Here is a 56764-nt window from a genome sequence, read left to right on the forward strand (position 1 = left end):
CTCTGTGTGGGCCATGTCCGTTCTCCTTGCTTTTCAGCAAGATAGGGGATGTGTCGCAACCCAGTTTAGAATGTGCCCTGCTACCGCGCAGCAATCGTATAATTGGTATTATGTTATATATCTGGAATTCCGTTCCGTCACACGGGATTGGCAGCTCCTCTTGCTCCGGCTAGCGTGAATTCGGGTCAAATATGGAGCGCAAGATCAATCATGCAAATCAAAAACAGCTGTGTTGTCGTCACCGGCGCTGCCCATGGGATTGGGAAAGGACTAGCCGAGAAATTTGCGCAGATGGGCGCCGCGCATGTGATCTGCGCCGATATCGATCTTGCCGGAGCTGAGGCAACGGCGATCGAGATCGGCGGCACTGCCAAGCATGTGGACGTCGCATCCGAGGACAGCATCGCTGCGTTGGTCGATTGTGTGGAAACCGAGATCGCACCGATTACCCTGTTCTGCGCCAACGCTGGTATCCTGACCCGCGGCGGTTTTGAGATCAGCAATGACGACTGGCAGAGGATCTGGGACATCAACGTAATGTCCCACGTCTGGACCGCGCGGCATCTGGTGCCACGTATGCTGGAACGCGGCGGCGGATACATCCTGAACACGGCCTCGGCCGCAGGTCTGCTCAACCAGATCGGCGCCGCGCCCTATGGCGTCACCAAACACGCGGCCGTTGGCTTTTCTGAATGGCTGGCAATCACTTATGGCGATCAGGGCATAGGCGTTTCGGTCCTGTGCCCGCAGGCCGTCCGGTCAGAAATGACCCGTGGATTAGAAAACAGCGTCGCCAGTGTCGACGGGCTTCTGGAGCCCGAAGATGTGGCCACCGCCTGCGCCGAAGCGATTGAGGCTGGCAAGTTCCTGGTGCTGCCACACCCCAAGGTCGAAAGCTACATGCGGGCCAAGACGGCCGATTATGACCGCTGGATCACCGGCATGCAGAAACTGCGCGATCGCTTTGATAACACGTGATTTTTGAAGACGCACTCAGCTGCTGATCGGTCGCATCAGCCCTTCTTGTGCAACGCTGGCCACCAGTTGGCCATCCTGCGTGTAGATCGAGCCGCGGTTAAAGCCGCGGCCATTCCCGGCAAAAGGTGAATCCATCGTATAAAGGTGCCAGTTTTCAAACCGCACCGGTGCATGGAACCACATGGCATGGTCCAGGCTCGCGGTCATCGCTTCGGGCTTGTACCAGGTCAGGCCGTGTGGACGCAGCGCGGACCCCAAGAGACCAAAGTCCGATGCATAGGCCATCAGCACATGTTGCAGCTCTGGCCCAGCGTCCTTGGCGGATTCCATTCTGATCCACATGTGATTGATATCGCTGCAAACCTGGGGATCCAGCGGATCGCGCGGCTCAATATCGCGGATTTCGAACGGACGCTGACGGGTGAATTCCTCGCGCATGTCCTCTGAAATCCGGTGGGCGTGCAGCTCGTGCAGCTCATCACGGCTCTGCAACCCATCCGGCGGCGGGACATCCGGCATTGTGTGCTGGTGGCTCCAGCCGGGTTCTTCCTTGTGGAACGATGCGGCAAGGTTGAGGATCTGCTTGCCGTTTTGAATGGCGATGACGCGCCGGGTAGTGAAACTCCCGCCATCGCGGGCCGGATCGACCTCATAAATGACTGGGCTTGCGGGATCGCCTGGCCGAATGAAATAGGCATGCAGCGAATGGCACAACCGCCCAGACACCGTGGCATAGGCTGCCGTCAGTGCCTGGGCGATAACCTGCCCGCCATAAATCCGCATGGGGGTTTCACCACCGGAGCCAATGCCACGATACAGGTTCGTATCCAGCCGCTCCAGATCCAGAAGATTGAGCAAAACCTTCCCAACATCATTCATCTATGGCGCCTTCCTCAACCAGCCTCCCGCGTCTTTGCATAGGCGATGAACAGATCGAAACTGTCAGGGTTGGCCATCGAGTCACGGTTCACGACTTTTGCGGGGTCCCCTCCAAGTAGCAGCTTTTTCACGGGCACTTCCAGCTTCTTTCCCGAAAGCGTGCGCGGGACTTCGGGGACGCTGATTATTTCATCAGGCACGAACCGCGCCGACACGCCGCTGCGGATCGCACTTCGGATCTTGTCGCGCATGGCGTCATCCAGTTCCTGCCCGTTGGCCAGAACCACGAACAGCGGCATGAAACTGTCACGCCCGAGGAATTCCAGATCGACAACAAGGCTGTCCAGCACGTCCTCAAGACCTTCGACGGCCTGATAGATTTCTGAAGAGCCAAGCCGCAGCCCGCGCCGGTTGATCGTCGCGTCCGATCGGCCATAGATCACCGATCCGCCCTCGGGTGTGATTTCGATCCAGTCGCCATGGCGCCAGATACCGGGATAGGTATCGAAATAGCTGTCATGCAGGCGCGATCCGTCTTCATCACCCCAGAAAAACAAGGGCATAGACGGCAAAGGTTCGGTGCAGACCAGCTCTCCGACGCTGCCGATCACTTCCTGACCGGTCTCATCAAATGCGCGCACCGCATTGCCAAGCGCGCGGCACTGCATTTCGCCCGCGCGCACCGGCAGCATGACGTTGCCGCAGACGAAGGCGCCGCACAGATCGGTACCGCCGGAGATCGGCGCCAGCCAGATGTCGGCCTTTACCTCGGAATACACCCAGTCATAGCCATCCGAGGTCAGCGGCGATCCAGTGGTGCCCAGCGAGACCAGCGCCGACAGATCAAGATCATGCCCGGGTCTGATGCCGGATTTCACGCAGGCGGTGATATAAGCGGCGCCGACGCCCAGGTAGGTGATCCGCTCATCCGCGCAGCACCGCCACAGGTCCAGCATATCGGGGTGGTTCGGCGCCCGGTCATAAAGCAGTGTCGTTGCGCCCTGCCCCAAGGCCACGAATTGCGCGTTCCACATCACCCAGCCCGACGACGTCAGCCAGCAAAACCGGCTGTCGGAACTCAGATCCTGATGAAGCGATTGCTTGACGCCTTCGAACAGGATGCCACCGTGCCCGTGCACGATGGGTTTAGGATTCCCGGTGGTGCCAGAGGAATAGACCACCCACAGCGGATGATCGAAAGGAACCGGCGTAAACTCCAGCGGGGCGTGAACATCCCCGATCATATCATGCCAATGGGTTGCGCCATCGGGCAGATCACCGACCACCGGCAGTACCACGCGGTGGGTCACGCTTGGCAGGCCGTCGGCAATGGTGGTCAGCACTTCGCGCCGGTCCATGGTCTTGCCCGCATGCACATATCCGTCCTGATAGATCAGGACCTTGGGCTCGATCTGGCGGAACCGGTCCAGAATGGCGACATGGCCCATGTCCGGCGCGCAAAGCGACCAGATGCCGCCAAGGCTGGCGGTGGCCAGACAGGCGATAATCGCGGCCTCGGTATTGGGCAAAACGGCGGTGACCCTGTCGCCCTGCCCGACGCCCATGGCCCGCAGGTTTGCAGCTACGCTGGCCACCTGAGCTGCGAGTTCGGCCCAGGTCAGCTCGGAACGGCCAAAGGTTTCAGAATGAACGACAAGCGCCTGTTCCTGCGGGGTTTTGTCGACCTGCCGCAGAATGTGCCTGGCCCAGTTCAACTCTCCGCCCGGGCACCATTCTGCGCCAGGCATGCTGCGATTGCCCAAGATACAGCTTGGCGGCGTGGTAAATTCCAGATCAAAGAACTCGGCCAATGCGCCCCAGAACCCTTCAAGGTCGGAAACGCTCCACTCCCACAGGCCATTGTAATCGTCGAAGGTTTTTCCCTTCTCCGCAGCTAGCCAGCGCTCGAATGCCGCCATGCGGCTCGCCTCGGCGCGCTCCGCGCTTGGGGTCCACAGGATCTTACGGTCGGGAATATCGCTCATCAGATCACTGCCCCATGTACCAGCGCCTTCAGCTCAGCCCGCGAGGGATAGGAACTGCTGGGCGACAGCTGGGTAAAGAACACGACCGACAGATCCAACACCGGGTCCATCCAGAAGAAGGTCGAAGCCATGCCGCCCCAGCTAAAGTCACCTACGGACCCGGGGCAGCGCGCCCGACCGGGATCCATCACCACGGCGCCGCCTAGGCCAAAACCCATGCCTTCCATCGGCTGTTCGGCAAAACTTTGCGGCCCCATGGAGGCGATATCCCCAGGCAGATGGTTCCGCATCATGAAATCAGCGGTTTTCGGGCTGATCAGATAGCCATCCTTATGGGCGCCGCGGCGCCGCAGCATTTCGGAAAACTTCATGTAGTCATCGATGGTTCCGACCAACCCGCCGCCACCAGACATCATCTCAGTCGTTTCAAACGGAGAGCCCCCGTGCAGATCCGTCAGGCGCAGGGTTTCGCCGCCGGTCTTTGCCGAATTCAGCGCCATCGCATCCCCGGCGAGCGGAGTATAGAGCGAGGCAAAGCGATCACCGGTGCCACGCGGGACCCGGAACGCTGTCTCGGTCATGCCGAGCGGAGCAAAGATTTCGGTTTCAAAAAAATCGCCAAGTGTCTTGCCCGAAACAACTTCGACGACGCGGCCCAGAACATCGATACTGACCGAGTATTCCCAGCGTGTGCCGGGTTGAAAGGCGAGCGGATAGGCAGCCAGTTCCTCCGCCATCTTTTCCAATTTACCCTGCCCCGGTTTGAACATCAGCTGCTGCTCTTCCATGGCTGCGGGCAAAACGCCGGGGTTGAAAGGATAGCTGAGACCGCTGGTATGGGTCAGCAGTTCATGCAGCGTCGGCGCCCGGCTGGGTTCAACCTGATCAATTGCCGTTGCCCCTGGGACCAGTGCCTGCATGTCGGTGAATTCGGGAATGAAATCCGACACCGGCGCATCCAGGTGAAACAGCCCCTTTTCCAGCAGCATCATGATGGCAAGGGAGGTCACCGGTTTGGTCATCGAATAGATCCGTACCAGCGTATCGCGGGTAAAAGGCAGGCCTTCCTCGATATTTCTCAGACCCGTTGCGTGAAAGAACGCTTCCTGGCCACCTTCGTTGATCAAGACCGAACTGCCGGCATATTTCCTTTGATCCACATAGCGTTGCTGCCATGCCTTCACGCGGTCCAGCCGGTCGTGGTCCAGCATTGATTTCCTCCCTGTCTGTCTTGGTGCGGGCCGGTGTGCCTACTCGCCCCGGCCGCTGATCATCTTTTCCATCGCGGCCTTGGTTTCGGAATTGAACCAGCCACCCTCTGGTGCGTTACCACCTGCGGCGATCCCTGCCTTGATGCGGTTGATTACCTCGCCGCGCAGCTGCATCTTGACCGAGGCAAAGGTCTGCGGCGGCAATTCCGCCAGCTTACGGGCCTCGCGCAGCGCGTAGATCTCAAGATCCTCCATATCCTCGGCGATGATATCGACGAGGCCATAATTGCGCGCTGCAATCGGACCGATAGATTGCCCGGTCAGCATCAGGCGCCGCTGCGTGTTGCTGTCGAGCGTAGCTTTGGCGATTTCCAGCGGCCCGATCGGGAAGTCCGCGCCGACGCGCACCTCGGCCAGTCCATAGGCGGATCTGGAGTGGCCGATCCGCACGTCGCTGGCCAGAACGAAAAACAACCCACCGGCAATTGCAGCGCCGCCAACAGCAGCCACTACCGGTTTCGGGCAGCTGTAAAGCGCCAGGAAGCCTTCGTTCAGGCCGCGCACAATGGCGTGCTGCTGCTCAAGATCGAACTCCTGCGCTTCTTTCAGATCCAGCCCGGCGGAAAAGACTTTGAACGGGCTTTTCAACACGATGGCGCTGACCGCCGGACCCTGTCCCATCTCGTCAATCTTGGTTGCGAACTCCATCAGGAAATCCGCGCTCAGCGCGTTGACCGGCGCCCGTCCCAGTTGCAGTTCTACGATTCCGTCACCAAGGTCCCTGGTGTTCAGCCAGCCAGCCTCTGTCATTGACGTGTTCCTCCCAATTGGCCGCGGCGGACCACGAGCCATGTTTCAGTCCATAATGCGCAGCCTTTGGCTACGGGTCGAGTGTTAAGAGATACGTAAAACCACGCAAGTCGTTGGCCCGCCGCGTGTAAAAATCCGATATTCTTGAAAAACGGCCGCCAAAACTGACGGCCTCTATAAGACCGCAAAGCGGCGAGCAGCCATGCGGCAACGGCAAGTGACCCGCCCTGCCCGGCGTGTCGCCTTACTTGGTGCTGCTCAGTGCGTTGAGTCCACTTTGCGCGAAGATGGGAACAAAATCCCCCAGCTTGCGGGCGCGTTCCGGGTTCGATGCGTTGCCATCCAGCGCGCGTTTCAGGACCCCTTGAAGAATGCCCGCCATCCGGAAAAAACTGAACGAGAGGTAGAAGCCGAAGTTGTCGATCTCCGGCAGGCCACGGCGGCGGCAATAGGCCTCGATGAACTCCTGATCCGACGGCAGGCCGAGTGCCTTGCGATCCAGCCCGGCCAATCCGCGCCCCTCTTGTCCCGGTGGCATCTGCCACTGCATGATCACACCCGCCAGATCGGCATAGGGATGTCCGATGGTCGAAAGCTCCCAATCCAGCACCGCAAGGCAGCGCGGCTCATCGGAACTGAAGATCATATTGTCGATGCGGTAATCGCCATGGACCAGACCGCGCTGACCGTCATCGGCGGGCATCTGTTCCTCAAGGGACTTCATCAGCTCGTCCATCTCTGGGATGGTCCGGGTTTCCGAGGCCTTGTATTGCTTGGTCCAACGGCCCAGCTGACGTTCGAAATAGTTGCCGGGCGGCCCATAGTCCGAAAGCCCCACCGCGTCGACATCGACGTCATGCAGCGCCGCGAGCACCCGGTTCATATCGTCAATCACCGCGCCGCGGGTTGCGGGGTCGGTATCGCCCATCACAGGATCGGTGAAATTGCGCCCCGCAACGTGGTCCATGATGTAGAAGGCCGAGCCAATCACGCTGTCGTCCTCGCACAGAAGATGCATCCGGGCCACCGGTACCTCGGTATCAGCCAGCGCCTTTTGCACCCGGAATTCACGGTCCACCGCATGGGCAGATTTCAGCAGCACCCCCGGCGGTTTGCGCCGCAGAACGTATTGCCCTGCTGGCGTTTTAATCAGGAAGGTCGGGTTCGACTGTCCGGTTGCGAATTTTTGCACCTCGACCGCGCCGTCAAAGCCGGGAAGACGCCCATCAAGGAAAGTCCGGATCGCATCAATGTCCAGGGTCTGGGTATCGCTGCTCATCTCTTGCTCCTTCAGCTATAGCTCATCAGCTTTGCGCGCTCTGCATCATGAAAGTGCGGTACTGAGTTGAATTCATGCAGGAAAAACTTCCCCCTTCCGGAAATGAACCGGGTCAGGGAGGTGTTCTTGACCTGTAGGTTCAGGGCAATCATCTGGCTGTCCGGAACCTGCAACGTTGCGGCGACAAGCCGGGCAATCACCCCGCCGGAACTGACCACCAAAACACGTTCGGCCTCAGTATCCGCCGCATGTTGACGCGCGGCCTCAACCCGGGCGATGAACTCTGCCCAACTTTCCGAGGCACCGGACACGCCGCCCTGCTGCCATTCGGCAAGGGTTTCGCGCAGGGCGCGAAAATGGGTTTTGCGGTCCTGGATCACCTCGGATGGGGCCTGCCCGCCGAACCGGCTGTGCAGCAGATCGTGGAAATCATATTCATTCCAGCCTGCATGCTCTTCCGGGGCGACGTCAAATCCCATTTCCTGCAACGTCTGTTTCTGCCGCGCCAGAGCGCCGGTGATGGCGCGATCCGGGGTCCAGCCCATCGCCCGCAGGGTATCGCCCAACAGGCGCCCCTGATTGCGGCCCTTTTCGCTCAACTCATCGTAGTTGTCCGCACCGAAAGAGGCTTGCCCGTGCCGGACCACAAGAATTTCTGCCATGGGTCAGCCTGTAAACTCTGCCGCCAGCCGCGCCCCTGCGGTGCGGTATTCGCGGTCGAAACGGTCCACCAGTTCCGCAGTCGAGCAAACCTCGGTCACCGCGCCGATGCCCTGCCCGGACCCCCAGATCTCTTTCCACGCCTTTGGTTTGGACGACCCGCTGCCAAAGTTCATCGAGGAGGCATCCGCGGTCGGCAGGTTGTCCGGGTCCATACCTGCACGGGACACGGATTTCTTTAGATAGTTCCCCCAAACCCCGGTAAACAAAGAGGAGTAGACAATATCCTCGGCGCCGGATTCGACGATCATGTCCTTGTATTCGCTTTGGGCGTTTGCCTCATGCGTGGCGATAAAGGGCGAGCCGGCATAGCCGAAGTCGGCGCCCATGGCACGCGCGGCCAGCAGGGATTCGCCGGTTGCAATGGCGCCCGACAAGGCTAGCGGACCATCGAACCAGCTGCGGATCTCGCGGATCAGGGCGAAGGGCGATTGCTGCCCGGCGTGCCCGCCGGCACCGGCGGCCACGGCCACCAGACCGTCGGCACCTTTTTCGATCGCCTTCTTGGCAAAGCGGTTGTTGATCACATCGTGCAGCACCACGCCGCCGCAGGAATGTGCTGCCTCGTTCACCTCGGGGCGCGCGCCAAGCGAGGTGATCCAAACCGGTACTTTCCAGCGGCTGCAAATCTCCAGATCCCGTTCCAACCGGGTGTTGGACCGGTGCACGATCTGATTGACGGCAAAGGGCGCTGCCGGACGGTCCGGGTTTTCCTGATTGTGGCGGTCCAGCTCTTCGGTGATCTGCTTCAGCCAGGCCTCCAGTAATGGCGGCTCGCCCTCAGCTTCGCGTGCGTTCAGCGCCGGAAAGGCCCCGATGATCCCAGCCTTGCACTGGGCGATCACCAGCTCCGGCACCGAAATGATAAACAGCGGCGATGCGATCAGCGGGATGCGCAATCCGCGCAGGGCGGCAGGCAGGTGATCCTCATTCCGGGACCAGGTGGCGTCAGTCATCTTATAACCTCAAGTCTTTGTTTTTATTCGTCAGTCGAGCGCGCTTTGGAACAGGTTGTGCCCCGACATCACATTGATACCGCCGGATACGGGGATCACTGCGCCGGTGACGTAGGACCCACCGCGCCCGGCCAGAAACAGCACGCAGCCGGCGATGTCATCGTCCCGCCCGACGCGGCCCAGCGGCACATCATTGCCGACCTTTTCACGCTTCTCCTCATCGCCAGTGGCAAAGGCGGTCATCCGCGACACAAACGGCCCCGGTGCCAGCGCATTGACGGTGACGTGCTGATGGGCAAGCTCCTTGGCCAGGATTTTGGACATATGGATCACCGCGGCCTTTGACGCGGCATAGCTGTAGGCGCCATCACCCATCGGGATTTCCCCCATGACCGAACCGACGTTGATCACCCGCGCCGGATCATCCGCATCCGAGGAGGCAATCAGCAGCGGCAGCAGTTTTTGTGTCAGATCGAAGACCCCTGCGACGTTGACCGACATCACCTTTTCCCAGGCCTTATGGGGAAACTGCCCCAGCGGCGCGCCCCAGGTCACCCCGGAATTGTTCATCAGGATATGCAGAGCGGGGGTGCGGGCCTTGATTTCCTCGACCAGCGCATCGATCCCTTCGACTGTGCCGATATCGGCGGCAAAACCTTCAGCCGATCCCGGCGCATCCATCGCGTTCAACTCTTCTGCGACCGCGACGCAGGCGTCGCCTTTGCGCGATGCGATCAGCACCCGCGCCCCGGCCCGCACCATCGCTTCGGCTGCCATCCGGCCAATGCCTGTGGCGCCGCCGGTGATCAGAGCGGTTTTGCCCTCCAGTGAAAACAGATCCATCATATCCTGTCCTTTAAAATCCGCGCAGCCGCGCCACCTGCGCAGCGTGGTAGCCGTAATCACCCAGCCATTCTGCCGCGACGCGGGCGCGTTTCATATAGAAACCCATGTCATAGGCGTCGGTCATGCCGATCCCGCCATGCATCTGCACGCCTTCGCGCGCGGCGAGTTGCGCCGTATCAGTCGCCCGCGCCTTGGCCACTGAAACCGCCAACGTGGCGGCATCCGGATCAGCGTCCAGAATCCGGCCTGCCTGCAGCACGGCTGAGGTTGTCATCTCGATCTCGCACCACAGATGCGCGGCGCGGTGTTGCAAGGCCTGAAAACTGGCGATGGTGACACCAAACTGCTTCCGTTCTTTTAGATACTCGGTGGTCATGGCAAAGGCCGCTTGCGCCAGACCGGTGCTTTCGGCGGCAAGGGCAGCCTGCCCGGCCTCCAGCCCATAACGCAACAGTGCCCTGCCATCCCCGGCAGCGCCGAGCAATTCGTCGCCCGAGACGGTAACATCATCAAACTCCAGCCGTGCCGCGTCGCGGCTGTCGATCATCGCAGATACATTGCACCTCAGCCCCGCGCGGTCAGCAGGCAGATCAAACAGGCACGGGCCGTCCTCGCTTTGCGCCAGAACCAGCACGTGATCGGCATTTCCTCCATCCACGACAAAGCGCTTTTCACCCTTCAGGACGTAGCCGTTGCCGCGCTTTTCTGCCGTGAGTTCAATGCGCTCCGGATTGAACTTGGAGCCTTCATCAACAGCAATGGCATAGGTCCGCGCGCCGCTGGCAATCTGCGCCAGTGCCGCCTGACATCGTGGATCATCAAGCCGCCGCAAAACCGTCGCCGCCATGACGACTGTGCTCAGGAACGGGCTGACGGCAAGCGTCCGGCCCATTTCACCTGCCAGCACATGGGCGGCGGCGTGCCCCATGTCAGCGCCGCCTGCGCTTTCCGGGACCAAAATCCCGGCCCAGCCCGCATCGACCATTTCCTGCCATAAGGCATCGTCGCGGGTCTGGTTGGCGTCGCGCAACTCCCGCAGGCGCGAGACTGGAGCGGATCTGTCCAAAAGCCCCCGGGCGGCTTCCTGCAGCATGATTTCTTCTTCAGTTTGAATGAGTTTCAGCATCAGTCTTACCCCGGAAGCCCCAGAATGCGGCGGGAAATGATCGACAGCATCACCTCGGAGGTGCCGCCCTCGATCGAGTTCGCCTTGGTGCGCAGCCAGGAGGGCGCACGCCCGTCATCCCAGTCCAGTGCATCGCTGCCGCCTGCGGCCATCACCAGTTCCAGTCGGCGTTTGTTGAGCTCGGTTCCGGCATATTTCAGCATCGCAGAGGCATCACCGACGCCCTGCCCGCCTTCAGCCTGATCCTTGTAGCGTTCCAGCGTCATCTCCATCGCCAATGCGTCGACTTCCGTGCGCATCGCGTCGGCTCGCAGCACCGGATCGCTTTGGCCGGTTTCCGCATCGCCCAGAACCGCTCCCAGCGCCCGGCCCGCGCCCATGGTCTGCCCGCCGGCGCTGATCATCTCGCGTTCGTGGGTCAGCAGGTATTTGGCCACGTCCCAGCCCCGATTCACGTCCCCGACCACCTGAAATTTCGGCACCTCAACGTCATCAAAGAAGGTTTCGCAAAATGGCGAGGCGCCGGAAATCAGCCGGATCGGGCGGGTCGAAACCCCTTTTGAACTCATATCCATCAGGATAAAGGAAATTCCCTTATGCTTGGGCGCGTCGCGGTCGGTGCGCAGCAGCGCAAAAATCCAATCGGCCTTGTCCGCATAAGAGGTCCAGATCTTCTGCCCATTGACCAGCCAGTGATCGCCTCGATCCTCGGCCCGTGACTGAACCCCAGCAAGATCAGAACCCGCGCCCGGCTCAGAATAGCCCTGACACCAACGGATTTCACCGCGCGCAATGGGCGGCAGGTAGGTTTGCTTCTGCTCTTCGCTGCCGAACTTCAAAAGGGCCGGGCCGAGCATCCAGATTCCAAAACTATCAAGCGGCGAGCGCGCGCCCAGTTCTGCCATCTCCTCTTTCAGGATCTTGTCCTGCGCCCGGGTAAGGCCAGCACCGCCATAGGCACGCGGCCAGGTTGGAACCGTCAGTCCGGCAGCAGCGCAGCGATCCAGCCAGAGTTTCTGCGCGGGAGAAGAAAACTCCCAAGTCTTGCCGCCCCAGCAGATGGCACCTTCGCCACTGGCGCCATCGCGCATGTCGTCGGGGCAATTCTCCTCCAGCCATGCCCGGATTTGCTTGCGAAACTCAGGTGTATCCGCAAACTCCGGCTGTGTACTCGTGGTCATGATCTCCCCCCATGGTTCCACCCGGCTCGTGATGTTTCACATAGCAGAATTGCATTTCGCTATTCCATTGACAACGCTCCAGACAGCCCCAAGACTTTACGTAATTTTGGCATCTGACACTGGTGGGAAGAGGAAAAAACATGAAAGCAATGCTCAGCATCGAGCCCGGCGGACCCGAGAGTCTGACATGGACGGAGCTACCGGACCCGGCGCCTGCCAAGGGGGAATTGTTGGTAGAAATCCGTGCCGCCGGCGTCAATTTTCCCGATACGCTGATCATTCAGGACCTCTATCAGATGAAGCCCCCGCGCCCCTTTGCGCCCGGCGGTGAAATCGCCGGAGTGGTCGCCGCCATTGGTGAGGGTGTCGAAGGCTACGCCATTGGGGATAGGGTTCTGGCACTGACAGGCCATGGTGGATTTGCGACCCATCGCTGCATCGACGCAGCGCAGGCGATCCGTATTCCCGACGCGATGCCGTTTGAGGACGCCGCCTGTTTCGTTTTTACCTATGGCACATCCTATCACGCGCTGAAGGACCGCGCGCATATGAAACCGGGCGAAAGCCTTTTGATCCTGGGGGCTGCCGGCGGTGTCGGCGTGGCTGCCATCGAACTGGGCAAGGCGATGGGCGCCAAGGTGATCGCGGCAGTGTCTTCGGACGACAAGGCTGCCTTCTGCCGCGAGGTTGGAGCGGATGAAACGCTGGTCTACGGCCGCAGCCTCGACAAGGGGCAGCAGAAAGATTTTTCGTCCCAGATCAAAGCCCTGTCGGGAAAAGATGGTGTTGATGTAGTCTATGACTCCGTGGGCGGCGCCTATTCGGAACCAGCCTTGCGGGCGATGGCCTGGGAAGGCCGGTTTCTGGTCGTTGGCTTCCCGGCCGGCATCGCGCAAATCCCTATGAATCTGCCGCTTCTGAAAGGTTGTGATATCGTAGGCGTGTTCTGGGGGGCCTCTGTCTATCGTGACCCCAAGGGCCATGCAGAAAACATGGCTGAATTGTTCGCCCTTTACGAGCAAGGCAAGATCAAACCACGTATCAGCGAAACCCTGAAGATGCAGGATGCTGCCACTGCGCTGAACCTTGTGCAGGACCGCAAGGCGCTGGGCAAAATCGTCCTGACCAACGATTAACATTTGGGGTGCAGCACCACAGGAGGCCGGATGATGGCGCTGCACCTTCCGCGAAGTAAACTCTCTGTAACAAAGTAGGAACACGTTCAAAAAGGCGCATATACGCCGTCGCTTTTAATAAAGTTCTCCTGTAGTTTCCGGGACATGAACTGCACAAGGATAATGCGATGCGCAGTATTCTGATCCTCAATGGTCCGAATCTTAATCTTCTGGGGACGCGCCAGCCGGAAGTCTACGGACGGGAAACCCTGGAAATGGCCGAAGCAGCCTGCGTTGCCCATGCCAGAGCGCAGGGTCTTGAGGCTGTCTGCCTGCAATCCAATCACGAAGGTGTGTTGCTGGATGCCATTCATGCGGCGCGCGGCACCCATTCCGGGGTCATCCTGAACGCTGGCGCGTACACGCATACGTCAATTGCGCTAATGGACGCGCTCTTTTCGGTTGAAATTCCCGCCGTTGAGGTCCACCTATCCAACATCCACGCCCGCGAAGAGTTTCGCCACAGGTCATTTATCTCGCGTGCCGTCATCGGCCAGATTTGCGGTTTTGGAACACAGGGGTATTTGTTTGCCATCGATGCCCTAGCCAAGCATTTTGAACGAGAGGCGGAGCCTGAATGAACCTTTCTGACTATCTGCATTTCGTGTGCGGGGCCAAGACGCTCGAAGAGCTGTGGCATGGGCACGTGGATCAGATGGCAAAGTTCGAATTTGACAGGCTGATTTACGGATACACTCGCTACAAGACAGAAACCTCTCTGGGGGATCCGGAAGATTTTGTCGTGCTGTCCAACCATTCGCCGGAGTACCTGAACGGGTTCCTGCACCGGGGCCTTTATTCCAGCGCGCCGATGCTGCGCTGGGCACTGGAAAACGAAGGCGCCGGCAGCTGGCATCTGATTCAGAGGATGATCGAGAATGGTGAGCTTGGCCCGGATGGCGAACGGGTGCTGGAGTTCAACAGAAAGATGAAGATGAACGCGGGCTATACGGTCAGCTTTCATTCCAATTCGGCGCGTTTCAAAGGTGCGATCTCGCTGGCTGCGCGCAGTGAGCTGTCCCAGGACGAGGTCGATGCGATCTGGGTTGAACACGGCAGCGATATCATCCTTATGAACAACGTGGCGCATCTGAAAATCCTCACCCTACCCTATAGTCCTCCGAACCGGGCCCTCACCAAACGGCAACGGGAAGCGCTGCAATGGGTCGGAGATGGCAAGACGACGCAGGACATCGCGATCCTCATGGGCCTGACCCCGGCCACGGTCGAAAAGCACCTGCGCCTGGCCCGGGACGCGCTGGCAGTGGAGACAACGGCCCAGGCCGTCCTCAAGGCAGCCTTGCACAACCAGATGTATGTGATGGAATCCTGACGGGATCCCCCTACCCGGCCTGGCTATTGTGAGTTTCCGCTAGGGAGGTTTAAGCCTGCCAGACGCTAAAGAGCGTCAAATAGGTAAGGAATACACTACTACCGATTTCGTACAAAAAGACGCAGTCTGTAAATGTTCCGTGAGTGGTGGCTTTAGCCTAGGAACTTTGGGAAACGACCCTTGTAATACCAAGGCTCTCCGACCTGTGTGGTTGCCGACGCTTATACTCAGCGTCGGTGATCATGTTTTTGGGGTCCCATCCATCCCTATCAGTGGGGCCCCATATTCCCCGATCATATCCCCTATTCGCCCTGCCAGTTCGCCCTGGGCTGGCTCAGACGTTCCTCGAACCGAGACACGATCCTCTAACCCACCAAAGTACTCAAGAAACGCAAAAAAGGCCGGTAGGTTTCCCCACCGGCCCCTTAAAAGTCTGTCTAGGCAGATTAGCCCTGAGCCGCTTTTGCGACTTCAGCTGCGAAATCTTCTTTTTCGACTTCGATGCCTTCACCAACCTCAACACGGATGAAACCGGTCACGGTGGCGCCAGCTTCCTTGGCAGCGGCTTCGACGGTCAGGTCGGGATTCACGACGAACTGCTGGTTCAGCAGTGTCGATTCCGCAACGAATTTCTTCATGCGGCCAACGATCATCTTCTCGATCACCTGCTCCGGCTTGCCGGATTCACGGGCGATGTCCATCTGAACTTGCTTCTCTTTCTCGACAACCGCCGGGTCCATATCAGCTTCGCTCAGGGCAGCGGGGTTAACCGCGGCGATGTGCATTGCAACCTGCTTGCCAAAGGCTTCGTCGCCACCGGTCATTGCAACCAGGACACCGATTTTGCCCATGCCGTCAGCGGCAGCGTTGTGCACGTAGGACACAACAGTTTCGCCTTCGATCTTGGCCATCCGGCGCAGGGTCATGTTTTCGCCGATGGTGGCGATCTTGTCGGTCAGGGTGTCAGCAACGGATTTACCACCCAGATCGGCCGCGTTCAGACCGTCGACGTCATCAACGTTCAGAGCTGCCTTGGCGATGCCGGCAACCATTTCCTGGAATTCGCCGTTCTTCGCAACGAAGTCGGTTTCCGAGTTCACTTCAACGGCGACGCCCTTGCCACCTTCGACGACGACAGCGACCAGGCCTTCGGCTGCGGTGCGGCCGGATTTCTTGGCGGCTTTGGCGAGACCTTTGGTGCGCAGCCAGTCGACGGCCGCTTCCATGTCGCCATTGGTTTCGGTCAGCGCTTTTTTGGCGTCCATCATGCCGGCGCCGGTCGAGTCGCGCAGTTCTTTCACGAGTGCTGCTGTGATTGCCATGTTAGGCTCTCCTCAAATCGAAACGGAATTGGGGCAGGAAATACCCTGCCCCTGATGTCAAATCTGTGACAGGCAGGATCAGGCCTGAGCTTCCTCGGAAACAGCTTCCTCTTCGGGAGCTTCTTCCAGGGCGCCAAGGTCAACACCAGCTGCACCCAGCTGTGCGGACATGCCGTCCAGCGCAGCGCGGGCAACCAGATCGCAGTACAGAGCGATGGCGCGGGACGCGTCGTCGTTGCCGGGGATGATGTAGTCAACGCCATCGGGCGAGCAGTTGGTGTCGACGATTGCCACAACCGGGATACCCAGTTTCTTGGCTTCGGCGATGGCCAGCGCTTCTTTTTTAACGTCGATGACGAACAGCAGGTCCGGCACGCCGCCCATTTCGCGGATCCCGCCAAGCGAGGCCTGCAGTTTGGTCTGGTCACGTTCCATGCCCAGGCGCTCTTTCTTGGTGAGGCCTTCAGCACCGGTTTCCATCTTCTCGTCGATTTCCTTCAGGCGGTTGATCGACTGGGAAACGGTTTTCCAGTTGGTGAGCGTGCCGCCCAGCCAACGGTGGTTCATGTAGTACTGAGCCGACTTCTCTGCCGCGTCTGCAATCGGCTGAGCCGCCTGACGCTTGGTGCCGACGAACAGGATACGGCCGCCTTTTGCAACGGTGTCACGAACAACCTGCAGAGCCTGGTCCAGCATCGGAACGGTCTGGGTGAGGTCCATGATGTGAATGCCGTTGCGCGCGCCATAGATGAAAGGCGACATGCGCGGGTTCCAGCGCTGAGTCTGGTGGCCGAAGTGAACGCCAGCTTCGAGCAGCTGACGCATGGTGAACTCGGGAAGAGCCATGCTATCTTTTCCTTTTCCGGTTTAATCCTCGGCGGGGGTCTCAGAGCGGATGCTCCAACCGGCGGGCCGTTGGGGATGTCTCCCCCAAATCGGCCCAAACCCCGCCTGCGGGTTCGATGGCGCGCGTATAAGTCACCTTTGACAGGGGCGCAAGGCTTATTTCGCTGCCTTTGCCCGCAACTGCTCATGGCCTGCGCGCACTTGGGCCTCGCAGGCCGCCGCCAGATCTTTGCGATTTGAAAAATCAGCAACGCGTAGCGGCGGGTGGTACATCAGCTCAACCCGGCCTTGCCGGGTCGCAGCAAGGGTTTTCAGCAGATGCGGCCCAAACTCCATATCCCCCCACCAGCCATAGAACCGGTCCGGCGCACCGCTGGGGGCGAAGAACACCACCGATACCGGCTGAACATGCATGAAATCGCGCAGATGGTCACTGAAGAATGCGGCGAAGAGTGTTGTTTTGAATGGCAAAACCCTGAGGCCATCGGTCGAGGTGCCTTCAGGAAAGAACAACAGCTTGTGCCCGGCCTTCAGGCGCTCTTCGAACAGCAGGGTTTGCTCTTTGGCTTTCTTGGGGTTGCGGTCGATGAACACGGTTCCGGTCGCCCGCGCCAGCCAACCGATGCCGGGCCACCCTGCGACCTCGGCCTTGGAGACGAAATAAATCCGCTTTCGCGCGTTGAGGGCGAAAATATCCAGCCAGGACGTATGGTTGGCCACGACGGCCCCGCGCTGCTGCATGAGGGCGCCGGTGGTGGAAAACCCCATACCCAGCACCCGGAAGGCATTGCGGCAGACGAATTGGGTAATGAAAGGCGTCACGGGTCGGTGCAGCCCACACAGCGGATATTCGATCAGCCGTACCAGAAGCAGAACAAGCAGCCCGCCGAATACCAGCGTCCCAAGCACCAAGACCCTGACGCAGACCAGCATCCACCCGAGCGGACCGATCCGCACCGGATCAGGCGCCTCATCACTGTGCCAAACCGGGCTCATCGCAGGCTCACGCGCCCCCGCCGCCGGTATAGATCCGTTTCTGACGCGCGTTCATCCGCTCGGTATCCAGAACCAGACAGACGTCCGTGGTGTTGAATGTGTGGTCAACAAATGCGCCATCGCCGACAAAGCCGCCCAGACGCAGGTAGGCCTTGATCAGCGCTGGCATATCCACCATCGCCTTGCGCCGGTCCAGTTGCTGCGGATCAATCAGATCCATTGGCTGGTAAACGCGCGAACGCACCCGCAGATCTGGCGGCGCAAGATGGTTGTGATGCAGCATCGTCAAAGGGGCAGCCAGTTCCTGCGCGTCGGTACCGGGGAAGCTGGCGACGCCAAACAGAACCTCTATCTCATGCTCGGCAACGTATTGCGCCAGACCGTTCCACAGGTGGAACATCCCCGCGCCGCCGCGATACTCCGGGTGCAGGCAGGACCGGCCCAGTTCCAGCAACCTGCGGCCCGAGGATTTGAGCGGCGTCAGATCATACTCATCCTCGGAATAGAACTGCCCAACCTCAGCTGCGCGATCACTGGTCAGCAGGCGGTAAACGCCCACCACCTGACCACTGTTGGTATCAGTTAGCAGCATATGATCGAAAAACGGATCGAACCGGTCGCGTTCAAGCCCGGCCGCGTGATCGACAAGCTCCCCATCTCCGCCCAGTTCGGTCACAAAAACCTGATACCTCAGTGCCTGCGCCGCGCGCAGATCTTCTTCGGTCCGGGCCAGGCGCACAGAGAAGTCGGAAGGGGTGTCAGGCATCGGAATTCTCGGTGGTCGAAGCTGCTCTGCAGATAGCGTATCTGCTTTGAAACAGGCAAGAGTTTAACAAAACCGAAATGGGTTTATTAACTGGCCGTAAACCATTATGGCTCAAACACTGGAACAAGGGCCACTTGGCGTCCATCGAACACGAGCTTGCCCTGGTCCCGAAAATTGACGGTGATTTTGCCTGCGGCATTGGACTGTACCTGCCCGAGCCCCCATTCCGGGTGTTCCGGGTGTTTCACGTACATGCCCGGCGAAAGGATTGCATTGAGGTCAGTCATTTGAATTGGCCCAATTCGGAGGATATTACATGGCTGTAGATAATGAAGATCTGCCTGCATTGATAGGGTCGCGGATCTGCCACGATCTTATCAGCCCTATCGGCGCCATCAACAACGGCCTTGAACTGCTTGGAATGTCTGGCGAAGTTTCCGGTCCCGAGATGGAGTTGATTTCCGACAGCGTGACCAATGCCAATGCCCGCATCCGGTTTTTCCGCATTGCCTTTGGCGCCGCAGGTGATCAGCAGATGGGCCGCGCTGAGGTTGTTTCGGTTCTGGATGACGTCAGCAAGGGCGGGCGGCTCAGCTACCAGTGGGCCCCTCTCGAAGGATCCAGCCGCAGTGAGGTCCGCATGGCCTTCCTTGCCGCGCTCTGCCTGGAAAGCGCCCTGCCCTATGGCGGTACCATCACCGTGCTTTGCGCGGATGGGCATTGGACCGTCATCGGCGAAGGTCCGAAACTGAATGTGGATGATGCGCTCTGGGCGCGCCTCAGCGATGACAACGCAGAGGTGAAGATCTCCCCCGCGCAGGTCCAGTTCGCGATGCTGCCCTACGCCGCAAAGCAGGCAGAGCGGGACCTGAAGGTCGAGCAGGCGCTGGAAAAGATCTCGATCTTCTTCTGATTCAAACGATTTTTAGAATAGAAAACGCCACCCCAGCGGGTGGCGTTTTGCGTTTCATTTGGACCTCAGGCGCGCGTGGTTCCGTCGCCGCGCACCAGATATTTGAAACTGGTCAGCTGCGCCGCGCCCACCGGGCCACGGGCGTGCATCTTGCCGGTTGCGATACCGATTTCCGCGCCCATGCCGAACTCACCACCATCGGCAAACTGGGTCGAGGCATTGTGCATCAGGATGGCACTGTCGAGTTCGGCAAAGAACTGATCCACAGCCGCCTCATCCTCGGTCAGGATGCAATCGGTATGCTGGGAATGATGCGTCCGGATATAGGCGATTGCCTCGTCGATATCGGCGACCTGACGGGCCGAGATGATGGCGTCCAGATGCTCCTTACCCCAATCCTCGGCCGTGGCGACAACCATGTTCCCGGGGCCAGGCAGACCTTCCTCAGCGTGGATTTCGACGCCAGCTGTAGCCAAGGCAGTCAGGACATCCTTGCCGATGGTTTCGGCGATGTCCTGATGGATCAGCAGACATTCGGCGGCGCCGCAGATCCCGGTTCGCCGGGTTTTGGCGTTCAGCACCACGTCCAGCGCCTTTTGCGGGTCGGCGGATTTGTCGAGATAGATATGCACGATGCCTTCGAGATGGGCAAAGACCGGCACCCGCGCTTCGCGCTGCACCAGCCCAACCAGCCCTTTGCCGCCGCGGGGCACGATCACGTCGACATAATCGGTCATGGTCAGCAATTCCTGCACCGCCGCGCGGTCACGGGTCGGCACCAACTGCACCGCGGTTTCCGGCAGATCCGCCGCCTTCAGACCTTCGGCAAGGCAGGCATGGATGGCGCGCGCCGAATGGAAGCTTTCGGAGCCGCCGCGCAGGATCACCGCATTGCCGGATTTCAGGCACAGCGCGCCGGCATCCGCTGTCACATTGGGACGGCTTTCATAGATCACTCCGATCACGCCAAGAGGCGTCCGGACCCGCTGAATCCGAAGACCCGAGGGCTGCGTCCATTCCTCCAGCACCTCACCCACAGGATCACTCTGACCTGCCACGGCGCGCAAGCCATCGACGATGCCCTGAATACGCGCCTCATCCAGCATCAGCCGGTCCATCATGGCCGGCGAAAGCCCTTTGGAGCGCCCGAACTCCATATCCTTTTCATTGGCGGCAATGATCTGGTCACGCTGCTGCCAGACCGCATCTGCTGCGGCCAGAAGCGCCTTTTCCTTGCGTTCGGCACTGGCTGTGGCCAGTTTTTCCGCAGCTTTCCTTGCATTTTTGCCAAGCTCAGCCATCAGAGCCTGAATATCATCGGTGTCTTTCATCGGTATCATGCCTTTGACGTCCTCGGGTCACAGACTACTGCGAACCGCGAGGGAAATTCCATATAGAAGAAGATCAGAAGGCGATGTCGTCTCGGTGGATCAATGCGGCCCGGCCCGGATAGCCAAGCGTCGCTTCGATCTCGGCCGACTGGCGCCCCTGTATTGCGCGGGCCTCGCCACCGGTATAGCGCGACAAGCCCTGCCCCAGTTTGCGCCCGTCTGGGCCCAGGATGGCCAGCGGTTCCCCGCGGCCAAAGTCCCCCTCTACATAGCGTACCCCGGCAGGCAGCAGGCTGTTGCCGTTCATCAGGGCGTTGGCGGCCCCTTCGTCAATCGTGATCACGCCGCGCGTCTTCATCGCTGCGATCCAGCGTTTGCGCGCGGCTTGCGGATCGCCCTGCGCCACGAACCAGGTGCAGGGAACACTATCTTCCAGCGCTTTCAGTGGGTTAAGGGCCGAACCTTCAGTGATCACCATGGCGCAACCGGCCGCCGTGGCCATCTTGGCCGCCATCAATTTGGTTATCATGCCACCTTTGGACAGGCCCGACACCCCGTCGCCGGCCATGGCTTCGATCTCGGGTGTGATCTCTTCGATCCGGTCGAACCGGCGAGCCTCGGGATCGATCGCGGGGTTGGCGCTGTAGAACCCATCGACATCCGACAACAGGACCAGCGTATCTGCCCCGACGGTTACAGCGACCTGCGCCGCCAGCCTGTCGTTGTCGCCATAACGGATCTCGTCGGTGGCGATGGTGTCATTCTCGTTGACGATGGGCACCGCGCCCAGACCAATCAGGGTTTCCAGCGTCGCCCGGGAGTTGAGGTACCGACGCCGGTCCGAACTGTCCTCCAGCGTGACCAGCACCTGCGCGGTGGTGATCCCATGCGGTGCCAGCGCTTCCTCATAGGCACGAGCAAGGCGGATCTGACCCACGGCAGCAGCAGCCTGCGATTGCTCCAGCGGCAATTCGCGGCGCGGCAGATCGAGCACCCCGCGCCCCAGCGCGATCGAGCCGGAGGAGACGATCACCACATCCTTGCCCAGCGATTTCAGCCAGGCCACGTCATTGGCAAGGGAATGCAGCCAGCCAGAGCGCAACTGACCGCTGGCTCGGTCTACCAACAGCGCCGAGCCGATCTTGATGACGATGCGCCGGGCGTCGCTCAGGGCTGCCACGTCTCTTCCTCTTCCTCGGGTTTCAGACGCAGGCGATCCTCTTTGATCTGGTTGCGAAGGGTGCGCAGCACGTCGGTCAACCCGTGGCGGCTGACGCCAGACATCAGATGCACCGGCCCGCCGACGGCCGCCTCGAGGGCGGCATGCGCCTCGGCGCGCTCCTCGTCATCCAGCGCGTCCACCTTGTTCAGCGCAGTGATCCGGGGCTTTTCCGCCAACTCGCCGCCATAGGCTTCGAGCTCTCCAACGATGGTATGGTAATCCTCAACCAGCGTTTCCGAGGTGCCGTCCACCAGATGCAGCAGCACCGCGCAGCGTTCCACATGGCCCAGGAACCGGTCACCGATCCCGCGTCCCTCATGGGCGCCTTCGATCAGGCCCGGAATATCGGCAACCACGAATTCAGCGTTATCAACGCCAACCACGCCAAGGTTCGGATGCAGGGTGGTAAAGGGATAATCGGCAATCTTGGGCCGCGCATTGGAGGTCGCCGACAGGAAGGTCGATTTTCCCGCATTCGGCAAACCCAGCAGGCCGGCATCCGCGATCAGTTTCAGTCGCAGCCAGATGGTGCGCTCGACGCCGTCCTGACCGGGATTTGCACGGCGCGGCGCCTGGTTCACCGAGGTTTTGAAATGCAGGTTGCCAAAGCCGCCATTGCCGCCCTTGGCCAGCAGCACACGTTGACCGAGTTCGGTCATATCCGCCAGTACGGTCTCTTCATCCTCATCCAGAATTTCGGTGCCGACCGGCACCCGCAGGATGATATCATCGCCATCCTTGCCGGTGCGCTGACGCCCCATACCGGACTGGCCGTTCTTGGCAAAGAAGTGTTGCTGATAGCGAAAATCGATCAGGGTGTTGAGCCCGTCCACGGCCTCAACCCAGACCGAACCGCCCTTGCCACCGTCGCCGCCATCGGGACCACCGTGTTCGATGTATTTCTCACGCCGGAAGCTGATACACCCGTTCCCGCCTGCGCCGGAGCGAATATAGACCTTTGCCAGATCGAGGAATTTCATGTCAGCTCCTTCGTGCAGATCGCCAGGCGGCGGCTCCGCAGCTTTCGATTGTGGACAGGGGCATTGAGCACCCCATGCCATGGTTTTGCGATTGGCTTATCCCATTGGGGAAGAGCCGCCAATCACTGTTTTCGGCTGTAGGTCCAGGTCGGCACGGTCGAGTCCCGGGCCACGCAGAAAGTCTCTGCATCACCAAGATATTCGAACCCGCAATGGATCAGGACCCGGGCCGAGGCCGGATTGTCCTGAAACACCGAGGCAAACATCGCTGCATTGCCCAAGGGGTTGGCCTGCACTAGCGCCTCAAGGGCTTCGGAGGCCAAGCCGGTGTTCCAGAACGCCGGTGCGATCCAGAACCCAACTTCGGACTGGTTGCGGTCCATCCGCTTCAGCCCGATCACGCCCTTCAGTTCATCTCCGCCCGACGGGGTGCCGTCGATGGCCCAGATGTCCTCCTCGCGGTCCGGCGCCATGGCGCGGGCCACATAGGCCTCGACAGCGCCGGGGGGCAACGGATGCGGGATCGAGGTGGTCATCCGCGCCACCCGTTCATCCCCCGCGTAATGCGCGATCAGACCCGCGTCCGATTTGCGCAGCGGACGCAGCAAAAACCGCTCTGTCTCGATGACCGGTTGCTGGTCTGTCTGATCCAAACTCATTGCCTTGCTCCTCCTCAAAAGACCAATCGTCGATCGGCGACCGGTACGGCCTTTCCGGGAAAGCACCAAGATAGGTGCTGATCTGCCTGACGCCAGCCCCGGGCTGCAAATTCGTCCGGTTGGGAGCGTTTCCTTCCGGGACCACCCCGGAACACCCTGCCCGTCGGACATCATTTGCGGATTACTGGTTAAAACGAAAAAGGGGACCGGCTCTATCACCGATCCCCTCAATATTTTTTGCCACTTCGGGTTCGGCTTACTCAGCGGCCTCCGCCACTGGGAGAACCGAAATAAAGGTACGGCCTTTAAGGCCCTTGTGGAAGGTCACAGCACCGTCGGTGGTTGCAAAGATGGTGTGATCTTTGCCCAGACCAACGCCTTCGCCCGGCCAAAACTTGGTGCCGCGCTGACGTACGATGATGTTGCCTGCGATGGCCGCCTGGCCACCATACAGTTTCACGCCAAGGCGGCGACCGGCTGAGTCGCGGCCGTTACGGGAGGAACCGCCAGCTTTCTTATGTGCCATTGTCTATCTCCTTAGCCTTTAGCCAGATCTTTGGCTTGCTCAACCCATTCGGGTTTCACTTTGATGGCGTCGATAGCAGCAATATCGTCTGCCGACAAGGCTGCGATCTGTGCGAAGCTGGTCAGACCAGCGTCGTTCAGCTTGGTAGCGGCGGCAGGGCCGACACCGGTCAGCTTGGTCAGATCGTCGGAACCGGCAGCAGCGGGTGCTGCGGCTTTCTTGGCAGCCGGAGCAGCAGCGGCAGGTGCGGTTGCGCCTTTACCGGTTGCAGCTTTTACGCCGGATTTGTCCGCGCCCGACGCCAGGATGTCGGTGATCTTGACCAGAGTCAGCTTCTGACGGTGGCCTTTGGTGCGCTTGGACGAGTGCTTACGACGGCGCTTGACGAAGTGGATCAGCTTTTCGCCTTTGATCTGATCGATCACTTCGGCCTGAACCGCAGCACCGTCAACAAAGGGAGCGCCGACCACGGGGGCGTCGCCACCGAGCATCAGAACATCGTTGAACTGGATTTTTTCGCCAGCATCAGCAGCAAGTTTCTCAACGCGGAGCACGTCGCCCGCCTGAACCTTGTACTGCTTGCCGCCAGTCTTGAGGACCGCAAACATGTGCGTCTTTCCTTTTTCAACCGCGTCCTTCGGCCCCTGAACTTCAGGTGTTTCGGCATTTGGTGTTTAAACCTTTGCCGCCTCGAACAGCGCGACCCTTGTACGGGCCGTATTACAAATAGACCCGGCACAGAGATTCCGGGCCGGGATGGGCGCTTTTTATCCAGAAAGTGGCTCATGTCAACCACTGATTGCCGCCCCGATACATGTCGTGCGCCGGTCCGGAGGGAAAAGGGTGACAGGGCCGCCCGGAACTGGCGCGCCTAGATGTCTTCGCCCTGCCCCAACCCCTTCATCTGGTAGGCCAGCGCCTCGAACCGGTTGGCAGTGATCTCATACTGTACTGCATTCAGCAACTCATAGACCTCTTGCATCAGCGGCGTCTCCAGCGCCCGTACATAAGAACGGACCTCTTCATCGGAAAAATCCTGATAGGCATAGGCGGATGAAGCCATGCTGGAGGCCCTAAGCGCCATCCGCATGCCCGGCGCCTGCTCCTGCTGCCAGGCCCGCAAACCGTCGGCGTCCAATTGCAGATCAATCACCCTGGCGGCACTGGCCGCCATCAGGAACCGGAACTGGATCTGCTGGATTGCTTTGACACCGGTATCTGCGGCATCAACCGCCTTTGTCATCCGCTGGAGCAAGGCCAGCCGTTCGCTGCCGCCCTGCACCAGATCGGCGATAATACGCTGTCCCGCAATCTGCTTGGTCTCGTCATCCTCGACCATATGGGCGGCATTTTCGGCTGCCACCAGCCGCTGCCCCAGATCGCTGGCATAAAAGGCCGCCGCATGATCCAGCGCGGCATCGTCCAGCGTTTCGACAAGGATATCGAGCGCCAGCGCCCGCATCCGCTCGGTGTCGAACACCCGCTCGGCCAGCCGGGTCCACTCCTGCCCAAAATCCCCGGCCTCAAGCCCGAGCATCTCAGGCGCGCTTTCGGCGGAAAGTGCAATACTGTCCAGCGCCACGTCGAATCCAGTGACCTCAAGAAAAGCGGTCACTTCAGCACGGTCAGCGGCCCTGGCCGGAGACAAAAGCCCGGATGCAAAGACGCCAATGAACAGCGCAGCACAAAGCGACGCCAGCGGTTTTAGAAGAGAATGTGTCATACCCACGAATCTATGGTAAATTGTCTGACAGACAATGAAAAAGCGACTTTCGCTCAAGAAGTTGAAAATCCCCCCTTGCGCCCGCCAGAATTCAACATTAAACCGCCGCTCACCCCCCGCGGAGAGGTGCCGGAGTGGTCGAACGGGGCGGTCTCGAAAACCGTTGTTCCTTCACGGGAACCCAGGGTTCGAATCCCTGTCTCTCCGCCATTAATTCCCTAATTTGCGACTGTAACACGAAATAGTCAGGGATTGATGATGACCCTTGGCAATAAGTTTCCATTTCCAAAAACTGTCATACGCTGACGGTATCCGCGCCCCTGGACAGGCTATTGGCTGTTCTACAACACTTCAGTGGCGAAGTAGTGCCACAGCACCCCGGGCCAGAGCATAACCATTTGGGGGCATCACCATTGTTGTGATGTAGCAACGTTCGCGCGGTCGTACTGGCTGCCCGGTTGACACATATCAATATTCGAATTCATTGTCCGTGCCAGTTGTTACACTGAAGTTTGCATACTTCAAAAATGAGAATCGACGGGGCATGCTCAAAATGAGATCCATCAATAATTTCTGGAAGCTGGGGACGGTTGCTCCTGCGGCGTTGCTGATACTGACTGCAGGTGCGGCGTCCGCCGATTTACTGCCTGATGATCCTCTCATCGCAACCAGCGGCGACGGCCTGATCTTCGCGGATCCGGATGAGGGTATCGACCCTCCCGGGGTGAAGGCGGTGACCTTTACCCGCACGCGGGTGCCGGATGGATCTGGCGGGTTCACCTACGTGGATCCATTCGAACAAATCATCACGGACTTCTCCAACTTGACCTCTCGGGGAGATGTGACCAACTGTCTGATGGCCAGCCAGGACGGCGTCTATTGCGACTCCGCAGGCGGTTCGGGCAAACGTGTCAAAACGCAGCTGACCGGTCCTTCGCCTTTCGACATGCGCATCCGGACCGTTGCCAGCGCAACGTACCCGACCGTCGATTACTTCACTTTCGGTAAGACCTCCAACTTCACCGGCGCCCGGATGACCGGCTTCTCTCTTCAACTCTTGGATGCCAATGGCAATGCGATGGGCACCCTTGCCCCGTCGGACGCTGTTCTGTTCAATCTCAACGCGACGGATATCGGTATTGGCGCACGGCTGCCAGACGGGCTGTTCGGGGCCGGCGGGCAAGAAGGCGAAATCGGCTTTTTCTCAAGCAGTCGGGCATCCCTAGCCTCGACCACTAGCGTTGACGCACTGACCTTCGGCGCCCTAAGCAACACAGAATATCTGGCCAATTTCGGCGACTCCTTCATCGACGACACGATGACGCCGGACGGGCTGTTCTGGGACGATAACAATGATCCGACCGACGAGTCGGCTCTGGTGGCATGGAACGATCTCTCCAACGGCGGCTGGACGTATGGCACGCTGGACACCGCTGCCAACATCGACGCGCGCCTGACTGAACTGGCGACAGCACTGGGCGTCAGCGTGGCTGACCTCGGCTATGTTGACGGTGGTCTGGTGCCTGCAGACATCGTCGCCGCGGCAGAGGCCAATGGCCTGTTTGCGGTGGATGCCGTCGAAGACCTGCGCAATGCGAACCTGAATTTCACGGTGACGGTGGGTAGCATCGATGATGGTGAATTCACCCTGCGCATTGCCCCCCAATTTGCGCCGATCGTTGCCAATGCTACCTCGGCTTACGAGTTCAAGCTTGCCGGGTATCTGGATGGGGCCGCCAATATACCCTACCTGGACCTGGGCAACGCGGCGACCTACCAGGCAGCGATCGCCGATCTATTGGCCATGACAGCCGCAGAGCGCAGCCTGGCACTGGCCAGCACCGGCTACAGCTTTGCGCCCGCGTTCGCCAACCTTGGCTTTGAAGTGTCCCGCGGGCAGGTTGATGCCATTTTTGCCATTCCGTCGCAAAGTGCGACCGGCGCCGAGGGCAGCGTCACCCGCAACAGCAGCTTTGACACCTGGCAGATGGGAGAGGGCTGGACCGGGTTGTTCTCTCTGAACGGCAGCCAGGCCACTTACGATCCCACGGCAACCTCGGTTGGCTATGATGTGGATATCGCATCGCTGTCGATCGGCCTTGAGAAACAGCTGAACGCAAACACCACCTGGGGTGCTGTCCTGGGCGTGGCCGACGGCAGCGCAGATGCGCAGAACGGCCTCGGTGGCGTAGATGCCAGCAGCGTTTCGCTGACCGCCTATGGTCGCTTCGGGTTCGGCAATGGCGGCATGATCAAGGCGCTGGTCGGTTATCAGGACAACTCCTACGACTCGACCCGCAACGTGCTGGGGCAGACCGCCACCGGCAGCACCGACGGAAGCCAGGTCTTTGGCGCCTTGCAGGCCGAGTACATGCAGGATGCTGGCGCCCTGCGTTGGGGTCCGCTGGCCTCCGTAGAGTACTATGACATGTCCGTTGACGCGTTCAACGAAACCGGCGCGGGCGCCTGGAACCTGAACGTCGATGGCCTGTCCAGCGACATCGTCCTCGGGTCGGTCGGTTTCCGCGGTGAATACGATCTTGCAGGCTCCCAGGGCCTCACCACGCTCACCGGTGGATTGGAATACACCTTTGCGTCGGGCAGCGACTTTGCCGTGCGCAGCGGGTTTATCGGCCTGCCGGGCGCCACTCTGCCGGTCCAGGGGCTGGATGACGACTGGATCGACGTCAAGCTGGGCTTTGAAACGCAACTGGCGTCCAGCGGATCAAGCGGATCTGTTTTCTACGGTGGTTACAACGGCTCGATCGGCAGCGACTATGAGAGCCACAGACTGCAAGTTGGCCTGAACTACGAATTCTAAACTCGTCTCTTAAGACAAAATGCGGGCCTGACGCCTTTCCGGTGTCAGGCCCTTTTTCTATGTAATCCCGACCTGAAGAATTGCCGGTGCGACAGCCCCCCCGGATTGAAGCGGAGAGACTGGCGCCGTCAGCTGTCATACGGACCACCGGTCGAATCCCCGGGCCGTCGCTCCCTTTCCTCCACCCCAGAAGAAGGCGAGCAGTGTTTTCTGCGCCCCCTGCCGCTGGGGCCATCTGCCCGTTTCTGAGCGTCAACCACACGCGCGCGCTGCTCCTCAACACCGCCGGGCACCAGCTTAAGAATGAACAGCATGGCGCTGTTTTTATTCTACAATGTACTGCTCAACATTTAGGCTCCGCTCCCTCAAGCTGACCGCAGGAGGCCCAATGCACGCAACAGGCTTGATCGGTGAAGCATTAGTCGCCAACATGATCCGATATCCATTTCGCAAGGAGAATACAGCATCGGATCACAGTTTGAGCTCACCGCCGGGACAGGTCGGGAGTTCGTTAATGCAACAGGGAGATCAAAATGAAATTCACAAAACTATTTACCGTCTCGCTTCTGGCGATGACGGCGGCGAGCCCCGTGCTGGCTGAAAATGTTCTGCGTTGGACAAGCCAGGGCGATGCCCTGACCATGGACCCCCATTCGCAAAACGAAGGCCCCACGATCGCGATGAATGGGCAGATCTATGAATCGCTCGTGACCCGCGATGCAGACCTTACCCTGCAGCCCGAGCTGGCCGAAAGCTGGGAAGCCGGGTCCGACGGCTGGACCTTCAAACTGCGTCAGGGCGTCAAATTCCACGATGGTGCCGATTTCACCGCCGAAGACGTGGTCTTCTCCTTTGAACGCGCCAATCACGAAGCCTCCGACTACAAAGAACAGGCCAAAAACGTGACCTCGGTCGAGGTCATTGACGATTACACCGTCAAACTGATGACCGATGGCCCGAACCCGATCCTGCCGAACCAGCTGACCTCGATCTACATGATGGACAAGGGCTGGTCCGAGGCGAACAACGTCACCGCCCCGCAGGATTTCAAGGCCAAGGAAGAAACCTACGCGGTGCGCAACGCCAACGGCACCGGCCCGTTTTCACTGGTCAGCCGCGCCCCGGATGAGCTGACGGTGCTGGAGCGCAACGCCGCCTGGTGGGGCAACGATATGTTCCCCGGCAATATCGACAAGATCGAGTATCGCCCGATCTCCAATGCCGCGACCCGCGTTGCCGCACTGTTGTCGGGAGAGGTCGATTTCGTATTGGATCCGCCTTTGCAGGATCTCAAACGCATCGAATCCGCCGATGGTCTGGGCGTCAAAACCGTTGCACAGATCCGCTCGATCTTCTTCGGCATGGATCAGGGTATCGAAAAACTGCGCAGCTCGGACGTGGATGGCAACCCGTTCAAGGACAAGCGGGTACGCGAAGCCTTTAACCTTGCCATCGATAAGGCCGCGATCCAGCGCGTCGTCATGGAAGGCCTGTCCTTCCCGACCGGTATGATCACCCCGCCGGGTGTTCTGGGCAATACGCCGGACAACGACGCTTCCTACGGCTTTGATCCGGAAAAAGCGAAATCCCTGCTAACCGAGGCTGGCTATCCCGAAGGCTTCTCGATCCAGCTGGACTGCCCGAACAACCGCTACAACAACGACGAGAAGATCTGTCAGGCGGCCGTGGCGATGCTGGCCAAGATTGGCGTGAAGGTGAACCTCGACGCGATTCCGAAGGCGCAGCACTTCCCCAAGATCCAAAAACGGGAATCGGATTTCTACATGCTGGGCTGGGGCGTTCCGACGCTCGACAGCCACTATGTCTTCTCCTACCTGCTGGATGGCGAAGGGTCCTGGAACGCGACCGGCTATGACAACGCCCGCGTGAACGAGATCACCGACGCAATCACCACCGAGATCGACATCGACAAGCGCACCGCGCTGATTGATGAGGCCTGGGATCTGGTGAAGGCCGACATTCCCTATGTGCCGATCCACCACCAGGTTCTGGCATGGGGCATCTCGGACAAGGTCGATATCGCGATCGCGGCGGATGATGCCTTCCGTCCCCGTTTCGCGGTCATGAAGTAAATTGAGTCACGGGGCGGGCCTGGCGTCCGCCCCTATGCTCCGGGGGCTCAATGACATTCTTTATCCTCAAACGGCTGGCGCAGTCCTTGCTTGTCATGGCTGTCGTCTCGGCCATCAGTTTTTCCCTGTTCAACTTCGTCGGCGATCCGGTCAACAATATGGTCGGACAGGATGCCACGCGCGAACAGCGGATCGAAATCCGTCAGCAACTGGGGCTCGATGACCCCATCCTGACGCAATACACCCGCTTCATGGGGAATATCCTCAGCGGCGATTTCGGGCTCAGCTACCGGATCAAGCGCCCCGTGGATGAGTTGATCCTGGAGCGGTTACCCGCGACGCTAGAGCTGGTTTTTGTCAGTGCGATCATAGCCTTGGCGGTTGGAATTACACTGGGTGTCTATACCGGTATCCGGCGCAAATCCTGGATCAGCCGGGTCATCCTTTCGACATCGCTGATCGGGGTCAGCCTGCCAACCTTCATTATTGGCATCGCGCTGATCTATGTCTTTGCCGTGCATCTGCGCTGGCTGCCGTCCTCGGGGCGTAGCGGTACAGTGGACCTTGGCTGGTGGAAGACATCACTGCTGACCAGCGATGGCTGGCGCGCCATCGTCCTGCCCGCGATTACCCTGTCGCTGTTCCAGCTGACGTTGATCCTGCGTCTGGTGCGGGCTGAGATGATGGAGGTCATGCGCACCGATTTCATCAAGTTCGCCCGCGCCCGTGGCCTGTCTGAACGGGCGGTGAACTTTCGTCACGCGCTGCGCAACACGCTGGTTCCGGTGATCACCATCATCGGCCTAAATATCGGCGGGCTGATCGCCTTTTCGGTGATCACCGAAACCGTGTTTCAATGGCCCGGCACTGGCTTGATGTTCATCCAGGCTGTCGATTTCGTCGATGTGCCGATCATGGCCGCTTACCTTGTCTTCGTGGCGCTGCTGTTCGTCCTGATTAATCTGATCGTCGACATTCTTTATTTCGTCGTCGATCCACGTATCCGTCTGGGGTCCTGATGAGCCTTCCAACCGATCGCCCGGCCACCCGCTGGGAGCGTTTCAAGGACAATGACATCGTCTGGTCCTTTTTCCATTCACCGGGGGCGGTGATTGCCGCCGTGATCACGGTTCTGATGATCCTGGCCTGCGTTTTTGCCCCTGTTCTCGCGCCATTTGATCCCTTTGATCCGGCGCAAATCTCGCTCTGGGATGGCAAGCTACCCCCCGCCTGGGCCGAAGGCGGGCAACCGCAATACCTGCTGGGCACCGACAACCAAGGCCGCGACATGCTGTCGACGATCCTTTACGGTGGGCGCCTGTCGATCATCGTGGGGCTGGCTGCCGTTTGCCTTGGCATGGTGTTGGGCGTCACGCTGGGGGTGATTTCCGGCTACGTTGGCGGCGTCACCGATGCAGTGATCATGCGCATCGCCGATGTGCAGCTGACCATTCCCGGCATTCTGCTGGCGATCCTGATAAACGGCATCGGCCGTGCCGTACTGCCACTGGAGCTGCGCGACGAATTCGCCATCTACGTGGTGATTATCGCCATTGGCCTGACCGACTGGCCGCAATTCGCCCGCGTCGCCCGCGGCGCCACATTGGTCGAGGCGAACAAGGAATACGTTCAGGCGGCCCGTATCATCGGCCTGCCCCGTTGGCTGATCATGATCCGCCACATCTTTCCTAACACCCTGCGCCCGGTTCTGGTGATCGCGACCATCGGTCTTGCCCTTGCCATCATCTCCGAGGCGACCCTGTCCTTCCTTGGTCAGGGCATCCCGCCCACCACGCCGTCTCTTGGCACCCTGATCCGGGTTGGCAACGAATACCTCTTCTCTGGTCTGTGGTGGATCACCTTCTTTCCCGCAATCGCACTGGTCGTTCTGGTTTTTGCAGTGAACCTGCTTGGCGACTGGATGCGTGATGCCCTCAATCCGAAACTGAGATGACTGAACTTTTGAAAATCGAAGGGCTCGATGTCGAGTTCCCCACCCGTCGCGGCACGGTCAAGGCAGCGCGCAATGTGTCCCTGACCGTGAAGCCGGGGGAAGTTGTCGGTCTGGTCGGGGAATCCGGCGCCGGTAAATCCACCATTGGCAACGCGATCATTGATCTCTTGGAGGCGCCGGGGCGCGTTGCGGGCGGCTCGATCCTGTTTCAGGGCGAAGAGCTGCGTGGGCGCGACGAGGACGAGATGCGCCGGATCCGGGGCGACCGGATCGGGATGATCTTCCAGGATCCGCAAACCTCGCTCAATCCCCTAATGACCATCGGCGCGCAGCTGGTTGAAACGATTGAAAAAACCACGGGATTGAAGGATGCCAAGGCCGAAGCCCGTGCGGTGGAACTGCTGGAACAAGTCGGCATCACCGAGGCCAAGGCACGGCTGCGCGCCTATCCGCACCAGTTTTCGGGCGGCATGCGTCAGCGGGTGGTCATTGCCCTTGCCCTTGCCGGCGATCCCGATCTGATCATCGCGGATGAGCCGACAACCGCGCTTGATGTCTCGATCCAGGCTCAGATCCTTGATCTGCTGAAACGGCTTTGCCGGGAGCGCAATCTGGGCGTCATCATCGTAACCCATGACATTGGTGTCATTGCCAATATCGCCGATCGGGTCGTAGTGATGTACCGCGGCGAAGTGGTGGAGACCGGTGATGTCGCGCAGATCCTTGGCGCCCCCAATCACGAATACACCCGATCCTTGATCGCCGCCGTTCCGCGCGCGGATCGAAAGCTGGAGCGGTTCACCTCGGTCGATTATATTGAGGGCGACACCAAACCCTTTAGCCGGATCGACGTGCAGAACCACTGGCTGGGACAAGCGCGCAGTGACCGTCAGGGACAAGCTGCGGTCGAGGTCGAAAAACTCGACCTCTCCTTCGTGCTGCAGAAATCGCTGTTTAAACGGAACCGGCGCATGCTGCGGGCGGTGAATGAGGCGACATTCTCGGTCGCCGAAGGGGAAACCTTTGGCATCGTTGGGGAATCCGGCTCAGGCAAGTCCACCATTGCGCGGCTGATCGCGGGGCTTTATCGCCCGGATTCCGGTGCCATCCGGGTGCTGGGCCAAGATGTCAGCTCGCGCCCAAACAGCGCCCCGGCGCAGCAGGCCCGCCGGGCGCTGCAAATGATATTCCAGGACCCCTATTCCTCGCTCAATGCGCGGATGCGGGTGTTCGATATCGTGGCCGAGCCAATCCGTTATCACCGGATGACCGACAGCGACAAGGAAACCCGCCGGGTGGTAGGCGATCTTCTGGATCATGTCGGGCTGGGCGCCGCCGCCGGGCTGCGCTATCCGCATGAGTTTTCCGGCGGTCAGCGGCAGCGTATATCAATCGCGCGGGCGCTGGCGTCGCGCCCGCGGATCCTGATCTGCGATGAGCCGACATCGGCGCTGGATGTCTCGGTGCAGGCAACAATCCTGAACCTTCTCAAAGACTTACAAGAGGAACTGGGGCTGACGATGATCTTCATCAGTCACGACCTGCCGGTCATTCGTCAGATGTGCGACAGGATTGCAGTGATGCGGAACGGCCAGATCTGCGAAATCGCGGAGGCAGAAACTCTGTTCGAAGCCCCCGCGCATGAGTATTCACGTCATTTGCTGGATCTGATGCCCCGCATGGATCTGCTGGGCGGCGCGACGGCATAAGTCGGCTCGGTTCCCGGTACCGATCACCCGGGGCCGGGAACGCGATGTTTTATGAGAACAACTCGTGCGCCAGTTCCAGCGCATCGACCAGCGTGTCGACCTCACCCCTTGTGTTATACATTCCAAAGGACGCACGGCAGGTCGCCGCCACACCAAGGTGATCCATCAGCGGCGCTGCGCAGTGTTGCCCAGCCCGGACAGCCACGCCTTTCTTGTCGAGAATGGTCGAAATATCATGGGGATGCGCAGCATTGTTCATCGTTAAGCTGAAGATCGCCGCTTTGCCCGGTGCTTGCCCCTGAACACTGATCCAGTTGAGGCCGTTCAGGCGTTCGGAGGCGTAATTGCACAGATCGCGTTCATGGGCGGCGATGTTCTCCATGCCGATACCCATCATGTATTCCAGCGCAACACCCAACCCGATGGTCTGCACGATACCGGGCGTGCCGGCTTCGAACTTCATCGGCGGATCGTTGTAGGTGACCGTATCGCGCGTGACTTCGCGGATCATGTCGCCCCCGCCGATGAAGGGACGCATTTCCGCCATCCGTTCGGGGCGGATATAGATCGCTCCAGACCCCGAGGGGCCATAAAGCTTGTGCCCGGTGATGGCATAGAAATCGCAGCCGATATCCTGCACATCGACTGGCATGTGCACGGCGCCTTGTGAGCCATCGACCAGAACCGGAACACCCTTGGCGTGGGCGCCTTCGGTCACCGCCTTAACATCCACCACGGTGCCCAGCACGTTGGAACATTGAGTGATGGCAACCAGTTTGGTTTTCGGACCGATGGCATCAATCACAGCCTGCGGATCAAGGCTACCGTCCGGCGCGGTATCCACCCATTTTAGAACGGCGCCTTGCCGTTCGCGCAGGAAATGCCAAGGCACGATATTGGCGTGATGCTCCATCACCGACAGAACGATCTCATCCCCCGGTTCAAACCGCGGCATCGCCCAGCTGTATGCCACCAGATTGATCCCTTCGGTGGTGCCGGAATTCAGCACGATCGTGTTCTCATCACCTGCGTTCAGGAACCGGGCAATGACCCCGCGCACGGATTCATACTTTTCGGTCGCGAGGTTAGACAGGAAGTGCAAGCCCCTGTGAACATTCGCATATTCTTCCGAATACGCCCGTGTGATCGCATCGATCACCACCTGCGGCTTCTGCGCCGAGGCGCCGTTGTCCAGATAGGTCAACGGCTTGCCGTTCACCTGCCGGGACAGGATCGGGAAATCGGATCGGATCGTGTTGACGTCATACATAAGCGGGCAGTCCCAGTTTGGCTGGGCCAAGAAGACCCAAAACGAATGTCAGAGTAAAGAGGGCCAGAAGGCTCGCCATCACCAGCACGCCAAAGGCGCGCCACAGGGAATTGAACCTATGCGCCTCATTCACGAAATGCAGGAGCACGTAAATCAAAAACACGTTAACCAGCAGGCTCAGCAACGCGCCGATACCGGCGGAGAGCAGCGTCACCACGATCACCACGGCCTGAATGCCAACACGGACCAGTTGCAGCCAGATCATCACCGGAAGAACTTGGGCAAAGCCACCCTGCCCACCGATCAGTCGACCACAAAAGGTCACCGCCACGGAAAAGACCACGAGAAGCCCGGCAGAAAGCCCCACCAGCGCGGTCGGCGACATATTGAGAAACGCCAGTTCCTGCGCCACCGGAAACAGCCACAGCATCAGCGCATGGGTCAGCGCATTCAGCACGGCCACAAGCAAGAGACCGGTCCAGACCGCCTCGCCCCGCCACTGCTGGGCAAGAACGATCTCGGCCGCTTTGGCCGGGCTACGCAGGGTCAGCAGTGCAAGGTTCAAGAACGGGGTCATGTGCGGGTCCAATAGGCTTCGATCATGCCGGACAGCCAGAACCACAGCACAACCGCCAGCCAGAGCAATCCAACACTGTTGAGCGCCGGACCAGGTCCGATGAACCCGGCAACCAATCCGTTAAGCAGCAAAAGCGGGCTGGAGGCCAGAAGCGTCCAGAACAGGACCAGACGAGAGCGATAAGCCTCACCCTGCCCGCCCAGCATACGCGCCAGAAGATGCAGCACGAAAGACATGGCATAAAGCGCCAGTGGCGCCATGAAGACCAGTCCCAGAAGTGCGCCGCCCAGCAGCATGTTCAACTCTTGCCCCGTCAGATGCGCCTCACGCGCAAGCCGGGGCATCTGCGCCACGAACGCCATGGCGCAGCCAAACATCACAAAGGCCAACAACCGGTCTTCGCGGTGGCCCATAGACAGGAGCCGCGCAATTACACGGCGCGGCCCCCGGTATGTGGCAACAATGTCAGTTGTCACAGCCATCAGCGGCGCCGCGACAACCAGCCTTCGAGACGCGCGACGATTGCCTCGGCAATCGTGTCGTCCTCGATTTCGTCGACGGCCTCGGCCAGGAACGCAAGCGTCAACAGGTCGGTCGCATCACCTTCCGGCACCCCACGCGAACGCAGATAGAACAGCGCATCCTCGTCAATCGCGCCAGACGTGGAACCGTGCGAGCAGGCCACGTCATCGGCGTAGATCTCCAGCTCGGGCTTGGCGAGGAACTGGCTGTCGTCATCCAGCAGCAGCGATTGGCTGATCTGGTAGCCATCGGTTTTCTGCGCACCTTCCTTGACCAGAATCTTGCCCTGGAACACACCGGTTGCCCCGTTGCGCAGAACCTTCTTGAAGACCTGACGACTTTCGCAATTCACCGCGTCATGGGTGATGAACACGGTGTCATCGTGATGGAAGTCGCCATCACCGGCGCAGGCGCCCGCAATATGCGCAATGGCATCGTCGCCGGTAAGCTCGATCACCGCCTCGTTACGGGTCAGCACGCCGTTCACGGTCAGGGTGAAGGCCTTGAACTGCGATTCCGTACCGAGCCGCGCAAACAGATGCGTGGCCGCGCGGCGTTCGTGATCACGGCCCTGCGAACGCACCAGATGCAGCTTGCCGGTGTCGGCAATGTCAATCTCCATGCATTTGTTGAACCGCGCCGCCGCCGGACCGTTTTCCAGGATCGTGGCTTCGGCGCCCGCGTCCACAAGAATGACGTGGTGCAGGATTGCATCCGAACCGGTCTCGGTGTGGCGATAGACCATGTTGATCGGCTTGGAAGGGGTGCCGGTCACGTGGATCGCCAGACCATCCTCGGCAAAGGCCGTATTCAGCGCCGCAAGCGGACGGGCAACCGGGGATTGGCCGCGTGCCTCAAGAACACCGTACAAGTCTTTGGCCCAATGGATATCTTTGCCGCAGATATCAGCAATCCGGTCGATCTGAACACCTTCGAGCGCCAGATCGTCCGAAGCGTCGGCATCAAAGACACCATCGACAAAGACGACCTTCAGGCTGTCGAATTCATCGAACATCGGCGGCTCGCCCGCGTCAAAGACAGCGGCAGGCGTGACCTCAGCCGAGGTCAGCGTCTCAGGGCGGGTGTATTTCCAGTACTCATCGCGGCGACCGGGCAGACCAAGCGTTTGCACGCGGGACAGCGCAGCGCGGCGTGCCGGTTCCAGGCAGCCGCCCTCGGGCAGCGTCAGCGCGGCGAGCCGCGCATCCGTAGCTGTTTGTTTTACCTCGGGAAGCGCCATTTACGCCACCTCTGCCAGGATGTCGGCATAACCGTTGTTTTCCACCTCAAGCGCCAGCTCGGGGCCGCCGGTTTTAATGATGCGGCCATTGGCCATGATGTGCACCACATCCGGTTTGATGTGATCCAGCAGGCGCTGGTAGTGGGTGATCACCAGGAAGCCACGGCCTTCGTCACGCAGCGCGTTGACGCCATCAGCCACCAGCTTCATCGCATCGACATCGAGACCGGAGTCAGTTTCATCGAGAATGCACATCTTGGGGCCCAGCATCGCCATCTGCAGGATCTCGTTGCGCTTCTTCTCACCGCCGGAGAAACCGACGTTGACCGGACGTTTCAGCATGTCGGCGTCGATCTTCAGATCCTTGGCCTTGGCGCGGACTTCTTTCAGGAAATCAGCAGCGGAGAGTTCGTCCTCGCCGCGCGCCTTGCGCTGCGCGTTCACTGCGGTGCGCAGGAAAGTCATGTTGCCGACACCGGGGATTTCGACCGGATACTGGAACGCCAGGAACAGGCCAGCTGCCGCGCGCTCTTCCGGCTCCAGATCCAGCAGATCTTCACCCTCCAGCGTCGCCGTGCCGCCCGTTACCTCATAGCCGTCCTTGCCGGACAGAACATAGGACAGGGTCGATTTACCCGACCCGTTCGGTCCCATGATCGCGTGTACCTTGCCGGCTTCGACCGTCAGGTCCACACCTTTGAGGATCTGCTTATCCTCTTCTTCAAGTTTGACTTGCAGGTTTTTGATTTCCAGCATGATTTCCTCGTTTCTTATCCTGAGTGCACGGCCGTGGCCGCGCCTGTATTCGTTTTCTTTGTCGGATCCGCCGCCAGAGCCTGCTGGCTCCGCAACGCGGCGGGAAATGTGTCATAAAGCGCAGCCTGAGCCGCAGCGATGCCATCGGCATGGGGCAGCGGCCCGTCGTCGTGGTGCAGGCCCCGCACAAGGCCGGGAATATCTTCCCATGCCTCTGGCGCGATCATCGCCCGCCCGATCGAGGCAGCGTAGTCGTGGTATTTCAGATATCCCTGATCACCGGGCCAAACCCATGTGGAGGGCACGCCATAGGAGTCCGCCGTGATCAGCCCATGCAGCGACGACGCAAAGACATGGCGGCAGGCGCCGATCTGTTGGCACACCACCTCGGGCTCCCTGCGGGGATCGATCAGATCGAAGGCAGGATCGGAGGCCGCAACGGCCCGGACCATCGGATCGTCGATCTGGCTGTGATGCGGTACCAATCCGATACGGTCGCCCCGCGTCGGCTTGTCGCCAAGCGCATCCGCGATCAGAAGCCCCGGATCCCCGAACCGGTTTGCCTGCAATCCCAGCAAGGCCGCAGTTACCGGACCGCGCAGCAGGGCCACCTGAACATTTTCAAGGAACCCATTGGGAATATGGTGCAAAATACCGCTCCCCCAGATCCACGGTGCGCTGTCTTTCGGTGTGGATTTATCCGAAAAATTCCGGCGCACGATCTGCAGGATCGACCCCACCGCAAACAGATCCGCCTGCGCCGGGCGGCTGTGCTGCACCGCACGCCCTGAGACATGCGCCGTCACGATGCGCGACAGGGCATCACCGAAGTTCGGCGTACCTTTCCACCAGAACAGCCGCAAAGGCCCATTATGCAAAGGAACAGCAGTCATTTCAGACCATCCCTGCCGCGTTGACGGCGGCGTGAGATCCAGAATCCGACGCACCAAAACGCCAGAGCTCCAACCGCACCCACTGCATAAACGCCAAGCCCATCCGTGACCCAGCCGCCTACAACGGCGCCTGTGCAAAACCCGGCCAGCAGCACCGCTGCGCTGCCGGTTCCCTGCCGGTGGAGACGGTGGTGATCCCACGCGCCCCGGGCCGGTTTGGAGAGGTTTTGATCAGGCGTCCGCCGCATCGGTATCAGCCCACCGAACCTTCAAGGCTGATCGCAACCAGCTGCTGTGCTTCCATGGCGAATTCCATCGGCAGGGCCTGCAGCACGTCCTTGCAGAAGCCATTCACCACCAGGGCGACCGCCTCTTCTTCGTCCATGCCACGCTGGCGGCAGTAGAACAGCTGCTCATCGTCCACCTTGGATGTGGTCGCCTCATGCTCCACCCGCGAGGAATTGTTCTTTACCTCGATGTAGGGAACCGTGTGGGCGCCGCACTTGTCGCCGATCAGCAAGCTGTCACACTGGGTGTAGTTGCGGCTTTCCTTGGCTTTAGGGTGCATAGAGACCAGACCACGATAGGTGTTCTGCGCCTTGCCGGCCGAAATCCCCTTGGAAACGATGCGCGATTTTGTGCGCTTGCCCAGGTGCACCATCTTGGTGCCGGTATCGGCCTGCTGCATGTTGTTGGCGATGGCGATCGAGTAGAACTCACCCTGGCTGTCGTCGCCGCGCAGGATGCAGGACGGGTATTTCCAGGTCACGGCAGAGCCGGTTTCCACCTGGGTCCACATCACCTTGGCTCGGTCACCGCGGCAATCGGCGCGTTTGGTGACAAAGTTGTAGATGCCGCCCTTGCCGTTTTCGTCACCGGGATACCAGTTCTGAACGGTGGAGTATTTCACCTCGGCGTCTTCTTCGATGATGATCTCGACCACGGCTGCGTGCAGCTGGGCCACGTCACGCTGCGGCGCGGTGCAGCCTTCGAGGTAAGAAACGTAAGAACCCTTGTCCGCGATGATCAGAGTCCGCTCGAACTGGCCGGTGTTTTCCGCGTTGATGCGGAAATAGGTGGAGAGCTCCATCGGGCAGCGCACGCCCGGCGGCACGTAAACAAAGGAGCCATCCGAGAACACGGCCGAGTTCAGCGTGGCGTAGAAGTTGTCGGACACCGGCACGACCGAGCCGAGGTATTTCTTCACCAACTCGGGGTGGTTCTTGATCGCTTCGGAGATCGAACAGAAGATGACACCTGCCTCTTCAAGCTCCTTCTGGAAGGTGGTGCCGACGGAAACGGAGTCGAACACCGCGTCCACAGCGACCTTGCGGCCTTCGGCAGGCGCATCCTCAGCGCCTTCGACGCCTGCCAGAATCATCTGTTCTTTCAGGGGGATACCAAGCTTTTCGTAGGTAGCAAGAAGCTTGGGGTCGACCTCATCCAGTGACTTCGGCTTCACTTCCATCGATTTCGGACGGGCGTAGTAATACTGATCCTGGAAATCGATTTCCGGGTAGCTGACCATCGCCCAGTCCGGCTCATCCATCTGCTTCCAGCGTTCAAAGGCGGACAGACGCCATTCGGTCATCCATTCCGGTTCTTCGTTCTTTTCAGAGATCAGGCGCACGATATCGGGGTTCACGCCCTTGGGGGCGTATTCCATCTCGATATCGGTCTCCCAGCCGTATTTATACGTGCTGACCTCGGCCACCGCATCCACGGTTTCCTGGTCTACACCTTCCTTGACTTGCGTCTGGTCCAAAGCGGCCATGATCATCTCCTGCACTCACGCCGCGCGGGCGCGATGTTTCTTTTGTTTCTTCAGCCACGCTTCGGCAAAGCGCAGCACATCTTCTTCTGTTGTCTCCAGCCCGAGCGAAACCCGAACGGCACCCTGGGCGGTTATCTCATCGTATCCCATCGCAGTCAGAACCGCGCTTGCCCGGACCTTGCCGCTGGAGCAGGCACTGCCCGCGCTAATGGCGAAACCGGCGAGGTCCATTTGCATGACCTGCGTTTCGCCTTTCCAGCCCGGGGTGGCGAAACAAGTGGTGTTGGGCAGGCGGGGCGACTCTTTCCCGACAAAAATAGTTTCCGGGGCGTCGACCGCAAGGGCATTTTCTAGAATATTTCTAAGTTCGGCGACGCGATCCCAGCACCCATCGGCCAGATCCCGGGCCGCCGCCGTGGTAGCAGCCGCAAAACCGGCGATGCCGATCACGTTCTCGGTGCCCGAGCGACGGCCCATTTCCTGCCCGCCGCCCTTGATCTGCGCCGCCAGATCGGTGCCGCGCTTCAGCACCAGCGCACCGCAGCCCTTGGGGCCGCCCAGTTTATGCGCCGAAATCAGCGCCATCTGGGCGCCGAGCCAGTTAAAGGCCACCGGCAGCTTGCCAAAGGCCTGGGTCGCATCCGTCACCGCCAGACCCTGCGGCAGGTTCTGCACCACGCCGGTTTCCGAATTGGCCAACTGCAACGTCGAGCCCGCCGGGTCGGGCACCTCGACGATACCCTGCTGGGACACCGAAAGATCCTCGTTAGTCCAGGCCCTTACAGCATCGTGTTCAACAGGGGCACCGTGCAGACCCCGCCCAGACAAAGCCAGCGCCGCGCTCTCGGTGGCGCTGGAGGTAAAGACAATATCGGCCCCGTCTGCGCCAAAGGCCTCCGCGATTTGCGCGCGGCTGCGTTCGATCAGGGATTTCGCGGCACGCCCTTCGGCATGCACTGACGACGGGTTGCCGCACAGGTCCATCGCCGCAATCATCGCATCGCGCGCCTCTGCCCGCACGGGCGTGGTGGCATTGTGATCCAGATAAACGCGTTTCATAGACTCATGTTTTCCAATCTGAGGGCACTTGGACCGTCCCTGCCTCTAGCGGGAACTGGGGTCAATCGGCCTCGGCGTCGACCACCGCAAAAAGGTTCGGAACCGCCGGGCACGGCGCCAACTCGTTTTCGATGACATCCGAAAGGCGCGTCTGGTGCAGGAACACATAGACCTGCGCGCTAAGACTTTGCCACAGACGGTTGGTCAAAGACTGCGCCCGCGATCCAGAGGCCGCGCCGGAGGCACCTGCCCCCTTGTGCATCGCATCAACGGTTTCATCGACGGCCGACAGCACATCCACCACCCGGATTTCCGACGCCGGTTTCGCCAGACGATAGCCGCCGCCCGGCCCACGTACCGAAGCCACCAGATCGGCCCGGCGCAGTTTCACAAACAGCTGCTCCAGATAGGGCAGCGAAATATCCTGACGCTTGGAGATATCGCCAAGCACGACAAGGGTGCCTTCCGGTTGCAGGGCAATATCAGCAAGGGCAACCATGGCATAGCGCCCCTTGGTGGATAGTTTCATCGTCCAGACACTCCAAACAGCCGCGTAAATGCCGAAAACATTGACCTTAACCGCATCAACGCATATCTGATCTTGACAGCGCAGGTCCAAGACCCCCGCAGCAATTAGAACAGTTCTAAGGTGCCTTACCGAATTCGTCAAGTTTCCCGGTCCGGCATTCAAGGAAATACCAAGAGTAGGAACGTACTGCCCATGCCTGAGGTCATTTTCCCCGGACCCGAAGGCCGCCTGGAAGGCCGCTATCACCCCCAAAAAGAAAAAGACGCACCGATCGCGATCATCCTGCATCCGCACCCTCAGTTTGGCGGCACGATGAACAACAAGGTTGTCTATAACCTGCACTATGCCTTCTACAACATGGGCTTCACCGTGCTGCGCTTCAATTTCCGGGGTGTTGGCCGGTCGCAGGGTGAATACGACCAAGGCGTCGGTGAGTTGTCCGATGCGGCATCGGCGCTGGATTACCTGCAGTCGATGAACAACAACTCCAAGCATTGCTGGGTTGCCGGCTTCTCCTTCGGGGCCTGGATCGGCATGCAGTTGCTGATGCGCCGCCCGGAGATCACTGGCTTCATCTCGGTAGCTCCGCCTGCCAATATGTATGACTTCTCCTTCTTGGCGCCATGCCCGTCCTCGGGTCTGATCATCAACGGCACCGCCGACCGCGTGGCGCCGCCCGCAGACACGGTGAACCTCGTGAACAAGCTGCACGAGCAGAAAGGTATCACCATTACCCATACCGAGGTCGAAGGCGCGGATCACTTCTTCCAGGATCAGCACATGGACACGTTGATGACCAACGTGAACGACTACGTCAAACGCCGCCTGACAGAGAACACGCGCTGATGAGCACGATCGAGACGCTGGCCCAAAAGCTGGCCATCGATACGCTGAAGATACAGGACGCCATCGGCCAGGACCGGCTTTATGTCGAAGTCGGACAGGTTCTGGGCGCGGCGTCCCAATCTCTGGAAGAGGCCTTTCTGACCGAGATCCGCGTGCGCCTTGCCGAGCGCAAAGCCCGCGATTTTCTGAACCAGAAAATCGCAGCCCTGCAGGCCGAAGCTGAAGCGCATCTGAACAAGACGGACGGCGCGTCGTGACGATGCGCCTCCAACGACAGTTCGACTTTCTCCTCGAAGCAGAGAAGCTACGCCGGATCGAACGGCAAAACCTCATTCTTGACGGGTCTCGCGCGGAAAACTCCGCCGAACACAGCTGGCACCTGGCGCTTTATGCGCTGGCGCTCGCCCCGTTGGCAGACCCGGATGTGAACATCGACCGGGTCATCCGGATGCTGTTGCTGCATGATCTGGTGGAAATCGACGCGGGCGATCATCCGATCACCGATGACGTCGACTGGGAGGCCGTGGCGGTTTCTGAACTGGCAGCGGCCCAGCGACTGTTTGGCTTGCTGCCAGAGGATCAGGGCGCAGAGTTGTTCGACCTTTGGCGCGAATTTGAGACAGGCGAAAGTCTTGATGCACGGTTCGCCAAGCATCTGGACCATTGTCAGCCGATCTTTCAGACCCTGCACTGCGCGGATGCGCCGGAGTTCCATTTTGATGTGGTCCGGGAAAACCTGTCCACCGGACGCGCCGCAGCGCTGGAGACGCAATTCCCCAAGGCCTACCATCACGCGATGAACCTTTTGGGTCAGGGCAGCGTAGCGAGTTGCGCGACACTGACCCAGAGGCTGGAATTCCTCAATCAGGCCGACGCGCTGAAACTGGTTCTGCGCGCCTCCAAACTCGGAGATGGATCGCGCCGGGAAAACTCTGCCGAACACAGCTGGCATATCATGCTCTATGGCTGGATCCTGGCCGAGCACAGTGCCCACGACGTGGATGTGGGCCGCATCGTGCAGATGCTGTTGCTGCATGATCTTGTGGAAATCGACGCCGGGGACACTCCAATACACGGCACCCAGGACCCTGCGGCGCTGGCCGCGCTTGAGGCCAAGGAAGCCGCCGCCGCAGAGCGCCTGTTCCACCTTCTGCCGCATCCGCAAGGCAGCGCCTTTCACGGGCTCTGGACCGAGTTTGAAGCCGCTGAGAGTCCGGATGCTATCTACGCCAAATCCATCGACCGGGTTCAGCCGATCTTTCTGAACCTCTTGAACGGTGGCGGCAGCTGGGTGGAATACGATGTCAGCCTCAGCCAGCTGGAAGAGCGCGTCGGGGTAAAAGTGGCCAGGGGGGCGCCAGAGGTCTGGACCCATGTGCGCGCTCAGTTATTGCCCTGGTTTGAAGCCGCCGGCCGGGTCTAAACACCTCCCCTCCGGACGGGCCCCACAGACATAATCAGACCAAACGGAAACGAGGACAGTGACCACCACCGCCCCCGTTTCAATTCATTTACTTAAATCCGCCCAGCCAATGCGATGGACGGAATACCCAGATTGCTGGGCAGGGTTGCGTCAGCTCACCAGACGCAGCCCCCCTGCTCCACCCCTACCTGACTGCTGATCATCAAGCTCAAAACGCGACAGCGTTCCGGCCAGCTCACGCGCCTTGCTGTCCATGCTCATGCTCATGGCGGTCATTTCCTCAACCATGGCGGCATTGGTTTGGGTCGCCCCGTCCAGCGTGCTAAGCGCCGAAGCCATTTCGGACAGGGCAGAAGCCTGATCGGTTGATGTGCCGGAGATTGCCTCAATCAGCTTATTGGTTTCGGAAACCCGCGCGACGATATCCTGAAGGGCGTCGCCAGCCTTGTTGACCAGTTCCGATCCTTCCTTGACCTGCTTGGCGCTGGTTCCAATCAGCGACTTCACCTCGTTTGCAGCATCGGCGGTGCGCTGCGCCAGTGCCCGGACTTCGGCCGCCACAACAGCAAAGCCTCGGCCACTTTCTCCAGCGCGGGCGGCCTCGACGCCCGCATTTAACGCCAAAAGGTTAGTCTGGAAGGAAATATCCTCGATCACATTGATGATCGTCGAAATCTCGTTGGAGGACTGTTCGATGTTTCCCATGGCATCCACGGCTGCCGACATCAGATCGCCGTTTTCCACCGCGCCACGATAGGCCGTGCGTGCATTCTCGGCTGCCTTGCCGGAATCAGCCGCGCTTTTCTTCACGGACTCGCTCAGCTCCTGAAGAGCCGCCGTGGTTTCGGTCAGGGTTGCCGCCTGCGACTCCGTCCGGGCCGACAGGCTTTGCACCGCCTCAGAAACGGAATGCGCATCGTTGCGGAAATCGCCGGATATCGTCATTGCGGTGCCAATGCCCGAGTTCAGGCTTTCCGCCAGTTCATTGAAGGCGTCGCGCATGGATTCGTACTCATGCGGGAAATCACCGGTGATACGACCGCTGAGGTTTCCTGCCGCCATAGTTTTCAGGCTTTCGTCGAAAATCATCACAACATTTTCTGAATCCCTCTTGCTGCGCAGGGCTTCCTCTTCTGCCTCCTCAGCCTTGGCTGCCTCTTCCTGCAGCGCCTGTTGCTGCTCTTCGAGCGCCCTACGGGCCGCCTGACGCTGATAGATGCTCATCAGCAGAATACCGGCCTCCAGCAGCAGGATCACGGCGTGCATCACCGTGCGTTCGATGCTGGCAAGGACCGAGCCGCCCGGGAACACCAAGGAGGGCAGCATCAGGCTGAAGGCAAGGTGATGAACCGCCACAAGCACGGTGGCAAAGATTACCGCGCCGGGACTGTAGAGGGTCGACACCACGGCGAGCGAGGCGAAGAACAGCATATGACTGTCGATCTGCCAAGCATGACCGGTAAAGGAGGTCGTGAACAGAATGCTGTGACCGATATAGCAGAAGGCGATGACATAATCGCGAAAGCTATCGGAGAATCCTTTTGACAGCCAGGTCAACAGGCCCAACGCACCGCTCAAGCTGGCCATCAGCCACCACGGCACCGCACCATCAACGAAATAGGCCACCAGGGCCGGAGTAGGCAGCAGGACCAGAGTGGCCAGACGCTGAAACTGTTTGTCAGATGAGTTTGTGACGGTGGACATATCCAGCCCATCGCCTTGTGTAACCTTGCCCATACTCGAGCAGCCCCTTTACTCACTCTGCGCAGATCTGGGCGATCACCGTTCCATCGACCACAAACCAAGCGCCGTTCTCTTTTAACCGTCTGGCGTCCGCCAGATCCTCAAGCACTGTTAGCGCACCAAACGGCGCACGTTCGGGGGAAATCTCCTGCAAACCGGACCCGGCGATCACGTCGGGTGCATCCGGCCCCCATGGCGCCGACACCACAAGGATCGGCGTGCCCGGGCTCAGGTTTTTGTTCGAAGCCAGAACCAGCAACGGCGACAATGCAACAACGATACAAGCCGCCATGCCGACCAGAAAATGCTTCATCAGATTTCCTTCCGAACTTCTCTCTATCCAAAACTCGTTGCCATTTGGTTAGAAAATTGAAAGCTGTTTTAACGATCCTCCACAATCGCGCGCCCCGTAGAAACGGGCTTTTCCCGCAGCCCTTCAGATAAATTTGGCAAGGCCAGGATCCGGAATTTTCGCGCGGCACGGTTTTCGGGGCTGTTCCAACGCAGCGGCTTGCGATACCCGGAAGACACCACATCTCTCCTGGAAACTTCGGAGGCCGCGATGCCCGTTCACTACATCTACCTGATCGTCGCCGTTGCCGCCGAAACCATTGGCACCACCGCCCTGCAGGCCAGCCAGCAGTTCAGCCGCTTGGTGCCCTCCCTGATCGTTCTGGTCGCCTACGGGTTTTCCTTCTACATGCTGGGCCTGACCCTAAAGGTAATGCCGGTGGGGATCGTCTATGCCATCTGGTCCGGGCTCGGCATCGTGTTGATCGCGGTGATCGGTCTTGTGGTCTTTGGCCAGAAACTGGACCTTCCGGCCGTGCTCGGCATGGCGATGATCTTGGCGGGAATCCTTGTCATTCATCTGTTTTCAGGGTCTTCTGGCCACTGACACAGGCGCCCCGGCGCCCAAATCGCTGCGTCGCAGCGGCCTTTGCGCCGTGTTTGCGGATTTTCTCTGGCCTTCGGGCCGGTATCGGGCTATGCGCGGCGCAACTTCCTTACAAAGGCTGACGTCATGGACCTGCGCAACATTGCGATCATTGCACACGTGGACCACGGGAAAACCACCCTGGTTGACGAGCTGCTGAAACAATCCGGCGCCTTTCGCGAAAACCAGGCTGTGGCGGAACGCGCCATGGACAGCAACGATCTGGAGCGCGAGCGGGGCATTACCATTTTTGCCAAACCGACTTCGGTCGAATGGAAAGGCACACGGATCAACATCGTCGACACCCCCGGTCACGCCGACTTCGGCGGTGAGGTCGAGCGGATCCTGTCCATGGTGGATGGTGTTGTGCTGCTGGTCGATGCCGCCGAAGGCCCGATGCCGCAGACCAAGTTTGTGACCTCCAAGGCGCTTGCGCTTGGCCTGCGTCCGATCGTAGTGCTGAACAAGGTGGACAAGCCCGACGCCGAGCCGGACCGCGCACTGGACGAATGTTTCGATCTCTTCGCCTCGCTTGACGCGAATGAAGACCAGCTCGACTTCCCGCATATGTACGCCTCGGGCCGCAATGGCTGGGCCGATGCAGAGCTGGACGGTCCCCGCAAGGACCTGCACGCGCTGTTCAACCTGATCGTCAACCACGTGCCCGAGCCTGCACAGATCAAGCGTCAGGATGAAGATTTCCGCATGCTGGCCACCACGCTGGGCAGCGACCCCTTTGTGGGCCGCCTTCTGACAGGCCGTGTCGAATCCGGCACTCTGAAAGTTGGGGCCACCGTTCAGGCGCTGACCCGCATGGGCCAGAAGATCGAACAGTTCCGCGTGACCCGTATCCAGGCCTTCCGCGGTCTGGCTCAACAGGACATCGAAGAAGCCCAGGCGGGCGACATCGTCTCCATCGCCGGCATGGCCAAGGCGACCGTGGCCGATACAATCTGCGCCCTGGCCGTGGACGAACCCCTGGATGCCCAGCCCATCGACCCACCCACCATCACCGTGACCTTCGGCATCAACGACAGCCCGCTGGCGGGTCGCGATGGCAAGAAGGTCCAATCGCGCGTTATCCGTGACCGCCTGATGAAAGAGGCCGAATCCAACGTCGCGATCAAGATCGCTGACACCCCCGGCGGCGAGGCTTTCGAAGTTTCGGGCCGCGGCGAACTGCAGATGGGCGTTCTGATCGAAAACATGCGCCGTGAAGGGTTCGAACTGTCGATCTCCCGCCCGCAGGTGATCATGCGCGAAGAGAACGGCGTCAAGATGGAGCCCGTCGAAGAGGCTACCATCGACGTTGATGACGAATACTCCGGCGCGGTGATCGAAAAACTGACTGGCGCCCGCAAAGGTGAGCTCGTCGAGATGAAGCCCGCAGGCGCTGGCAAGACCCGGATCATCGCTCATGTGCCTTCGCGTGGTCTGATCGGTTATCACGGTGAATTCCTGACCGACACCCGCGGCACCGGTGTTCTGAACCGCGTGTTCCACGGCTGGACCCCTCACAAAGGCCCCATTCCCGGCCGTCGTGCAGGTGTGCTGATCTCCATGGAGAACGGCCAGTCGGTTGCCTACGCCCTGTGGAACCTCGAAGAGCGCGGCAAGATGATGATCGGCGCCCAGGCCGACGTCTATACTGGCATGATCATTGGCGAACACTCCCGTGACAACGACCTGGAAGTGAACCCGCTGAAAGGCAAGAAACTGACCAACGTGCGCGCCTCTGGCACGGATGAGGCAGTGCGCCTTACCACCCCGATGACGCTGTCGCTGGAAGAGGCAATTGCCTATATCAATGACGACGAGCTGGTCGAAGTCACGCCAAACAACGTACGCCTGCGCAAGCGCTATCTGGATCCGCATGAACGCAAGCGGGTGGCCAAGTCTAACGGCTGATCACATTTACGAGGCCGCCCCCCGGGGCGGCCTTTTTCTATGGCACATTCATGATAGGGTCCGCCAAAATTACAGGAGGACCCGAATGCAGAAAATTCAGGTACAGGGCGTCCATCACATCACGCTGACTGGCGCCGACAGGCAGACATCGATCGATTTCTGGGAAGGCCTCTTGGGCATGCCCTTCGTCTTTGATCAGCCCAATCTGGACAATCCGGACGAAGGCCACCTCTATTTCGATCCCGGTGACGGGCGGCTGATTACCGTCTTCACCAATGAAACCCGCACGCCTGACCGCCGCCGTACCCCAACGGAACCCGGCTGCGTGCATCATATCGCGTTCAACGTCAGCAGGGCAATGTTCTCCCAAGTTGAAAAACGGCTGAAGGACCGCGGCATCGGCCATTCCGGCGCGAAGGACCGCGGCTTCATGGATTCGATCTATTTCAAGGATCCGCTGGGGTTGATGATCGAACTGGCTTGCTACAGGTTTGAACCGCCCACCGGCTGCACCCATGCGGATGTAATGATCGAAGCCCACAAGATCCGCGTCGCCCGCGGAGATTACAACATTCAGGAAGAGCATCTGGCCGATGCGATCGAGCTTCTGGTGACCTGCCACACCTCGAGCCTGACGGACGATAGACGGCCCCGCGATCCCTATTGATCACTGGTGGCATCCCGGCAAAAGAAAAGGAGCGCGGGATGGCCTGCGCTCCTTTTTTGTCTCACCCTGCCCTTTTCGGGCAGGTCGCGGAAAACCGCAATTATTCAGAGGTTTCCACCACCATCAGTTCACGCTCAGAGGCGTCGCGCGCGTGGCTCAGCGCCTCCTGGTATTCGGGGCTGTTGTAGCAGTCGACGGCGGCCTCGACGCTTGGAAATTTCGCCACCACGTTCCGCGGGCGTTCCTTGCCTTCCAGCTGCACGAACTTACCGCCGCGGGCGATGAAGCTGCCGCCGTGTTTCGCAATCGCCGGGCCGGCCAGCTCAGCGTATTTGCCATAGGCCTCCACATCGGTGACCGTGACGTGAGCAATCCAGAGTGCGCCCATGATTATCCCTCCAAAAGTTGTTCTGCAGCCGCGATGGCCGCTTCGGCCCCGGCAAAATCCTTGCCGCCGCCCTGCGCCATATCGGGACGGCCACCGCCGCCCTTACCGCCAACAGCAGGCACAGCAGCCTTCAGCACATCTACCGCGGACACCTGACCAATCAGATCATCAGTAACCCCGGCCGCGACTGCGACCTTACCGTCGTCGTCGGCGATCAGCAGGATCACACCAGAGCCGAGTTTCTGTTTATGCGCATCAATGAGCCCGCGCAGATCCTTACCCGACACGCCTTCCAGCGCCTGACCGAGGAAGGTCTTGCCGCCGATCTCTTTGGTCTCGACACCACCGGACGCACCGCCGCCCATAGCGACTTGCTGCTTCAGCTGCGACACCTCGTTCTGCAGCGCCTTGCGCTCGTCCATCAGCGCCTTGATGCGGTCGATGACATCGGAAGGCTGTGCCTTGAGCATCGCTGCCACATCCGCCATCCGGCCCGCCTCGGCCTCCAGATATTCAGAGGCTGCAGCGCCGGTCAGCGCCTCGATGCGTCGCACGCCAGCCGAGGATGCGCTGTCGCCAAGGATGACGAAGGAACCGATATCACCGGTCTGCTTCACATGTGTCCCGCCGCAGAGTTCGATGGAATAGGTCTGTTTGTCGTGACCCTTGCCGGTTGCTGCGCGCCCCATGGAGACGACACGAACCTCGTCGCCGTATTTCTCACCAAACAGCGCCTGCGCGCCCAGGGCACGAGCATCATCCGGCGTCATGATCCGGGTCTCCACCGGGGTGTTCTGGCGAATATAGGTGTTCACGTCTTTTGAAACCTGGGTCAGCTCCTCGGCGCTCAGCGCCTTCCCGTGGCTGAAGTCAAAGCGCAGACGATCCTCAGCGTTGAGCGAGCCGCGCTGTGCCACGTGATCGCCAAGCGCCTCCCGCAGGGCCTCGTGCAGCAGGTGCGTGGCGGAGTGATTGGCACGAATGGCGCTGCGGCGGGTGTGATCCACTACCAGTTGCGCGGGTGCATTGACCGTCACGATCCCATCGGTCACTTCGCAGAAGTGGATAAAGACATCGGCAGCTTTCTTGGTGTCCGTGACGCGCAGGGCGCCACCTTCGAGACGGATTTCACCGCTGTCTCCGACCTGACCACCGGATTCGGCATAGAACGGCGTCTGGTTCAGGATAAGCTGAACGCTGTCGCCCTTACCCGCCTCACGCACGATCTCGCCATCCTTGACGATGGCCTGGATCTGGCCTTCGGCGCTTTCGGTTTCATAGCCGAGGAAATCGGTGGCGCCATGTTCATCGGCAATATCGAACCATAGGGTGCTGTCGGCACTTTCGCCCGAGCCGGACCATGCGGCACGCGCCTTGGCCTTTTGCGCCGCCATGGCAGTATCGAAGCCGTCGGTGTCGACTTCACGCCCCTTTTCGCGCAGGGCGTCCTGTGTCAGGTCCAGCGGGAAGCCATAGGTATCATAAAGCTTGAAAGCAGCCTCACCCGGCAGGGGTGCGTCCTCGTCCAGTCCGGACAGTTCATCATCCAGCAGCTTCAGACCGCGGTCCAGCGTCTGTTTGAAACGGTTTTCCTCCAGGTGCAGCGTTTCCTGGATCAGTGCCTGCGCGCGGCCCAGTTCAGGATAGGCGGCGCCCATCTGCTGCACCAGGGCCGGAACCAGTTGGTGCATCACCGGATCCTTGGCGCCCAGCAGGTGCGCGTGGCGCATGGCGCGGCGCATGATGCGGCGCAGCACATAGCCGCGCCCATCGTTGGAAGGCATCACGCCATCAGCAATCAGGAAAGAGGTGGAGCGCAGGTGGTCCGCGATCACCCGGTGGTGCACGTTCTGATCGCCATAAGGATCAACGTTGGTGACATCGGCCGAGGCTTCGATCAGCGCCTTGAACAAGTCGGTGTCATAGTTGTCATGGCTACCCTGCAGCAGCGCACCGATACGCTCAAGCCCCATGCCGGTGTCGATGGACTGCATGTCCAGCGCCTTCATCGAGCCGTCTTCGAACTGTTCGTTCTGCATGAAAACGACGTTCCAGATCTCGATGAAACGGTCGCCATCTTCATCAGCGCTGCCCGGAGGGCCGCCCCAGATGTGATCACCGTGATCGTAGAAGATCTCGGTACACGGACCGCAGGGCCCGGTCGGCCCCATTTGCCAGAAGTTGTCCGACGTATCGATGCGGATGATCCGGTCCTCGGGCACGCCGACCTTTTTCCAGATTTCAAAGGCTTCGTCGTCGGTATGATAGACGGTGGTCAGCAGACGGCTCTTGTCGATACCGAATTCCTTGGTGATCAACTCCCAGGCAAAGGGGATCGCCTCTTTCTTGAAGTAGTCCCCAAAGGAGAAGTTGCCCAGCATTTCAAAGAACGTGTGGTGGCGCGCGGTATAGCCGACGTTGTCGAGATCGTTGTGCTTGCCGCCCGCGCGCACACATTTCTGCGCGGTGGTGGCACGTTTGTAATCACGATGCTCGACCCCGGTAAAAAGGTTCTTGAACTGGACCATGCCCGAGTTGGTGAACATCAGGGTGGGATCGTTGCGGGGCACAAGCGGACCGGATTCCACGATTTCGTGGCCTTGCTTGGCAAAGTAGTTCAGGAAGGTGGAGCGGATGTCGTTCAGCGTCGCCATATGCGGGATCCCTTTTCGGGCTTTGTCAGGGTTTCAGGCAGGTTTAGCCCCAGAGCGCAGCCCTGTCCACTGCCCGCCGAAACGAAAAAGGGCGCAACCTGCGTTGCGCCCCATTTCATATTGGATCGGATCACATCCGGTCGGCCTCAGGCCTCCAGAATGTCATCGTCACCGCCGCCGTCGGGGCGGTCAAAGTCGAGCCCATGTGCCGCGCGGATCTTGTCTTCGATATCATAGGCGATTTCCGCATGTTCCCGCAGGAACTGTTTCGCGTTTTCACGGCCCTGCCCGATCCGCTCATCTCCGTAAGAGAACCATGCGCCGGATTTGTTGACCACACCGGCGGCCACACCCAGATCGAGCAATTCACCCATCTTGGAGATGCCTTCGCCATACATGATGTCGAATTCCACCTGTTTGAAGGGCGGCGCCACCTTGTTCTTGACGACCTTGACGCGGGTTGCGTTGCCGACAACCTCATCCCGATCCTTGATCGAGCCGATGCGGCGGATATCAAGGCGGACCGAAGAGTAGAATTTCAGCGCGTTACCGCCAGTTGTCGTTTCGGGCGAGCCGAACATCACGCCAATCTTCATGCGGATCTGGTTGATGAAGATCACCATGCATTTGGAGCGGCTGATGGACCCGGTCAGCTTGCGCATGGCCTGGCTCATCAGACGGGCCTGCACGCCAACACTGGAATCACCCATGTCGCCTTCAAGTTCGGATTTGGGTGTCAGTGCCGCCACTGAATCCACGATCACCATGTTGACCGCACCAGACCGCACCAGCGTATCAGTAATCTCCAGCGCCTGTTCGCCGGTATCGGGTTGCGAAATCAGCAGTTCGTCCAGATCGACGCCCAGCTTGGCCGCGTATTGCGGATCCAGCGCGTGTTCCGCATCGACAAAGGCGCAGACGCCGCCCTTTTTCTGCTGTTCGGCCACGCAATGCAGCGTCAGTGTCGTTTTACCGGAGCTTTCCGGGCCGTAAATCTCAACAATCCGGCCCATCGGCAGGCCGCCGATCCCCAGCGCGATATCCAGCCCCAGAGACCCGGTCGAACTGGCTTCGATCTCCTGGATCGCCTTGCCGTCGCCCAGCTTCATGATCGAGCCCTTGCCGAACTGCCGCTCAATCTGGGCAAGCGCGCTGTCCAGCGCCTTTTGCTTGTCACCGCTCTCTTTGTTTTTCATGGTCAACAGATCCGCCATAATCCCTAATCCCCTTCTATGTGTCATACCCGTGGGGTTGCGGCAATCACTTGCTTTGTTCGCCTCTTGTTCCTTATGAGATCAAAACGGGAACATTGCAAGTAAAACTTCCGAGAAGGCGTAGAAGACCGGCACAGGAACCGCTGTGTCTAGCGCTGGGGCTGTCCTTGGCCAGACGAAGTTGGCAAAGGGAAGCGCCCGTCCCGCGCACCAGAACCGCCCCCCTCAGGCACAGGCAAAGGCAAAGGATCAGATTCAGTCTTTAAAACGATGCGGACAGACTGCAGGGAGCTTCTAAATAATTCTGACTTCAGGCAAGGGGGGGGGAAACTGAGGGCCCTTCCCCTCGGATCAAAACCCAAACAAGTTCGCATTGGCTATGGCGTTCTCAACGAACACCGCACGGTCGGTTTCCGGTTTCCAGCCGAGTACCTGTTTTGGCTTTTCATTGCTGAATGGCGAATAATGTGCTCGGCTTTTCCAATCTGCGAGGCTGGGTCGGATTACGCCGGACCGGCGCAGAGCATATTTCTTGAGCGCATATTTGACCGCATCCGACGCGTAGAATGCATACAGGTTGCCGGAGTTCACGCGGATTCTGGCGCCGAGTGCGGTCTCGATGGCGTCAAAATAGTCACGCGCGGAAAGCATCGGCTCACCGATGAGATTGAAACTCTGCCCTTCGACCGGGGCATCCATCATCCGGACAAGTCCATCTGCAATATCTTCGTTCAGGACGAAGGGCAGGATATTGCGCCCGTGCCCCCAAATGCGAACCGCCCCGGCACCGTGCCATCGACCGATCCCCCAGTGCTGCAGCGGTCCGCCGGGCCCGACGACGATTCCGGGACGGGCAATTGTTACAGGCAGCCCGCGCTCGCGGTGGAGCTTCATCAGCTGCTTTTCGCATTCTGCCTTGGACCGCGCATAGAGATTGCGGTCGGTCAGATCCTCTGCAAATCCCGTCTCTTCGGTGATGGTCAGTGCAGGGTTCGACATGTCATAACTTGCGATGGTGCCAGTGTAGATCAACCGTTTTACACCTGCCATTTGGCAGGCTTCGGCGATGCGTGTCGCAACCCCCACGTCGTTGATCAGGCAATCCTCCCATGTGGTTTCAAGCGCCTTTGCTAAATTGAACACCACCTCGATCCCCTGCATTGCTGCGGTCAATGCCTCCAGATCGTGTAGCGAGGCGCTCACGGTTTCCACCTGGTCGGGAAGATCAGGAAACGGGCCAGAGCGGCTGCGCGACAGGACCCGCACATCGCGGTCGTCGGCGACAAGGCGCCGTGTCAGTGCCCGGCCGATGAAACCGGTTCCGCCGATCACCATGACGCTTGGCTTTGGTTTTCTGGTTTGAACGGCAGGTGCGGCGGCGCGCAAAACCTTTTCGGGCAATAGAGCGATAGCATCGTCGATCGCCTGCATGACCTCAATCGCGGTTTCGCCAGCATAAGGCTTTGCATGCGCCGCGCCGGGACCCGCTGCATAAAGGGCCGCATTCATGCCACGAAAGCTGCGCCCGTATGGGTTTTTGGTATTGAGGGACGCAGTCTGAACCGCCGCGTTCCCTATCCCCTGCCACAGGTGCTGGCGGGACAGGTCCAGCTGTCTACGCAGCGGGTTGGCCACCAAGTCCGATGTGTTTTCCCGCTCAACAACAAGCACGTCCTGCGCATAGTCCAGCCGCGCCCGCGCGCTGGATCCGCGCAGCGTCACGCTTCGGTTGTCGGTGGTTTCGACCATGGCAAGGGTAAAGGTGATCTGCACCGCGCCAGCCCGCGCGAGGATCCGGAATCCCTGCGGGCGCATATCCTCTCCAGGCAGGCCGACGGGCCATTCCGCCTGGGCATGGAGCACCTCGACAGGACCAAAAAGATCATGCGCAAAGGCAAAAAGATGCGGCCCTAGTTCAAGCAGGAGGTTCTTTGGCTCGCGCAAAAGCCAAAGATTATAAGGCCCAGAGCGGAGCGGTGCGAGCGGCAACGCCCAGCTGATGTCACAGCCAGACACCCGTCCGT

53 protein-coding genes and 1 tRNA gene (1 of these 54 cut by a window edge) are annotated in these 56764 nt (G+C 59.8%); 17 read left to right on the forward strand and 37 right to left on the reverse strand.

Annotated features, from left to right (window positions below; translation table 11 throughout):
• The first annotated feature begins 210 nt into the window (after window positions 1–210).
• A complete protein-coding gene (locus SM765_RS07950) occupies window positions 211–978 on the forward strand; it encodes an SDR family oxidoreductase (RefSeq protein WP_274837067.1) in 768 nt (255 codons plus the stop codon).
• Window positions 979–993: 15 nt separating this feature from the next.
• Here SM765_RS07950 and SM765_RS07955 read toward each other — a convergent pair whose 3' ends face one another.
• The 10 genes from SM765_RS07955 to SM765_RS08000 form a co-directional block, all read right to left on the reverse strand.
• Window positions 994–1857: an acyl-CoA thioesterase gene (locus tag SM765_RS07955; protein WP_274833587.1), complete on the reverse strand. Its 864-nt coding sequence runs from the start codon at window positions 1855–1857 to the stop codon at window positions 994–996.
• Between the two features lie 14 nt (window positions 1858–1871).
• Window positions 1872–3842: an acetoacetate--CoA ligase gene (locus SM765_RS07960; RefSeq protein ID WP_274834140.1), complete on the reverse strand. Its 1971-nt coding sequence runs from the start codon at window positions 3840–3842 to the stop codon at window positions 1872–1874.
• A complete protein-coding gene (locus tag SM765_RS07965) occupies window positions 3842–5053 on the reverse strand; it encodes a serine hydrolase domain-containing protein (RefSeq protein ID WP_370571168.1) in 1212 nt (403 codons plus the stop codon). The genes SM765_RS07960 and SM765_RS07965 overlap by 1 nt, the downstream gene beginning before the upstream one ends.
• A gap of 39 nt (window positions 5054–5092) precedes the next feature.
• Window positions 5093–5863 carry an enoyl-CoA hydratase/isomerase family protein gene (locus tag SM765_RS07970; RefSeq protein ID WP_368981482.1) on the reverse strand — a complete coding sequence of 257 codons (771 nt, stop codon included), beginning with the start codon at window positions 5861–5863 and terminating at the stop codon, window positions 5093–5095.
• A gap of 244 nt (window positions 5864–6107) precedes the next feature.
• Window positions 6108–7142 carry a phosphotransferase family protein gene (locus SM765_RS07975; RefSeq protein ID WP_274837069.1) on the reverse strand — a complete coding sequence of 345 codons (1035 nt, stop codon included), beginning with the start codon at window positions 7140–7142 and terminating at the stop codon, window positions 6108–6110.
• 11 nt (window positions 7143–7153) lie between these two features.
• Window positions 7154–7804 carry a histidine phosphatase family protein gene (locus SM765_RS07980; protein WP_274837070.1) on the reverse strand — a complete coding sequence of 217 codons (651 nt, stop codon included), beginning with the start codon at window positions 7802–7804 and terminating at the stop codon, window positions 7154–7156.
• Between the two features lie 3 nt (window positions 7805–7807).
• Window positions 7808–8818: an NAD(P)H-dependent flavin oxidoreductase gene (locus SM765_RS07985; RefSeq protein ID WP_274837071.1), complete on the reverse strand. Its 1011-nt coding sequence runs from the start codon at window positions 8816–8818 to the stop codon at window positions 7808–7810.
• Window positions 8819–8848: 30 nt separating this feature from the next.
• Window positions 8849–9664, reverse strand: coding sequence for an SDR family NAD(P)-dependent oxidoreductase (locus SM765_RS07990; protein ID WP_274837072.1), 816 nt, complete (start codon window positions 9662–9664; stop codon window positions 8849–8851).
• 10 nt (window positions 9665–9674) lie between these two features.
• On the reverse strand, window positions 9675–10790 hold the full coding sequence (locus SM765_RS07995; protein WP_274837074.1) for an acyl-CoA dehydrogenase family protein: 1116 nt from the start codon (window positions 10788–10790) through the stop codon (window positions 9675–9677).
• Between the two features lie 5 nt (window positions 10791–10795).
• Window positions 10796–11971 carry an acyl-CoA dehydrogenase family protein gene (locus SM765_RS08000; RefSeq protein WP_274837075.1) on the reverse strand — a complete coding sequence of 392 codons (1176 nt, stop codon included), beginning with the start codon at window positions 11969–11971 and terminating at the stop codon, window positions 10796–10798.
• A gap of 140 nt (window positions 11972–12111) precedes the next feature.
• Between SM765_RS08000 and SM765_RS08005 the strand changes: the two genes are divergently transcribed.
• From SM765_RS08005 to SM765_RS08015, 3 genes are all read left to right on the forward strand, one after another.
• Window positions 12112–13107: an NADPH:quinone oxidoreductase family protein gene (locus SM765_RS08005; RefSeq protein WP_274837076.1), complete on the forward strand. Its 996-nt coding sequence runs from the start codon at window positions 12112–12114 to the stop codon at window positions 13105–13107.
• Between the two features lie 167 nt (window positions 13108–13274).
• Window positions 13275–13727, forward strand: a complete 453-nt coding sequence (aroQ, locus tag SM765_RS08010) for a type II 3-dehydroquinate dehydratase (RefSeq protein WP_274833605.1) — start codon at window positions 13275–13277, stop codon at window positions 13725–13727.
• Window positions 13724–14479, forward strand: a complete 756-nt coding sequence (locus tag SM765_RS08015; RefSeq protein WP_274837077.1) for an autoinducer binding domain-containing protein — start codon at window positions 13724–13726, stop codon at window positions 14477–14479. The genes aroQ and SM765_RS08015 overlap by 4 nt, the downstream gene beginning before the upstream one ends.
• A gap of 446 nt (window positions 14480–14925) precedes the next feature.
• On the opposite strand, the gene tsf is transcribed toward SM765_RS08015, so the two are convergent.
• From tsf to SM765_RS08040, 5 genes are all read right to left on the reverse strand, one after another.
• Window positions 14926–15801, reverse strand: a complete 876-nt coding sequence (tsf, locus tag SM765_RS08020) for a translation elongation factor Ts (protein ID WP_065270299.1) — start codon at window positions 15799–15801, stop codon at window positions 14926–14928.
• Between the two features lie 78 nt (window positions 15802–15879).
• The gene (gene rpsB / locus SM765_RS08025; RefSeq protein ID WP_065270300.1) at window positions 15880–16647 is read right to left on the reverse strand and encodes a 30S ribosomal protein S2; all 768 of its coding nucleotides are present in this window, start codon (window positions 16645–16647) and stop codon (window positions 15880–15882) included.
• Window positions 16648–16803: 156 nt separating this feature from the next.
• The gene (gene olsA / locus SM765_RS08030; RefSeq protein ID WP_274837078.1) at window positions 16804–17643 is read right to left on the reverse strand and encodes a lyso-ornithine lipid O-acyltransferase; all 840 of its coding nucleotides are present in this window, start codon (window positions 17641–17643) and stop codon (window positions 16804–16806) included.
• Between the two features lie 7 nt (window positions 17644–17650).
• The gene (olsB, locus tag SM765_RS08035) at window positions 17651–18409 is read right to left on the reverse strand and encodes an L-ornithine N(alpha)-acyltransferase (RefSeq protein ID WP_274837079.1); all 759 of its coding nucleotides are present in this window, start codon (window positions 18407–18409) and stop codon (window positions 17651–17653) included.
• 104 nt (window positions 18410–18513) lie between these two features.
• Window positions 18514–18696, reverse strand: coding sequence for a DUF3553 domain-containing protein (locus tag SM765_RS08040; protein WP_065270303.1), 183 nt, complete (start codon window positions 18694–18696; stop codon window positions 18514–18516).
• A gap of 29 nt (window positions 18697–18725) precedes the next feature.
• On the opposite strand from SM765_RS08040, the gene SM765_RS08045 reads away from it, so the two are divergent.
• Window positions 18726–19322 carry a histidine phosphotransferase family protein gene (locus SM765_RS08045; RefSeq protein WP_065270304.1) on the forward strand — a complete coding sequence of 199 codons (597 nt, stop codon included), beginning with the start codon at window positions 18726–18728 and terminating at the stop codon, window positions 19320–19322.
• A 65-nt stretch (window positions 19323–19387) separates the two neighbouring features.
• Here SM765_RS08045 and SM765_RS08050 read toward each other — a convergent pair whose 3' ends face one another.
• The 7 genes from SM765_RS08050 to SM765_RS08080 form a co-directional block, all read right to left on the reverse strand.
• A complete protein-coding gene (locus SM765_RS08050) occupies window positions 19388–20653 on the reverse strand; it encodes a glutamate-5-semialdehyde dehydrogenase (protein WP_274837249.1) in 1266 nt (421 codons plus the stop codon).
• A 73-nt stretch (window positions 20654–20726) separates the two neighbouring features.
• Entirely contained in the window at window positions 20727–21833 is a 1107-nt protein-coding gene (gene proB / locus SM765_RS08055) for a glutamate 5-kinase (RefSeq protein ID WP_274837080.1), read from the reverse strand.
• A complete protein-coding gene (obgE, locus tag SM765_RS08060; protein WP_274837081.1) occupies window positions 21821–22855 on the reverse strand; it encodes a GTPase ObgE in 1035 nt (344 codons plus the stop codon). Before obgE ends, proB begins: the two co-directional genes overlap by 13 nt.
• Before the next feature lie 122 nt (window positions 22856–22977).
• Window positions 22978–23514 carry a GNAT family N-acetyltransferase gene (locus SM765_RS08065; RefSeq protein ID WP_065270308.1) on the reverse strand — a complete coding sequence of 179 codons (537 nt, stop codon included), beginning with the start codon at window positions 23512–23514 and terminating at the stop codon, window positions 22978–22980.
• 256 nt (window positions 23515–23770) lie between these two features.
• Window positions 23771–24040 (reverse strand): 50S ribosomal protein L27, encoded by a 270-nt coding sequence (gene rpmA / locus SM765_RS08070; RefSeq protein ID WP_065270309.1) that lies wholly within the window; start codon window positions 24038–24040, stop codon window positions 23771–23773.
• Window positions 24041–24051: 11 nt separating this feature from the next.
• The gene (locus tag SM765_RS08075; protein WP_065270310.1) at window positions 24052–24648 is read right to left on the reverse strand and encodes a 50S ribosomal protein L21; all 597 of its coding nucleotides are present in this window, start codon (window positions 24646–24648) and stop codon (window positions 24052–24054) included.
• A gap of 263 nt (window positions 24649–24911) precedes the next feature.
• Entirely contained in the window at window positions 24912–25763 is an 852-nt protein-coding gene (locus tag SM765_RS08080) for a DUF2059 domain-containing protein (RefSeq protein ID WP_274837082.1), read from the reverse strand.
• A gap of 120 nt (window positions 25764–25883) precedes the next feature.
• Here SM765_RS08080 and SM765_RS08085 point away from each other — a divergent pair.
• The 6 genes from SM765_RS08085 to SM765_RS08110 all read left to right on the forward strand — a co-directional run bounded on the left by SM765_RS08085 (window position 25884) and on the right by SM765_RS08110 (window position 34340).
• Window positions 25884–25973 (forward strand) — tRNA-Ser (locus tag SM765_RS08085).
• 334 nt (window positions 25974–26307) lie between these two features.
• A complete protein-coding gene (locus SM765_RS08090) occupies window positions 26308–28584 on the forward strand; it encodes a choice-of-anchor F family protein (RefSeq protein ID WP_274837083.1) in 2277 nt (758 codons plus the stop codon).
• A 533-nt stretch (window positions 28585–29117) separates the two neighbouring features.
• On the forward strand, window positions 29118–30677 hold the full coding sequence (locus SM765_RS08095; RefSeq protein ID WP_274837084.1) for an ABC transporter substrate-binding protein: 1560 nt from the start codon (window positions 29118–29120) through the stop codon (window positions 30675–30677).
• 50 nt (window positions 30678–30727) lie between these two features.
• Window positions 30728–31696 carry an ABC transporter permease gene (locus tag SM765_RS08100; RefSeq protein ID WP_274837085.1) on the forward strand — a complete coding sequence of 323 codons (969 nt, stop codon included), beginning with the start codon at window positions 30728–30730 and terminating at the stop codon, window positions 31694–31696.
• Window positions 31696–32631: an ABC transporter permease gene (locus SM765_RS08105; protein WP_065270315.1), complete on the forward strand. Its 936-nt coding sequence runs from the start codon at window positions 31696–31698 to the stop codon at window positions 32629–32631. Before SM765_RS08100 ends, SM765_RS08105 begins: the two co-directional genes overlap by 1 nt.
• Complete coding sequence (locus SM765_RS08110; protein WP_274837086.1) at window positions 32628–34340, forward strand: dipeptide ABC transporter ATP-binding protein; 1713 nt, start codon at window positions 32628–32630, stop codon at window positions 34338–34340. Before SM765_RS08105 ends, SM765_RS08110 begins: the two co-directional genes overlap by 4 nt.
• Window positions 34341–34389: 49 nt before the next feature.
• On the opposite strand, the gene SM765_RS08115 is transcribed toward SM765_RS08110, so the two are convergent.
• The 9 genes from SM765_RS08115 to iscR form a co-directional block, all read right to left on the reverse strand.
• Entirely contained in the window at window positions 34390–35610 is a 1221-nt protein-coding gene (locus tag SM765_RS08115; protein WP_274837087.1) for a cysteine desulfurase, read from the reverse strand.
• The gene (locus SM765_RS08120; RefSeq protein ID WP_274834173.1) at window positions 35603–36187 is read right to left on the reverse strand and encodes a YIP1 family protein; all 585 of its coding nucleotides are present in this window, start codon (window positions 36185–36187) and stop codon (window positions 35603–35605) included. The genes SM765_RS08115 and SM765_RS08120 overlap by 8 nt, the downstream gene beginning before the upstream one ends.
• On the reverse strand, window positions 36184–36669 hold the full coding sequence (locus SM765_RS08125; RefSeq protein ID WP_274834174.1) for a YIP1 family protein: 486 nt from the start codon (window positions 36667–36669) through the stop codon (window positions 36184–36186). The genes SM765_RS08120 and SM765_RS08125 overlap by 4 nt, the downstream gene beginning before the upstream one ends.
• Window positions 36669–37949, reverse strand: coding sequence for a SufB/SufD family protein (locus tag SM765_RS08130; RefSeq protein ID WP_368981483.1), 1281 nt, complete (start codon window positions 37947–37949; stop codon window positions 36669–36671). Before SM765_RS08130 ends, SM765_RS08125 begins: the two co-directional genes overlap by 1 nt.
• A complete protein-coding gene (sufC, locus tag SM765_RS08135) occupies window positions 37950–38705 on the reverse strand; it encodes a Fe-S cluster assembly ATPase SufC (RefSeq protein WP_065270321.1) in 756 nt (251 codons plus the stop codon).
• 14 nt (window positions 38706–38719) lie between these two features.
• Window positions 38720–39598, reverse strand: a complete 879-nt coding sequence (locus tag SM765_RS08140; RefSeq protein WP_274837091.1) for a polysaccharide pyruvyl transferase family protein — start codon at window positions 39596–39598, stop codon at window positions 38720–38722.
• A 253-nt stretch (window positions 39599–39851) separates the two neighbouring features.
• On the reverse strand, window positions 39852–41372 hold the full coding sequence (gene sufB / locus SM765_RS08145) for a Fe-S cluster assembly protein SufB (RefSeq protein WP_065273461.1): 1521 nt from the start codon (window positions 41370–41372) through the stop codon (window positions 39852–39854).
• A gap of 15 nt (window positions 41373–41387) precedes the next feature.
• A complete protein-coding gene (locus SM765_RS08150; protein WP_368981484.1) occupies window positions 41388–42431 on the reverse strand; it encodes a cysteine desulfurase family protein in 1044 nt (347 codons plus the stop codon).
• A gap of 61 nt (window positions 42432–42492) precedes the next feature.
• Entirely contained in the window at window positions 42493–42960 is a 468-nt protein-coding gene (gene iscR, locus SM765_RS08155; RefSeq protein WP_065270325.1) for a Fe-S cluster assembly transcriptional regulator IscR, read from the reverse strand.
• 192 nt (window positions 42961–43152) lie between these two features.
• Here iscR and SM765_RS08160 point away from each other — a divergent pair, with 192 nt between their 5' ends.
• The 3 genes from SM765_RS08160 to SM765_RS08170 are packed head-to-tail and all read left to right on the forward strand — an operon-like array spanning window position 43153 to window position 45229.
• A complete protein-coding gene (locus tag SM765_RS08160; protein WP_065270326.1) occupies window positions 43153–43806 on the forward strand; it encodes an alpha/beta hydrolase in 654 nt (217 codons plus the stop codon).
• A complete protein-coding gene (locus tag SM765_RS08165; protein WP_274837096.1) occupies window positions 43806–44063 on the forward strand; it encodes a hypothetical protein in 258 nt (85 codons plus the stop codon). The genes SM765_RS08160 and SM765_RS08165 overlap by 1 nt, the downstream gene beginning before the upstream one ends.
• Entirely contained in the window at window positions 44060–45229 is a 1170-nt protein-coding gene (locus tag SM765_RS08170) for an HD domain-containing protein (RefSeq protein ID WP_368981485.1), read from the forward strand. Before SM765_RS08165 ends, SM765_RS08170 begins: the two co-directional genes overlap by 4 nt.
• Before the next feature lie 150 nt (window positions 45230–45379).
• Here SM765_RS08170 and SM765_RS08175 read toward each other — a convergent pair whose 3' ends face one another.
• Together SM765_RS08175 and SM765_RS08180 are read right to left on the reverse strand one after the other, a co-directional pair.
• Window positions 45380–46966, reverse strand: a complete 1587-nt coding sequence (locus tag SM765_RS08175; RefSeq protein WP_274834183.1) for a methyl-accepting chemotaxis protein — start codon at window positions 46964–46966, stop codon at window positions 45380–45382.
• A 19-nt stretch (window positions 46967–46985) separates the two neighbouring features.
• Complete coding sequence (locus tag SM765_RS08180; protein ID WP_274834185.1) at window positions 46986–47285, reverse strand: hypothetical protein; 300 nt, start codon at window positions 47283–47285, stop codon at window positions 46986–46988.
• A gap of 249 nt (window positions 47286–47534) precedes the next feature.
• On the opposite strand from SM765_RS08180, the gene SM765_RS08185 reads away from it, so the two are divergent.
• From SM765_RS08185 to SM765_RS08195, 3 genes are all read left to right on the forward strand, one after another.
• Window positions 47535–47870 carry a DMT family transporter gene (locus SM765_RS08185; protein WP_274833646.1) on the forward strand — a complete coding sequence of 112 codons (336 nt, stop codon included), beginning with the start codon at window positions 47535–47537 and terminating at the stop codon, window positions 47868–47870.
• Between the two features lie 126 nt (window positions 47871–47996).
• Window positions 47997–49817 (forward strand): translational GTPase TypA, encoded by a 1821-nt coding sequence (gene typA / locus SM765_RS08190; RefSeq protein WP_274837098.1) that lies wholly within the window; start codon window positions 47997–47999, stop codon window positions 49815–49817.
• An 85-nt stretch (window positions 49818–49902) separates the two neighbouring features.
• Window positions 49903–50484 carry a VOC family protein gene (locus SM765_RS08195; protein WP_065270332.1) on the forward strand — a complete coding sequence of 194 codons (582 nt, stop codon included), beginning with the start codon at window positions 49903–49905 and terminating at the stop codon, window positions 50482–50484.
• A gap of 100 nt (window positions 50485–50584) precedes the next feature.
• Here SM765_RS08195 and SM765_RS08200 read toward each other — a convergent pair whose 3' ends face one another.
• The 4 genes from SM765_RS08200 to SM765_RS08215 form a co-directional block, all read right to left on the reverse strand.
• Window positions 50585–50872 carry a DUF1330 domain-containing protein gene (locus tag SM765_RS08200; protein WP_274837099.1) on the reverse strand — a complete coding sequence of 96 codons (288 nt, stop codon included), beginning with the start codon at window positions 50870–50872 and terminating at the stop codon, window positions 50585–50587.
• A gap of 2 nt (window positions 50873–50874) precedes the next feature.
• Window positions 50875–53526, reverse strand: coding sequence for an alanine--tRNA ligase (gene alaS, locus SM765_RS08205; RefSeq protein WP_274837100.1), 2652 nt, complete (start codon window positions 53524–53526; stop codon window positions 50875–50877).
• Between the two features lie 146 nt (window positions 53527–53672).
• Window positions 53673–54740, reverse strand: a complete 1068-nt coding sequence (recA, locus tag SM765_RS08210) for a recombinase RecA (RefSeq protein ID WP_065270335.1) — start codon at window positions 54738–54740, stop codon at window positions 53673–53675.
• A 351-nt stretch (window positions 54741–55091) separates the two neighbouring features.
• Window positions 55092–56764: the 3' portion of an NAD-dependent epimerase/dehydratase family protein gene (locus SM765_RS08215; RefSeq protein ID WP_274837101.1), read on the reverse strand. It continues 427 nt past the right edge of the window; 1673 of the gene's 2100 nt are visible here — the last part of the coding sequence; its start codon lies off the right edge, out of view — the gene reads right to left on this strand; its stop codon occupies window positions 55092–55094.

This window comes from Pseudophaeobacter sp. 1A09344 (assembly GCF_041008745.1).
Taxonomy (GTDB): domain Bacteria; phylum Pseudomonadota; class Alphaproteobacteria; order Rhodobacterales; family Rhodobacteraceae; genus Phycobacter; species Phycobacter gallaeciensis_A.

What these genes read in the sequence shown, in the direction of transcription:
- sufC (WP_065270321.1), bottom strand. Translation starts at nt 38,705, where the DNA reads ATGCTGGAAATCAAAAACCTGCAAGTCAAACTTGAAGAAGAGGATAAG.
- SM765_RS08180 (WP_274834185.1), bottom strand. Translation starts at nt 47,285, where the DNA reads ATGAAGCATTTTCTGGTCGGCATGGCGGCTTGTATCGTTGTTGCATTG.
- SM765_RS08195 (WP_065270332.1), top strand. Translation starts at nt 49,903, where the DNA reads ATGCAGAAAATTCAGGTACAGGGCGTCCATCACATCACGCTGACTGGC.
- iscR (WP_065270325.1), bottom strand. Translation starts at nt 42,960, where the DNA reads ATGAAACTATCCACCAAGGGGCGCTATGCCATGGTTGCCCTTGCTGAT.
- alaS (WP_274837100.1), bottom strand. Translation starts at nt 53,526, where the DNA reads ATGGCGACGCTGAACGACATCCGCTCCACCTTCCTGAACTACTTTGCC.
- SM765_RS07950 (WP_274837067.1), top strand. Translation starts at nt 211, where the DNA reads ATGCAAATCAAAAACAGCTGTGTTGTCGTCACCGGCGCTGCCCATGGG.
- SM765_RS08140 (WP_274837091.1), bottom strand. Translation starts at nt 39,598, where the DNA reads ATGACTGCTGTTCCTTTGCATAATGGGCCTTTGCGGCTGTTCTGGTGG.
- SM765_RS07965 (WP_370571168.1), bottom strand. Translation starts at nt 5,053, where the DNA reads ATGCTGGACCACGACCGGCTGGACCGCGTGAAGGCATGGCAGCAACGC.
- SM765_RS07970 (WP_368981482.1), bottom strand. Translation starts at nt 5,863, where the DNA reads ATGACAGAGGCTGGCTGGCTGAACACCAGGGACCTTGGTGACGGAATC.
- SM765_RS08200 (WP_274837099.1), bottom strand. Translation starts at nt 50,872, where the DNA reads ATGGGCGCACTCTGGATTGCTCACGTCACGGTCACCGATGTGGAGGCC.
- SM765_RS08050 (WP_274837249.1), bottom strand. Translation starts at nt 20,653, where the DNA reads ATGAAAGACACCGATGATATTCAGGCTCTGATGGCTGAGCTTGGCAAA.
- SM765_RS07980 (WP_274837070.1), bottom strand. Translation starts at nt 7,804, where the DNA reads ATGGCAGAAATTCTTGTGGTCCGGCACGGGCAAGCCTCTTTCGGTGCG.
- SM765_RS08110 (WP_274837086.1), top strand. Translation starts at nt 32,628, where the DNA reads ATGACTGAACTTTTGAAAATCGAAGGGCTCGATGTCGAGTTCCCCACC.
- SM765_RS08165 (WP_274837096.1), top strand. Translation starts at nt 43,806, where the DNA reads ATGAGCACGATCGAGACGCTGGCCCAAAAGCTGGCCATCGATACGCTG.
- SM765_RS08185 (WP_274833646.1), top strand. Translation starts at nt 47,535, where the DNA reads ATGCCCGTTCACTACATCTACCTGATCGTCGCCGTTGCCGCCGAAACC.
- recA (WP_065270335.1), bottom strand. Translation starts at nt 54,740, where the DNA reads ATGGCGGATCTGTTGACCATGAAAAACAAAGAGAGCGGTGACAAGCAA.
- olsB (WP_274837079.1), bottom strand. Translation starts at nt 18,409, where the DNA reads ATGCCTGACACCCCTTCCGACTTCTCTGTGCGCCTGGCCCGGACCGAA.
- SM765_RS08130 (WP_368981483.1), bottom strand. Translation starts at nt 37,949, where the DNA reads ATGGCGCTTCCCGAGGTAAAACAAACAGCTACGGATGCGCGGCTCGCC.
- rpsB (WP_065270300.1), bottom strand. Translation starts at nt 16,647, where the DNA reads ATGGCTCTTCCCGAGTTCACCATGCGTCAGCTGCTCGAAGCTGGCGTT.
- SM765_RS07975 (WP_274837069.1), bottom strand. Translation starts at nt 7,142, where the DNA reads ATGAGCAGCGATACCCAGACCCTGGACATTGATGCGATCCGGACTTTC.
- SM765_RS08045 (WP_065270304.1), top strand. Translation starts at nt 18,726, where the DNA reads ATGGCTGTAGATAATGAAGATCTGCCTGCATTGATAGGGTCGCGGATC.
- SM765_RS07985 (WP_274837071.1), bottom strand. Translation starts at nt 8,818, where the DNA reads ATGACTGACGCCACCTGGTCCCGGAATGAGGATCACCTGCCTGCCGCC.
- SM765_RS08015 (WP_274837077.1), top strand. Translation starts at nt 13,724, where the DNA reads ATGAACCTTTCTGACTATCTGCATTTCGTGTGCGGGGCCAAGACGCTC.
- obgE (WP_274837081.1), bottom strand. Translation starts at nt 22,855, where the DNA reads ATGAAATTCCTCGATCTGGCAAAGGTCTATATTCGCTCCGGCGCAGGC.
- SM765_RS08160 (WP_065270326.1), top strand. Translation starts at nt 43,153, where the DNA reads ATGCCTGAGGTCATTTTCCCCGGACCCGAAGGCCGCCTGGAAGGCCGC.
- SM765_RS08105 (WP_065270315.1), top strand. Translation starts at nt 31,696, where the DNA reads ATGAGCCTTCCAACCGATCGCCCGGCCACCCGCTGGGAGCGTTTCAAG.
- SM765_RS08075 (WP_065270310.1), bottom strand. Translation starts at nt 24,648, where the DNA reads ATGTTTGCGGTCCTCAAGACTGGCGGCAAGCAGTACAAGGTTCAGGCG.
- SM765_RS07960 (WP_274834140.1), bottom strand. Translation starts at nt 3,842, where the DNA reads ATGAGCGATATTCCCGACCGTAAGATCCTGTGGACCCCAAGCGCGGAG.
- sufB (WP_065273461.1), bottom strand. Translation starts at nt 41,372, where the DNA reads ATGGCCGCTTTGGACCAGACGCAAGTCAAGGAAGGTGTAGACCAGGAA.
- SM765_RS08150 (WP_368981484.1), bottom strand. Translation starts at nt 42,431, where the DNA reads ATGAAACGCGTTTATCTGGATCACAATGCCACCACGCCCGTGCGGGCA.
- typA (WP_274837098.1), top strand. Translation starts at nt 47,997, where the DNA reads ATGGACCTGCGCAACATTGCGATCATTGCACACGTGGACCACGGGAAA.
- SM765_RS07955 (WP_274833587.1), bottom strand. Translation starts at nt 1,857, where the DNA reads ATGAATGATGTTGGGAAGGTTTTGCTCAATCTTCTGGATCTGGAGCGG.
- SM765_RS08115 (WP_274837087.1), bottom strand. Translation starts at nt 35,610, where the DNA reads ATGTATGACGTCAACACGATCCGATCCGATTTCCCGATCCTGTCCCGG.
- SM765_RS08095 (WP_274837084.1), top strand. Translation starts at nt 29,118, where the DNA reads ATGAAATTCACAAAACTATTTACCGTCTCGCTTCTGGCGATGACGGCG.
- SM765_RS08000 (WP_274837075.1), bottom strand. Translation starts at nt 11,971, where the DNA reads ATGACCACGAGTACACAGCCGGAGTTTGCGGATACACCTGAGTTTCGC.
- SM765_RS08120 (WP_274834173.1), bottom strand. Translation starts at nt 36,187, where the DNA reads ATGACCCCGTTCTTGAACCTTGCACTGCTGACCCTGCGTAGCCCGGCC.
- SM765_RS08125 (WP_274834174.1), bottom strand. Translation starts at nt 36,669, where the DNA reads ATGGCTGTGACAACTGACATTGTTGCCACATACCGGGGGCCGCGCCGT.
- SM765_RS08065 (WP_065270308.1), bottom strand. Translation starts at nt 23,514, where the DNA reads ATGAGTTTGGATCAGACAGACCAGCAACCGGTCATCGAGACAGAGCGG.
- tsf (WP_065270299.1), bottom strand. Translation starts at nt 15,801, where the DNA reads ATGGCAATCACAGCAGCACTCGTGAAAGAACTGCGCGACTCGACCGGC.
- aroQ (WP_274833605.1), top strand. Translation starts at nt 13,275, where the DNA reads ATGCGCAGTATTCTGATCCTCAATGGTCCGAATCTTAATCTTCTGGGG.
- SM765_RS08080 (WP_274837082.1), bottom strand. Translation starts at nt 25,763, where the DNA reads ATGACACATTCTCTTCTAAAACCGCTGGCGTCGCTTTGTGCTGCGCTG.
- SM765_RS08175 (WP_274834183.1), bottom strand. Translation starts at nt 46,966, where the DNA reads ATGGGCAAGGTTACACAAGGCGATGGGCTGGATATGTCCACCGTCACA.
- SM765_RS08090 (WP_274837083.1), top strand. Translation starts at nt 26,308, where the DNA reads ATGCTCAAAATGAGATCCATCAATAATTTCTGGAAGCTGGGGACGGTT.
- SM765_RS07990 (WP_274837072.1), bottom strand. Translation starts at nt 9,664, where the DNA reads ATGATGGATCTGTTTTCACTGGAGGGCAAAACCGCTCTGATCACCGGC.
- olsA (WP_274837078.1), bottom strand. Translation starts at nt 17,643, where the DNA reads ATGAGCCCGGTTTGGCACAGTGATGAGGCGCCTGATCCGGTGCGGATC.
- SM765_RS08005 (WP_274837076.1), top strand. Translation starts at nt 12,112, where the DNA reads ATGAAAGCAATGCTCAGCATCGAGCCCGGCGGACCCGAGAGTCTGACA.
- SM765_RS07995 (WP_274837074.1), bottom strand. Translation starts at nt 10,790, where the DNA reads ATGCTGAAACTCATTCAAACTGAAGAAGAAATCATGCTGCAGGAAGCC.
- rpmA (WP_065270309.1), bottom strand. Translation starts at nt 24,040, where the DNA reads ATGGCACATAAGAAAGCTGGCGGTTCCTCCCGTAACGGCCGCGACTCA.
- SM765_RS08100 (WP_274837085.1), top strand. Translation starts at nt 30,728, where the DNA reads ATGACATTCTTTATCCTCAAACGGCTGGCGCAGTCCTTGCTTGTCATG.
- SM765_RS08040 (WP_065270303.1), bottom strand. Translation starts at nt 18,696, where the DNA reads ATGACTGACCTCAATGCAATCCTTTCGCCGGGCATGTACGTGAAACAC.